Raw genomic sequence first — 45698 nt, 5'->3', positions numbered from 1 at the left:
GGCGACATCAGCTTCCTCCCCCAGTCAGAGGGGAACAACCTCTTGAAACCTCACAGCTAGGCCGGCGTGGCAAGGACCTGGGCGGCCACCGAGACGAAATGGCAGACGCTGCCCGCGAGCACGAACACGTGCCAGATCGCGTGCGCGAACGGCAGCGACTCGCGGTGGTAGAAGACGGTGCCGAGCGTATAGAACACGCCGCCGGCCAGCAGCCAGCCGAAGGTCCATGCGTCGATGGCGCGCAGCAACGGCACGATGGCGACGATCACCAGCCAGCCCATGGCGACGTAGATGGCGGTGGACAGCACCTTGAAGCGGCCGGTGAAGAACAGCTTGAAGACGCAGCCCGCGAGCGCCAGCGTCCAGATCGCCGCGAACAGGCCCCAGCCCCAGGCGCCGCGCAGGCCGACCAGGGTGAAGGGGGTATAGGTGCCCGCGATGAGCAGGTAGATCGCGCAGTGGTCGAAGACCTTGAGCCGTGCCTTGGCGCGCGCGAAGGGGATGGCGTGGTAGAGCGTGGACGCGGTGTAGAGCAGCAGGAGCGCGGTGCCGAACACGATGGCGCCGGCGAGCTGCCAGCCGTCGCCGTAGATGGCCGCGAGCGTGATCAGCACCGCGCCGCCGGCCAGGCTGGCGACCACGCCGAGGCCGTGGGTCAGGGCGCTCGCGATCTCTTCGCGGACGGGAGCCTCGTGCTGGACGCGCATCATGGTTCCGGATTGTGTTGCAGCGGTGCGGCCACCGCAAACGCCGCGCCGCGGAGGATCACGGCGCCGGCGGCAGCTCGGTGCGCAGGGGCGCGGGCGAGACGCCCGCGGCGGGGCAGGCGTCGACCTCGCCCGGCCTGCAGGCGGGCGCAGGGGCGGTGCGCGCGGGCGGCATGGCCGCGTTCGCCGGTTCCGACGGCGCGGTGTCCGCCTGCACGACCGAGATCAGGAGCAGGGCGAGCGCGAGGGTGGCGGCGCTCACGGATACGATGACGTTGCGCATCTCACGGCCTCCAGCCGGGCACCGATGCCCGGGTGCCCGGAGCATCGGGACCGCCGTGTGCAGGAGCGATGAAAAACGTCAGTGTCCGGCCAGCGCCTGGGCGTGCTCGCGGGTGGCCGCGAACTCGAAGTCCGGCCACCGCTCCTGGGTCAGCTGCAGGTTGACCCGCGAGGGGGCCAGGTAGACGAGCTCGCCGGCCGCATCCAGCGCCAGGTTCATCGCGTTCTTCTCGCGGAACTCCTCGCGCTTCTTCTCGCTGCCGCCGCGCACCCAGCGCGCGGTGGCCACCTGCACCGGCTCGAAGCTCGCGTCCACGCCGTATTCGTCGCGCAGGCGGTAGGCGACCACGTCGAACTGCAGCACGCCCACCGCGCCGAGGATCAGGTCGTTCGACATCAGCGGACGGAAGAATTGCGTGGCGCCTTCCTCGGAGAGCTGGGCGAGGCCCTTCTGCAGTTGCTTGAGCTTGAGCGGGTCGCGCAGCCGCGCGCGGCGGAACAGTTCCGGCGCGAAGTTGGGGATGCCGGTGAAGGCCAGCGCCTCGCCCGCGGTGAAGGTGTCGCCGATGGAGATCGTGCCGTGGTTGTGCAGGCCGATGACGTCGCCCGGCCAGGCGGTATCGGCGATCTCGCGGTCCGAGGCCATGAAGGTCAGCGCGTTGGCGAGCTTGACCTCCTTGCCCGAGCGCACGTGGAAGGCCTTCATGCCGGCGCTGTAGTGCCCCGAGCAGATCCGCATGAAGGCCACGCGGTCGCGGTGCTGCGGGTCCATGTTGGCCTGGATCTTGAACACGAAGCCGCTGAAGGTCTCCTCCCGGGGCGACACCGTGCGGGTGGTGGTGGCGTGCTCCTTGGGCGCGGGGGCGTGCTCGACGAAGAAGTCGAGCAGGGGCTGCACGCCGAAGTTGTTGACCGCCGAGCCGAAGAACACCGGCGTCTGCCGGCCGGCGAGGTAGGCGTCCTTGTCGAAGGGATGGCTGGCGCCCTGGACCAGCTCCAGCTCGTCGCGCAGCTCGGCCAGCATCTGCGCGCCGATGCGCGCCTCCAGGCCGGGGTCGTCCAGCGACGGGAAGATGGTCGAGTCCTGGCGGGTGAAGTTGCGGCCCTGCTCGTACAGGTGCACCTCGCCGCTGACGAGGTGGACCACGCCCTTGAGGCGCTGGCCCATGCCGATCGGCCAGGTGATCGGCGCGCACTGGATGCCGAGCACCGACTCGACCTCGTCGAGCAGTTCGATCGGCTCGCGGCCCTCGCGGTCGAGCTTGTTGACGAAGCTCATGATCGGCGTGTCGCGCAGGCGGCACACCTCCATCAGCTTGATGGTGCGCTCCTCCACGCCCTTGGCCACGTCGATGACCATCAGCGCCGAATCCACCGCCGTCAGCACGCGGTAGGTGTCCTCGCCGAAGTCGGCGTGGCCCGGGGTGTCGAGCAGGTTGACGATGCGGCCCTCGTAGGGGAACTGCATCACCGAGCTGGTGACCGAGATGCCGCGCTCCTTCTCCAGCGCCATCCAGTCGGAGGTGGCATGCCGCGCGGCCTTGCGCCCCTTGACCGAGCCGGCCATCTGGATCGCCCCGCCGAACAGCAGCAGCTTCTCGGTCAGCGTGGTCTTGCCGGCGTCCGGGTGCGAGATGATCGCGAAGGTGCGGCGGCGCGCGGCTTCAGTGCTGTGGTCGGGCATGGCGATGCCGCCGGGGGGCGGCGGGGATGTCGGAGGGGAAGCGGGCGATTATAGCCGGTGGGGTGGCCCGGGATGGGGCAAGGGCGGAGCGCGGAGAACGGGCGAGGCAGGGAGCGGGCCGGCTGTCCTAGGGGGCACCCCAGCTAGGGCGTGTCCCGGCTGGTACGGGTCGTTGGGCGGGAGTTCACTTCCGTCACCACCGAAGGCCGACGAGCCAGGGGACGACCATGAACATCACCGACGCCCGCATCTCCATCGACATCCGCGTCAACTACGACGCCCCGCAGCGCGCCGAGGGTCCGACCACCGCGCGTACCCCGGACGGCAACGTCCGCTTCGAGAACGACAACTACAAGATCGACGTGACCGACGACGGCACCGTGCACGTGTTCAACAAGAACACCGGCGAGGACTATCGCGTCTGGGGCGATCCGCACGTCGCGGTCGACGGCAAGCAGGCCTTCGACTTCTATGGCGACACGACCTTCATGCTCGACGACGGCACCAAGGTCACCATCCAGACCAAGCCGCACCCGAGCAACGGCACCACCTACGCGTCGCGCGTGACCATCACCGACGGTGCGAGCGGGCAGAGCACGCAGATCTCCGGCGTCGATCCCTTCGTGCGCGGCGATCTGGAGTTCACCGAGTACAAGCTGCTCGGCGGCCTGGTCGATGCGATGGTGGACGACGGCAACGTGATCTACGAGAACCCGTTCGGCGCGGGTTTCATCGGCATCGACGCCAACGGCAGGATGTCGGTCGTCGACCAGGCCTTCATCAATGGCACCGACCACATCCTGACCGGGAAGCAGGTCGGAAGCACCATCCCCGAGGGCCTGCAGGGCGCCCTGCAGCCGTTCGCGAACATGATCTCGCTGTTCTCGGGCCTGATCGGGATCGCCTTCGCCGGCGCCCTCGCAGACAGCGGTCGCAGCGAGCGGTCCGACCTGACCTACGGGCTGCCCCCGCAGTTCTCCTTCACCCTGAGCGCCTCGTTCGGCTACTAGGCGCGACGCCAGCCGGGCGCGGACCTGCGTGCCGCGCCCGCGCTCATTCCTCCACCACCTCGAAGCCACGCATCCGGAACGGCAGCGACACCAGCCGCAGCCCGCGGTTGACCTGCACGGCGAAGTGCAGGTGCGGGCCGGACGAGTACCCGGTGTCGCCCGACAGGCCGAGGACGCTGCCGGCGGCGACATGGTCGCCCGGCCCGACGCGGATCCCGTCGGGCGCGAGGTGCGCGTACAGCGCCATGCTGCCGTCGTCGTGCAGCACCCGCACGATGTTGGCGCGCGAGGCGAGGGCGGGGTCGAGCCCCGCTTCGTGGAAGCCGCTCTCGACCTGGACCACCCGGCCGTCGCGGGCGGCGCGCACGGGCGTGCCCGGAGGCAGGGCGAAGTCGATGGCGTAGCGCGCCTCGTCCGTCCCGTGGCTGAAGGCGCCGTGCCAGCCCTGCGCGATCCGCACCGGGCCCTCGAAGGGCCGGAGGTACTCCACGTCGACCGGCGCGGCGTCCGGGGTGCCGGGCACCGCCAGCAGGGCGAGCCGATGGCGCGCCGGGCGCCCGCCGTCCGCGGCGGCGAGGCCGGCCACCAGCCGTTCCTCCCCCGCGTGCAGCACCTGGCGGAGCGGCAGCGGCGGCAGGCTGCGCATGTTCTCCGCCTGCGCGAAGCCGAGCTCGATCTCGATCGGCCCCGCGGTGAGGTTGCGCACGTGGACGTCGAACTGCCCGTCCCGTTGCACCGTGCGCAGGCGGGCGACCGCGGGCGCGTCGGGCGCCGGCGCGAGGGCGACGCGCGTCCCGACGCCGGCGGCGGGCGACGGGCCGGGCAGGGCGGCGAGCCCCAGAGCGAGGAGGAGCGGGCGGAACGGCATCCGGGGGATTATGCGGGCCCGGCCCGTCCGGCGGTCCATGCGCCACGGTCGGCATAGACGGCGGCGTAGCGGTCGTGGGCGTGGCGGCTGATGTAGGTGCTCAGGCCGCGCCCGCCGCGCGCCAGGGCGCGCATCCGCGCGATGCGGTGGGCGCCGGCGCTCCCGTGGGTGTAGAGGTAGACCGCACCGCTGCGGAACTCGACGGCGATGCCGCGCGGGACGAGCGCATAGGCGCGCACGCCGCTGTCGCCGTGCAGTGCGCCGTAGCGGGTCATGGGCTGGCTCATGGCGCGCGCGAGCGCCAGGGCCTCGCGCATCGCCGCGGGCAGCACGGAATGGTGCCCCTCGCCCTCGATGAGCGCGAAGCGTGCGGGGACGCCGCGACCGGCGAGCAGGGCCGCGAAGGCGGCGGCGTTGTCCACCATGTGGCGTTCGCCGAGCGTCGCGGCATGCGCGTCGCCGGCCACCTCGGGGGGCTTCTCCGGCCCAGCGGCCTGCTCGCCCGCGCCCACGGTCACGAGCACGCGCGCCTGCGCGGCGGACGACCAGTCGTGCCGCTCCGCGGCGGCGAGGATGGCGGCCTCGTCCCACCAGATGGACGGGCTCGCGGCGACGTAGCGCTGCACGAGGTCCGGCCGGGCCATCAGCGCATGCAGCACGAACAGGCCGCTGAGCGAGTGGCCGACCAGCGTCTGCCGTGCGGAGTCCACGGGCAGCGTGCGGCGCAGGGTCGGGAGCAGGTCGCCGGCGAGGAGGTCGAGGAAGTCCTGCGCGGCCCCGTCGCCGTGCCACTCCCCCGGCACCGGGTGCCGTGCCGGCAGGGTGAAGTCGCGCCGGCGCAGGTCCGGATCGACGCCGCCGGGCCGGTCCCAGTCGATCCCGGCGACGACCACCGCATCGTCGCCGCGCTCGTGGATGGCCTGCTGCAGGGGCGCCCAGGTGGTCGGCGCGTCGAGCAGCCAGATCGCCGGGAAGCCGCCGTCCTCCGGCTCGCCGGGCGGCAGATGGATGCGGACGACGTAGCCGCACCCGGCTGGACTGGCGAAGTGCTGCTGCATGCGCGCCTCCGTGATGACGGCGGAGCGTGGCCGCCGCTGCGCAACGGCGGCGCAAAGACGGCATCCATCGCAACATCCGCATGAAGCGATTTGACAAACGCGGCGGAGGGGCGCAAGGTGCGCGCCACATCCATCGAGACCGGCTGAGGGACAGGCCCGAAGACGCCGGGGCAACCTCTGCGGTGGCGCAAGCCGCCGTACAAGGTGCCAATTCCTGCGGGGACGCCTCGGCGTCCACCGGAAGATGGGTCGCGCATCGACGCGTGCTCTCGCGTCGGCGTCCGACGAATCGTCCGACACCCGCGGAATGTCCCGGTGGCCCGTCCACAGCGAGGATCCGCCGATGTCCCTGCAGACCCTGACCCCCTTCGCCGAATCGCTCGGCGCGTCCCTGTTCGGCGACGATGCCGCCGATCCGCGCGGCGCGCCCCCGCCGGCCGAACGCCTCGAATTCGACGCCACCCTCGCGCTCCGCCACGGCGGCGCGCACCGCTGCACGCTGCGCGCCGAGCTGGTCGGCCCGGCGGACGCGCCGCTGGTGGTGGTGCTCGGCGGCATCTCGGCCGACCGCCACGTGTGCGCCAGCGACGCCTTCCGGGCGCCGGGCTGGTGGGATCTCCAGGTGGGCGAGGGCCGCACCATCGACACCCGGCGCCTGCGCGTGCTCTCGTTCGACTGGCTGGGCGCCGACGGAACGCTCGACCTGCCGCTCGACACGGCCGACCAGGCCGACACCCTTGCGGCGGTCCTGGACCGCCTCGGCATCGCGCGGGCGGACGCCCTGGTCGGCTGCTCCTACGGCGCGATGGTCGGCCTGCAGTTCGCCGCCCGGCACGCTGCCCGCCTGGGCTGCCTGGTCGCGCTCTCCGGCGCGCACCGGCCGCATCCCTACGCGAGCGCCTGGCGCGCCATCCAGCGCAAGATCGTGGCCCTCGGCCAGCTGCAGTGCGCGGAGGACCAGGGCCTGGCCCTGGCCCGGCAGCTCGCCATGCTGAGCTACCGCTCGCCCGAGGAGTTCGCCGAGCGTTTCGCCGCCGGGACCGTGCTCGACGGCGGCGCCGCCCGCGTCGGTGCGGAGGACTACCTCGACGCCTGCGGCGCACGCTATGCGCAGAAGTGGTCGGCCACGGCCTTCCTGCGCCTGTCCGAGTCGATCGACCTGCATCGCGTCGAGCCGGCGGCGATCCGGGTGCCGCTCAGCGTGCTCGCGGTCGAGGGCGACGTGCTGGCGCCGCCGGAGGACATCTACACCCTCGCCGAGGGCTGCGCCGCGGACTGCCGCGTGCGCGTGCTGCGGTCCAGGTACGGCCACGACGCCTTCCTCAAGGAGTACGCGCCGGTCGCCCGATTGATCGGTGACGCGCTCGAACACCTGCGCGACGAAGAAGGCGTGCCGGCATGACTCTCCGCGAGCCCGCCTGTCGTCCCGCCACCGCCGCCGTGCGCGCCGGCATCGACCGCGACGCGGCCTTCGGCGCGGTGACGCCGCCGGTCGTGCTGTCCTCCAACTTCAGCTTCGACGGCTTCGGCAACAAGCGCCGCTACGACTACACGCGCAGCGGCAACCCGACGCGCGACCTGCTCGCCGAGGCGCTGGCGGAACTGGAGGGCGGCGCGGGCGCGGTGGTCACCGCGACAGGCATGGCCGCCATCGCGCTGGCGCTGACCGCGCTGCTGTCGCCGGGCGACCGCGTGGTGGTGCCGCACGATGCCTACGGCGGAAGCTGGCGCCTGTTCGACGCGCTCGCGCGCAAGGGCCATTTCGAGCTGGTCACCTGCGACCTCACCGACCCGCGCGCGCTCGCGGCGGCGCTGGCGCGCTCGCCGCGCGTGGTGCTGGTGGAGACACCCTCCAACCCGCTGCTGCGGATCACCGACCTGCGCTTCGTGATCGCCGCTGCGCAGCGCGCGGGTGCGCTGGCCGTGGTCGACAACACCTTCCTGTCGCCGGCCCTGCAGCGGCCCATCGACTTCGGCGCCGATCTCGTCCTGCATTCGACCACCAAGTACATCAACGGGCACAGCGACGTGGTCGGCGGCGCGGCGATCGCGCGCGACGCCGCCCTGCACGCGGAACTCGCGTGGTGGGCGAACGCACTGGGCATCACCGGCTCGCCCTTCGACAGCTTCCTGACCCTGCGCGGCCTGCGCACCCTCGATGCGCGCCTGCGCGTGCACCAGGAGAACGCCGCCGCGGTCGCGGCGCTGCTCGACGGCCATCCGGCGGTGGCGCGCGTGCACTATCCGGGCCTGCCCTCCCATCCCGGCCATCTCCTGGCCCAGCGCCAGCAGCGCGGCTTCGGCGCCATGCTGAGCGTGGAGCTGCACGGCGGGGAGCCGGCGGTGCGTGCCTTCATCGACGGCCTCCGCCACTTCACGCTGGCCGAGTCCCTCGGTGGCGTCGAGAGCCTGATCGCCCATCCCGCCTCGATGACGCACGCGGCCATGAGCCCGGAGGCGCGCGCCACGGCCGGCATCGGCGACGGCCTGCTGCGCCTGTCGGTCGGCATCGAGGCGGCCGAGGACCTGCTGGCCGACATCGAGGGCGCGCTGCGGGCGGCCGAGGTCGCCGCCGGCGTCGTGCGGCGCGGGGCCGACGCATGAGCGCGCTCCGCGCGGCGGCGGTCGAGGCCGCGCCGCGGCGGCTCGCCGTGCTGGGCACCGGCGTGGTCGGCAGCGCCTTCGTCGCGCGCTACGCGCGGCTGCGCGCAGCGGGCGTCGCGCTCCCCGCGCTGTCCTGGCTGGCGAACTCGCGCCACTGCAGCAGGGTGGACCGGGCGGACGCCGCGGGCGAGGCGCTCGCCGCCGCCTGCGCATCCGGCGCACGCGGCGACGGTGCGCTGCACTGGCTCGCCCACGACGACCTCGGCGCGGGCGACGTGGTCGTGGATGCGACCGCCAGCGACGCGGTCGCGGCCCGCCACGGCCTCTGGCTGCGGCGCGGCGTGGACGTGGTGACCGCCAACAAGCTGGGGCAGGGGGCGGCGCTGGCGCGGGCGGACGAGATCCGCGCGGCGCAGGCCGTCGCCGGCGCGCGCTACGGCGACGGCGCGACCGTGGGCGCGGGCCTGCCGCTCTTGTCGAGCCTGCGCGCGCTCGTGGCGGGCGGCGACCGCATCCACGCCGTCGAGGGCATCCTCTCGGGCTCGCTGGCGTGGCTGTTCAACGGCTACGACGGCAGCCGGCCGTTCTCGGAGCGGCTGCGGCTCGCGCGGGAGCAGGGCTACACCGAGCCCGATCCGCGGGTCGACCTGTCCGGCGAGGACGTGCGCCGCAAGCTGCTGATCCTGGCGCGTGCGGCCGGTTGGGCGCTGGAGGCCGATGCGGTGTCGGTCGCCTCGCTGCTGCCGCGCGCGCTGGCGCAGGCGGCGGTGGCGCGGGACGGCGACTGGCGCGAACTGGATGCGCCACTGGCCGACCGGCTGGCCGAGGCGCGCGCGGCCGGCGGCAGCCTGCAGGTGGTCGGGCGCCTGGACCACGATGGCGCCAGCGTCGCACTACGGGTCCTGCCGGCGGGGCATGCGCTCGCGGGCGGTCGAGGGACCGACAACCGCGTGGCGATCTGGTCGGACCGCTACAGCGCGCAGCCGCTGGTGATCCAGGGTCCCGGCGCGGGCGCCGAGGTCACCGCCGCCGCCCTGCTGGACGACGTGCTCGCGCTGCACCGCGCCTGACGCGGGGATCGCGCCTCGCCGCCCGCGACCCGTCCTTTCACCCACTCCTCGCGCGGGGCGAACACGTCTCCTTGGCACCGCCGTCCGCACCATCGGCGATCCTGTTCGGCGGTGCGGAGACGGCCCATGCACGACACACCCATAGACCTTCCGGTGGTGGTGATCACCGGCGCATCGAGCGGCATCGGGCGCGCGACCGCGCTGCAGTTCGCGAAGCGGGGCGCGCGCCTGGTGCTGGCGGCGCGCGACGCCGAGGCGCTGGAAACGCTGGTGCACCTCTGCGACACCTACGGGACCCGCGCGCTCGCCGTGCCCACCGACGTGACCGACGCGGAGGCGGTCGCCCGGCTGGCGCATGCGGCGGTCGAGTTCGGCGGTGCCATCGATGTCTGGGTCAACAACGCGGGCGTGGGCGCCGTGGGCGCCTTCGACGAGGTGCCCCTGGCCGCCCACGAGCAGGTGATCGACACCGACCTGCTCGGCTACGTGCGCGGGGCGCACGCGGTGCTGCCGCACTTCCGCGCCCAGGGGCGGGGCGTGCTGATCAACGTGCTCTCGCTCGGCAGCTGGGTGGGGCAGCCCTTCGCCGCGTCGTACAGCGCGGCCAAGTTCGGGCTGCGCGGCTTCAGCGAGGCGCTGCGCGGCGAACTCGCCGACGCGCCGGGCATCCACGTCTGCGACATCTATCCCAGCTTCGTCGACACCCCGGCGTTCGGGACGGGCGCCAACTACAGCGGGCACAAGGTCTCCGCGCCGACCCGCGGGATCGACCCGCGGCGCGTCGCGGAGGCCATCGTCCGGACCAGCCGGCGCCCGCGGCCGGTGACGCCGGTGGGCGTGATGACCCACGTCGCCCGGATGGCGAACGCGCTGGTGCCGGGCTTCACGCTGCTCTCGGGCCGCATCACCCGGCGCGCGCTGGAGCGGCAGCCGATGGCGGAGCCGACCGACGGCAACCTGTTCGAGTCCGCCGGCGGCCTGCGCCAGATCGACGGTGGCAACCGGCGTGGCGGCAACGGCGGGCAGGGCATGGCGATCGCGCTCGGGGTCGTCGGTGTCGCTGCGGTGGCGGGGCTGGTGTGGTGGTCGCGGCATCGGGCCGCATCGAAATCCCATCCGCGGATCCCGCACCTGGGGCGCGCCGATCTCGACCGCGCGGTGCACGCCCTGGCGGGTACGCGCGTGGTGCGGGAGGTGCGCCAGCGGCTCGCACCCGAGCCGCGCTGGAAGCGCGAGCTGCACGCGCTGCAGGCGCGCCTGCCGCTGATCGGACGCTAGAGCGTGTTGTGCCCTTCGAGATGAGATGCGGAGGGAAGCGGCCTGGGGCACGCCGAGACGGCGTTGCGCGCCTTGCCCAAGCGGCCGGCCTGCGCTGCGGCGCGCGCCTTGTCCCGGTGCACCCCAGGCCGCTTCGCACTCACCTCAAAGGGCGCAATACGCTCTGGACCCTGCGCGCGCTCAGGCCGTGCCCGGGGCGGGCACGCCGCCGTCGTCGGCGGCGCGCTCCAGGGTGGCCAGGCAGTGCGCCGCCTTGCGCGCCTGGTCGAGGATGCGGCGGAGGAAGCTCGCGCGGTCGAGGATCCGGACCAGGGTCGCCGGGCCCAGCTCGCCGCGGCCGCCCGCGCGCAGCAGCGTGGCCTTGATCTCCTGGTAGGCGGCCTCGAAGCCCGCGCTGGCGGCGTCGAGCGCGGCGAGGTCGAGCGTGCCGCTGCGCGGTTGGCTGGCGTCCAGCACCGCCTGTCCGTCGCGATGGAGCCGGTCCACCAGCGCCTGCTGGTCGGGCGGAAGATCCGCCGCGAGCCGCGTGCGGCCGAGTTCCTCCGCGCGTTCGGCCATGCCGCGGTAGTACTGGGCCACCCGCACCGCGTTCGGCAGCGCTGCGTCCACCACCGCGTCGCCGCCGCCCGGCACGCTGCCCGCATAGCCGATGACGGCTTCGGCGAGGCGGTCGAGGACGGCCTGTTCCGCCGCGAGGCGCGCGTCGTCGGCCTCGTTGCTGAGGGCGCTGCGCGCCATGCGGTGGGCGATGACGGCGAGCCGGCGCAGTTCCATGTCGAGCGCGTCGAGGGCGAGGCGGGGCGTGCCCAGGACGTGGCGGTCGAGATGGCGGGGCTGTCCCTCGTCCGCCTCGCCGCGGGCGAAGCGCCCGCCGAGCCAGGCGACGAGGCGGTCGGTGAAGGGCCAGATCAGCGCCAGTCCCAGCAGCGCGCTGAGGGTGTGGAAGATCGCCAGCACCGTCGCCGGCTGCGTCTCCAGGCCGAGGTGGGCGGCGGTCCAGCGCGACGCCTCCAGCAGCAGGGGCAGCATGGGCAGCGCCGCGGCCGCGGTCAGCAGGCTGAAGGCGACGTGCGCGGCGGCCGCCCGGCGTGCGTCGGGCGTCGCGCCGATGACGGCGAACAGCGCGGTCGAGGTCGTGCCGACCTTGGCACCGACCACCATCGCCGCGGCCGCGGTCAGCGGCACGAGCCCACCGGCGGCTGCGGTCAGGGTGACCGCGAGGGTCGCGCTGGACGATTGCATCAGCACCGTGAGCACGCCGCCCACCGCCGCGAACAGCAGGATGCCCCAGAGGCCCCTGGTGGGCAGGGCGTCCAGCCCGACCTCGGTCCCGATGCCGGCGAAGCTGCCCTTGAGCGCATCCAGCCCGAGGAAGAAGATGCCGAAGCCGACCAGCGCCTGGCCCAGGGCCGCGCGGCGGCCGCCGCCGAGGATCCAGAGGCCCATGCCGAGCGCCACTGCCGGCATCGCGAGGACCTGCAGGTCCACGTTGAAGCCGACCAGGGCCACGATCCACGAGGTGAGGGTGGTGCCGACGTTGGCGCCGAACACCACGCCCACCGCCTGCGCAAGGTTCATCAGCCCCGCGTTGACGAAGCCGATGGTGGCGAAGATCACCGCGCTGGAGGACTGCACGAGCGCGGTGATCAGCACGCCCGAGGCCACGCCGCGCGCACGGCTGGCGGTGGCCGCGCTGAGCAGGCCGCGCAGGGCCGGGCCGGCGGCGACCTTGAGGCCATCGCTCATCAGGCGCATGCCCAGCAGGAACAGGCCGACGCCGCCGGCGAAGTGGAGCAGGGCGTCCGGGCTCATCGGGATGCAGCGCAGGCCGGAGGCACGGAGGCCGGTGACGTGCCGGATCGGTCCGGCGCCGCAGGGCCGATCCGGCCGGTGTCCGGCGTTCGTGGCGGGGGCGCGACAGGGCGCGCGCGTTCCTGCACCGGGAGGAAGGGCACGTGCGTCGGAAGCCCCTGGCTCAGCCCGCGCCGCCGTGCGCGGCCGCGGCCGGCGCCCGTGCCGGCGCGCGCACGAGGTGCTCCCTGAGCCGTTCCTGCAACTGCTCGTAGGTGTAGGGCTTGTCGAGCACCGGATAGGCCAGCGCGCCGTCCTGCTGGGCGGCGCTGTGGCCGGTGGTGAGCAGGATGGGGACCTCCGGCAGGCGCCGGCGCACGTGGTTGGCGAGCTCGACCCCGTTGATGCCGCCGGGCATGACGATGTCGCTGAACACCAGGTCGACGTGCGGCGTGTGGCGGAGCAGTTGCAGCGCTTCCGCGCCGCTGCGCGCGAGCAGGACCTCGTAGTCCATCATTTCCAGCATGTCGCAAGCGACCTGCGCCAGCGCCGGGTCGTCCTCGACCACCAGGATGCGCGGATTGACCGCCTCCACCGCTTCGCTGCACGGCAGGAAGAGGGTCACCGTGGTCCCCTCACCGGTGCGCGAGGCGATCTGCACGCCGCCGCCGGACTCCCGGGTGAAGCCGTACACCTGGCTCAGTCCGAGGCCGGTGCCGCGGCCGAACTGCTTCGTGGTGAAGAAGGGCTCGAAGATGCGGTCCTCCAGCTCGGGAGGAATGCCGCAGCCCGTGTCGCTCACGCTCAGGGCGAGGAAGGAGCCGCGCAGGCCGTCCACCTCGCCGTCGAGTACGCGGACCGCGGCGCCGAGGTGGATCTCGCCGTCGTCCTGGATGGCGTCGCGCGCGTTGACCGCGAGGTTGAGCAGCGCCAGCTCCAGCTGGTTCAGGTCGACCTCGATCGCGGGCAGGTCGTGCGGGATGCTGCTGCTCAGGGCGATCCCCGGCCGCAGCGACTGCCTGACGAGCTGGAGCGTCTTCTGCAGCGCGTCGGCCGGCGCGATCCTGCGCACCTGCAGGGGCTGCCTGCGCGCGAAGGTGAGCAGTTGGCGGGTGATGCCGGTGCCGGTGTCGGCCGCCTGCGCGATCACCTCGAGCTGGCGCCGCACCCGCGGGTCCGGGTCCAGCCGCATGGCGAGGTCGGCGGCACCGCGCACCACGGTCAGCAGGTTGTTGAAGTCGTGCGCGATGTTGCCCGTGAGCTGGCCGATGGCCTCCAGCTTCTGGGCCTGCAGGAGCTGCTCCCGCGCCTCCTCGAGCCGTTGCTGCGTGTCCCGGCGTTCGGTGATGTCGCGGGTGACCTTGGCGAAGCCCAGGTGCTCGCCGTCCGGCCCGCGGATGACCTCGACCACCGCGTGCGCCCAGAAGCGGCTGCCGTCCTTGCGGATGCGCCAGCCCTCCGACTCGAAGCGGCCTTCCGCGAGGCAGGTGGCCAGCGCCCTGGCGGGCAGGTCGGCCGCCCGGTCCTCCGGGGTGAAGAAGCGCGAGAAGTGGCTGCCGATCACCTCGTCGCTGGAATAGCCCTTGATCCGCTCGGCGCCGCTGTTCCAGCTGTTGATGCGGCCGGCCGGGTCGAGCATGTAGATCGCGTAGTCGGACACGCCCTGGACGAGCAGCCGGAAGTTGCGCTCGCTCGCGGCCAGCGCCTCCTGCAGCGCGTGCTGCTCGGTCATGTCGCGGGTGATCTTGGCGAGGCCGATCAGCCGGCCCTGCTCGTCGTGCACGACGTCGAGGGCGGTCAGCGCCCAGAAGCGCTCGCCGTCCTTGCGCAGGCGCCAGCCCTCGGAGTGGAAGCGACCCTCGCGGATCGCGGTGGCGATGGCCGTCTCCGGCTTGCCGGCGGCGCGGTCCTCCTCGGTGAAGAAGCACGAGAAATGCCGGCCCAGCACCTCGTCGCGGTGATAGCCCTTGATCCGCGCCGCACCCGCGTTCCAGCTGATGATGCGACCGTCGCGGTCGAGCATGTAGATCGCGTAGTCCACCACCGCCTCGACCAGAGCCTTGTAGCTCTCGGTCGAGACAGGGGTCGCGCGCTCGTGGCTTGTCGGCATGGTGCTCACTTCGCAGGTACGGCTCGCCCCGCGTCGCGGGACCGGCGGTGCCGGACGCCGGGGACGGCCGGGGAGTGTGCCGCATTCGCCGGGATCGTGCCGCACCTGCGGGTGCAGGCGGCGCGTACTCCGCGCGTGAGCCTGTTGCCGGTCCAGTCCTGGCGGGGCGGGAACCGGGCACCGCCGGCGTCGTCGGGCATCGGTCCCCAACGGCCGGGGCAGGGCGGCGTGCGCATCCGGCGCCGGATCGTCGACCGCGGACGCGGCCGTGCCGGCCTCGCGCCCGGACCTGGTTCCAGCAGCAGTTCGGGCGCCTGATGCCCTTCCGGGACGCCATCGTGGCGGCGCGCCTCGCCTCTTCGGGTGTCGCGGCGGGTCGTCAGGCGATCCGTGCAGAAGGTTCGCGCCGGTCGTCCACCAGGCGCCGGCGGGGCAGCTTTCCGGCGTCGGGCTTCGCTCCCGGATGGATCAGGGCATGCGCGCGGCGTAGGCGCGGTGCATGGTCTCGCAGGCTGCCCGGAAGTCGCCCACCGGTTCGTCGCGCAGGCGCCGACCCAGGAGGTCGAGGTGCGCGTGCCAGCCGCCGGCGACGCTGTGCAGGGCATCGTTCCCGGGCAGGCGCGTGTGGGTCACCGTCAGCAGGACGTCGTCGCCGCGGCGCTCCAGATCGAAACGGACCTCGGAGGGGTCGCCGTGGTTCTCGGCCCAGGTGTAGCCCAGCAGGTGCGGCGGCTCGCAGAGGGTGATGCGGCCGGCGTTGCGATGGCCGCCGCGCATGTCCGCGGGGCGCGCGGGCGGCGTGGCCGGGGGTTCCGAGAGTTCCTCGTGGCGGAACACCAGCTCCACCGGCGCACCGGCCTCCAGCACCATCTCGCCGGCCGCCAGCCAGAGGCGGCGCTTGTCGCTGTCCACCAGGTAGTCCCAGACCCGCTCGATGGGCCCTGGCAGGAGGCGCTGGATGCGCACGCTGTCGGCGGCGGTCCGGACCGCGTGGTGGTCGAAGGAGATGCTCATGTCGATGCTCCAGGTGGTGGGCGGTGGGTGTGGCCATGCGCGAGGCCATGCGCGAGGCGCCACGCAGAAGGAATGCCGCGCGGTGGGCTCACCCGCGGCGGCGTGGCGGCGGGGGCTTCGCAGCGGCGGCGTCCTCGGCTTCGAGGAGCGCGGCGAGCGCGTCGAGGCTGCGCGACCACATCCGTTCGTAGTGACGCATCCACTCCACGCCGCCGTGCAGCGGGCGCGCATCCAGGCGTACCCGGTGGGTCCGGCCCTGCACCGCGCGCGTCACCAGTCCGGCGGCTTCCAGGACCTTGATGTGCTTCGAGGCGGCCGCCAGGCTCATGTCCAGCGGCGCGGCGAGTTCGCCGACGCTGCATTCGCCCTCGGTCGCGAGACGCTCGAGCATGCCGCGGCGGGTGGGGTCGGACAGCGCGCCGAACAGCGCGTCGAGATCGGTGGAGAGTGGCGTTGATTCAACCATGTGGTTGAATATCCGTGCCCGCGTCCTGATTGTCAACCTCGAAGTTGAATGTTGGGCGCGGGTCCGCCTCCCGCCTCGGCTCCGTCGCGCGGAACATGACCCGGGGCGCGTGGCAGGGCACCCTATGCGGATGGACCCGGGACAGGAGTGGAGGCGGATGACAGGCAGGAGGGTGGCGCTGGCCGTGCTGGTGCTGGGACTGGCGGGATGCGGCGACGAGGGCAGGCAGCCCGCGGGCCATCTCGTTCCGCCGCCGCAGGGCCGCGTCGCGGTGGAGGCCGATCCCGGCGTGCGCCGGTTCCGCGCGATCGAGTTCGGCTTCGAGCTGGCCTATCCGCCCGAGGTGACCTTCACCCGCAGCTTCCAGCGCAGCCACCTCGGCGCGGGCGGGTGGAAGGCGTTCGCGCCGACCAACAGCCGCGGCGAACCGGTCGCGGCCCTGGTGCTGCCCGGGTCCAACGCACTCGCGGCCGGTGAGCTGCGCGTCGGCGTGAGCACCCAGGCGGCGGACGTGGCGGCCTGCCTGGAACTGCCGCCGAGCGCCGTGCCGGGCACCCGTGGCGAGGAGGAGATCGACGGCGTGCCCTTCGTGCGCTTCGATGCCCACGGCACGGCGCGCAACAGCCGCATGTTCGTGCGCGGCTTCCGCGCGGTCCGCAACCGCCAGTGCTACGCCATCGACCTGATCGTGACCGGGACCGACGCGGACCCGGCCACCCTGCCGCAGGAGCCGCCCTTCAGTCGCGAGGAGGCCCTGGTGCGGGTCTCGGCGCTGCTGGACGGCTTCGGCTTCATCCGGCGATAGCGCGCGGCTCACCTCGCAGAGACCGCCGGCGGCGGAGCATGGGCGTCTTCCACCACGATCAGGAGGACCCCATGACGCTCTCGGGCAGGATCGCCATCGTCACCGGCGGCGACTCGGGAATGGGCCAGGCCATGGCCATCGCCTTCGCCGAGGCCGGCGCCGATGTCGCCTTCACCTTCCACAGCGACCGCGAGGGCGGCGAGCACACGCGCGAGCGCATCGAGGCCGCCGGACGCCGCGCACTGATGCGCCAGGTCGACGTCTGCGACGAACACGAGGTCGATGCCTTCTTCGAGGCGGTGGACGCCGAGCTGGGCACGCCGGACATCCTGGTCAACAACGCCGGCATCGGCGCCGGCGGCATCCCGGTGGCCGAACTCTCGACCGAGGACTTCGACCGCGTCGTGCGCACCGACCTCTACGGCCCGTTCTTCTGCAGCCGCGCCTTCATGCGCCGCCGGATCGCCGCGGGCGGACGCGGGCGGCTGCTCAACATCACCTCGGTGCACGACTCCATCCCGAGCCCCGGCTCGGCCGCCTACGGCGCCGCGAAAGGAGGCCTGCTGACCTTCACCCGCAGCCTGTCGCTGGAGGCGGCGTCGTACCGGATCAACGTCAACGCCATCGCGCCGGGCCTCATCGCCACGCCGATGACGCAGGAGCGCCTGGACGATCCCGAGACGCGCGAGAAGGAACTGCCGAACATCCCGTGGAAGCGCCCGGGCCGTCCCGAGGAGGTCGCGCGGCTGGCGGTCTACCTCGTCTCCGACGATGCGGACTACATCACCGGGCAGAACTTCGTCATCGACGGCGGCCTGGAGATGAACTGGGGGCAGGGGGCCTGAAGCAGGAGTGAGGGAGGAGGAGTGGGAAACGAGGTGGCGCCGGATCCGCGACCTCCATCCCTTTCATTTGCTCCTCCCGGGGTCACTCCTCGACGAGGTCGAGCCACACCAGGTGGTGGTCGCTCGCCAGCGTCCAGGCGTGCTCGGGAGCCTCGGGCAGGGGCCAGAACACGCCGCTGTCGACGACGCGGAAGCCGACGGAGGGCAGCACGTAGTCGATGCGCAGGTTGCCGGTGCGGGGACCGAAGTTGCCGGTGTCGTGGGCGGGGTCGCCGCGGTGCTGCAGGTTGGCGCCGCCGTCGCGTGCGGCCGCCGCCACCGCGCCCTCGCTGCGCGGCGCGGGATGGTCCAGCACGCGCGGATGCGTCAGCAACTGGTGGATCGCGGCGTCGCGGCTGTCGCCGTCGACGGGATCGGCGTTGTAGTCGCCGAGGATCACGAAGCGCGCATCGGCAGCGAGCCCGCCGCGCACGCCGGCGTCGTCCACCATCCAGCCGTCGGTACCGGCGGAGATGTAGTCGGCCCAGAGTCGGATCTCGTCGTGGTTGCGCGCGCCGTTGCGGTCCTCGGGACCGTCGAAGACCGGCGGCGTCGGGTGCGCCGCGAGCACGTGCACGCGGCCCTGCGGCGTGTCCACCGGAACGTCCCAGTGCGACTTGGAGGACAGGCGCAGGCGGTTCCAGACCTGCTCGGGATACCAGGGCGCGCCGGTGGCCGGATCGACCGGCGCCAGCGCGCCCGGCATGTCGCGCCAGAGCAGGGTGCGGAAGCTCCGGACCGCGGCGGTGTCGATCGGGTGCATCGACAGCACCAGCATGCCGTACTGGCCAGGGTGGCGGCCGAAGCCCCAGGCGTCGCCCGGGCCGTCGATGCGTCCGTCCCCGTCGAGATCCATGCCGCTGGGCACGCCGGTGTTGACCTCGGCGAAGTAGCGGTAGGGATAGTGGATCGCGCGCTCGCCGTGCTGGCCGACTGCGAGGTAGTCGCGCTGGAACAGGTCGGCCGCACGGCCGTCCGCGTCGTGGTCGAACTCGTTGAGCAGCACGATGGCCGGGCGCACGCGCTGGATCACCGCGGCGACCTTGCGCGCGCCGTCGTCGCCGGCCTCCAGCCGGCGGATCAGGCCGCCGGCGCTGTCGTCGTTGAGCGAGACGTTGTAGGTGGCGATGCGCAGCGGCGCGTCGGCGTCGGCGTCGGCGGCGACCCGGCGCGGGCCGGTGCAGGCGGCGACGAGGATGGCGAGCGAGAGCGCGACGAGCGCGGGAAGCAGGACCTTGAGCATCCGCCGATTCTCGCATGCGTCCGCGACACGGGGGTGACGCCCTTGCCGCGTGCTTCGGTTCCCACGCCGAGGTGAAGACCCCTGTGTGCGCATCGGCGCGGCCACGGCCCGGCGGCGCATCGCGCGGATCGCGCCGCGTCGTCCACACCGTTCCAGGCCGCGCGGGTTGGGTTCGGGCGCCCGTGCGGCGATCATGGGTCTCCCTCGCCCCACCGTGACCCGCAATGGCTTTCCGTTCCGTCGAGGCGCTGCACCCCGCGCTGCGCGACGACATCGCCGATCTCCGCACCCGCCGGCCGCTGCCGGGGCCGCGGCTTCCGCATCTCGATCCCTTCCTCTTCCTCAACCACCACGGGCCGCAGGTGTATCCGCCCGGCAACCGCGGGCTGCCGTTCGGTCCGCATCCGCACCGTGGCTTCGAGACGGTGACCTTCATCCTTTCGGGCTCGCTGGCGCATTCGGACACCGGCGGCCACGAGAGCGTCATCGACGCCGGCGGCGTGCAGTGGATGACTGCCGGGCGCGGACTGGTGCACGCCGAGCTGTCGCCGGAGGCGTTCAAGCGCAGCGGCGGCCCGCTGGAGATCCTGCAGCTGTGGGTCAACCTGCCGGCACGGCTGAAGATGACCGAGCCGCGCTACGTCGGACTGCAGCGGGAGGACATCCCCGCCATCGACGCCGACGACGGCCGCGTCTGCATCCGGCTCGTCGCCGGCACGCTGCACGACGTCACCGGGCCGGTGCGCCCGCTGGTGGACATGACCATGGCGACGGTGTCGCTGCGCGAGGGTGGCCGCATCGTGCTGCCCGCCGCGCGCGACCGCCAGGTGTTCCTGTACGTGGTGCAGGGCGAGGTGGCGGTCGCGGGCACGGCGGCGACGGCCGGGCACCTCGTGCAGCTGGCGGCCGACGCCGATGCGGTCGAGCTGGTCGCCGCCGCGCAGTCCTGCGTGCTGTTCGGGCATGCGGTGCCGTTCGGCGAGCCCATCGTCGCGCACGGCCCCTTCGTGATGAACAGCGCCGAGGAGATCCGGCAGGCCATCCTGGACTACCAGGAAGGCCGGCTGCGCTAGAGCGCGCGCGCCGCGAAGGTGTCGCAGCGCGCCGGGTCGCCGGTGTCGAAGCCGGTGCGGAACCAGCGCACCCGCTGCTCCGACGTGCCGTGCCCGAAGCTGTCGGGGTTCACGGTGCCGGTGGAGCGGCGCTGCAGGCGGTCGTCGCCGATGGCCGAGGCGGTGGCCAGCGCGCGCTCGATGTCGCCCGGGTCCATCCACCGGTTGCGCGCCTCCGCGTGATGCGCCCACACGCCGGCGTAGCAGTCGGCCTGCAGTTCCTGCCTGACCAGCAGCCCGTCGGCGCCCTCGACGCGTTGGCCTGCACGGCGCGCCGCATCGACCCGTGCGGTGGTGCCGGTCAGGGTCTGCACGTGGTGGGCGACCTCGTGCGCGATCACGTAGGCCTCGGCGAAGTCGCCGCCGCCGCCGAGCTGGCGGCGCATGTCGTCGAAGAAGCTGGTGTCCAGGTACACGGTGTGGTCGGCCGGGCAGTAGAACGGTCCGACCGCGGCCGTGGCGCTGCCGCAGGCCGAACGCACCGACGCGGTGTAGAGCTCGAGCTGCGGCTCCTGGTAGCGGGCGCCCTGCTGCTGGAACAGCTCGCCCCAGACCTGCTCCGTGTCGCCGAGCACCACGCCCACGAACTCGAGGTCGCGGTCGGGACTGCCGTCGGCAGGGCGCGGTGCCGACGTCGGTGCCGCACCGTCGCCGGCGAGCATCGACAGCATCTGCAGCGGGTCGTTGCCGGTGAGCAGGGCCAGCGCCAGCACGATCACGATGCCGCCGACGCCCAGCCCGCCGCCGACCCGCAGGCCGGTGCCGCCGCGGCCGCGGTTGTCGCGGACGTTGCTGCTCGTGGTGCGGCCCTTCCAGCGCATGGTTCGTCTCCTGGATCGTCGGCGGATTGTGGTGCGGCCCGGACAGCGCCGCGTGAACCCGCGCGGGCGGGCGCTCAGAGGCGTTCGAGCCGTCGCGGCAGCCGTCGCAGCAGGCCCCACTGGTAGCCCAGGTGGTAGCCGAGGAGGAGGCCGGCGAGCAGCGCGGTCGGTGCCGCCGTCAGCAGCGCGAGCGCGCCGTCGCCGTCGTCCGGCGCCGCACCGCCCTGGAGCCGCCACGCGCCCCATGCGATGCGGGCTGCCACCAGCAGCGTGAGCAGCAGCGCGATGCCGGCGTGCGGGCGATAGCGCACCGTGTAGTCGATGCGGTCGAAGCGGGTCAGGCGCAGTCCCGCTATCGCCAGCGCCAGCCCGCCGGCGAGCCCCGCGCAGGTGGCGGCGAACACGTGCGACCACCACAGCTGCATGAGCAGCGCCATCGCGAGCGCCAGGGCCGTGGCGAACAGCAGGGTCGCCAGCGCGAGCTTCACCTCCCAGGCGCGCAGCACGCGCTGGCGGGTGCCGCTGCGGTAGCGCAGCAGCAGGCCGAGCGGCAGCAGGACGAGCCAGAGCAGGACCAGGCCGAGCAGGACGGCGGGAACGACCAGCAGCGGCATGTCAGCGCCCGTCCTCCGGCGGGCGCGCCCCGGCGTCTCCCGGCGCCGCCTGCTCGTCGGCGCCGCGCAGCGGATCGCGATCCGGCCGGGTGAAGGGCACCGGCCGCGAGCGCGGGCGGTCGAGGTTGCCCATCATCAGCGGGATGCCGGCACGGGCATCGCCTGCGATCAGTTCGAGCTGCAGCCGTTCCTGGTCGCGCCGGCGGATGTCCTCCAGGATGTCCTGCGCCTCGGCCGGCGGCACCTGCAGCATCAGCAGGGCGGAATGGCCGAAGGCCATGGCCGATTCGAAGGTCTCGCGGATCTGGTAGTCCACGCCCGCGTCGATCAGCCTCACCGCGTGCTCGCGGTCGAAGGCGCGCACCATGAGGCGGGTGTTGGGGAAGGCGTGCCTCGCCACGTCCACGATGCGGTCGGCGCTCTCGCGGTCGTCCACGCACACGCAGATCACGTCGGCGGTCTCCGCCCCCGAGGTGCGCAGCACGTCCAGCCGGCGGCCGTCGCCGAAGTAGACCTTGAAGCCGAACTCCTCGGCGTTGCGGATCCTGTCGGTGTCGATGTCGATGATGGCGATGCGCAGCCCGCGCGCGAGCAGGAGCTGGCTCGCCACCTGGCCGAAGCGCCCGAAGCCGATCATGAGCACGTTGCCGGAGAGCTCGCGGGCGGCGTCGATGCCCTCCATCGAGGGGCCGCCGCGCTGGCGCAGGAGCGGGCCCAGCGCCATCACCATGAACGGCGTGGCCGCCATCGAGAGGATCACCGTGGCGGTGAGCAGGGCGCCGGTCTCCGCATCGACCACCCCCGCGCCCTGCGCCGCGGTGTAGAGCACGAAGGCGAATTCGCCGCCCTGCGCCATGAGCGCGGCACGGAACAGTCCTTCGGCGTGCGTGCGGCGGGTGAGGCGGGCGATGGCGTAGATCGCGGCCGCCTTCACCGCCATGTAGGCCGCGACCATCCCGAGGATGGCGGCCCAGTGCGCGGCGAACACCGAGATGTCGAGGGCCATGCCGACGCCGAGGAAGAACAGCCCCAGCAGCAGCCCGCGGAAGGGCTCGATGTCGGTTTCGAGCTGGTGGCGGAACGCCGAGGTGGAGAGCAGCACGCCCGCGACGAAGGCGCCCAGGGCCATCGACAGCCCGCCCAGCTCCATCAGCAGGGCGGCGCCGAGCACCACCAGCAGGGCGGCGGCGGTCATGACCTCCCGCGCGCGGGCGCCGGCGAGGACCCGGAACAGCGGATTCAGCAGCCAGCGGCCGGCCACGAGGAGGGCCGCCAGGACCGCGACGGCGATGCCCACGTCGGCCCAGCGCGAGCCGGTGTGGCCGTCGGAGTAGGGACCGAGGAAGGCGACCACCGCCAGCAGCGGCACGATCGCAAGATCCTCCAGCAGGAGGATCGAGATCACCCGCTGCCCGTGCGGCTGCCCGGTCTGGCCGCGCTCCTCCATGATCTGGGCGACGATCGCCGTGGAGGAGAGCACGAAGCCCATGGCCGCGACGAAGGCCACGGCCGGCGCCAGCCCCAGCAGCAGGCCCACGCCCGTCAGCAGCGCGCCGCAGATGCCGACCTGGGCCACGCCGAGCCCGAAGATCTGCCTGCGCAGCGCCCACAGCCGGTCGGGATCCATCTCCAGCCCGATCACGAACAGCAGCAGCACCACGCCCAGTTCGGCCACGTGCAGGATGGCGGCGGGTTCGGTGACGATCCCCAGCACCGACGGCCCGACCAGCACGCCCGCCGCCAGATAGCCCAGCACCGAGCCGAGCCCGAGGCGGCGGAAGAGGGTGACCGCGACCACGCCGGCGGCGAGCAGGGCCACCACCTGCAGGACCTGGTTGTCGATCTCGTGCACCGGTGCGGCTCGCGGAGGGGCGGTGGCCCGCATCATGCCGGAGGTCGGCGCGCAGGGCTCGTCAGCGTCCCCACCGCAGCGGCGCGTTGCCGGCGGGTCGCGGCTGAAGCCGCTCCCACGCGGGCGGCGGTGTGGGAGCGGCCTCCTAGCGCAGCAGCAGGAAGGGCAGGGCGCTCAGCGCCGCGATGAAGACGACCGCCGCGAGGATGCCGAGCACCTGCAGCGGACGCGCGCGCAGCAGCGACCAGAAGGTCTCGGCGCTGCCGTCGCGGCGGGCCTCGGCGAGCGCCTCGCGGACGCGGGTGCGGCGTTCGAGCTGGTAGTCGTCCATCAGGCGCCGGGCGCGCGGCCAGTCCTCGTCGTCGCGCACCCAGATGCCCGCCGCGGAGATGCCCCAGCGGTTGGCCGGCGTCTCGTAGATCTCGATGCGGTTGTCGCGCATGAGCGCGCGCACCTCGTCGGCCTCGTCGTCGGGCACGTTGCGCAGGTTGAGGAGCAGTCTCGGCATCCGCCGATGATACGGCGCCGCGGCCTCAGCCGAGCGCGGCGCAGGCGTCGGTGCGGACCCGGCGGCGCTCCAGCGCGACGGCGGCGAGGAAGACCAGCAGGCCGGCGAAGGCCAGCGCGGCGCCGACCCAGCCGGTCGAGGTCCAGCCGTGGCCGGCGAGCACGGTGAGCCCGCCCAGCCAGGCACCCAGGGCGTTGGCCATGTTGAAGGCGGCGTGGTTGAGCGCCGCGGCGAGGGTCTGCGCGTCGGCGGCGGTGTCCATCAGCCGCACCTGCAGGGCCGGCACCAGCCCGCCGCCGGTGCCGACGAGGAACACCAGCAGGGCTGCGGTCCACGGGTTGTGCGCGGCCGCGACGAAGACCAGCAGCACGCACATGTTCCAGGCCAGCAGGCCGGCGATGGCGGGCTTGAGCGCGCGGTCGGCGAGGGCGGCGCCCAGGGTGTTGCCGACCACGCCGCCTGCGCCGAACACCGCCAGCACCAGCGGCACCCAGCGCTCGGGCACCTGCGAGACCTCGACCAGGGTCGGCGTGATGTAGCTGAACACGGCGAACATGCCGCCGAAGCCGATCGCGCCGGTCGCCAGGGTCAGCCAGACCTGCGGACGGCGCAGCGCGCCGAGCTCGCGCAGCGGGCTGGCGTCGCGGTCTCCGGGCGTCGCCGGCACGAACAGCCGCACCAGCAGCATGGTGACGAGGGCGATGCCGCCGACGGTGGCGAAGGCCGCGCGCCAGCTGAGGGTCTGCCCGAACCAGGTCGCCAGCGGCGTGCCGATCAGCAGGGCGACGGTCAGGCCGAGCATGACCCGTCCGACCGCCTGGGCACGCTTGCCCGGGTCCACCATGCCCGCCACCACCAGGGAGGCGACGCCGAAGAAGGCGCCGTGCGGCAGTCCGGCGAGGAAGCGGAAGGCCAGCAGCTGCCCGTAGCCGGCCGCCAGTGCGCTGGCCACGTTGCCCAGCGCGAACAGCAGCATCAGGCCGAGCAGCACGGCGCGGCGCGGCAGGCGCGCGGCGATCACCGCCAGCAGCGGCGCCCCCACCACCACGCCCAGCGCGTAGGCGCTGATGGCGTGGCCGGCGACCGGTTCGCTGACGCCCAGCTCGGCCGCCACCTGGGGCAGCAGGCCCATGATCGCGAACTCGCCGGTGCCGATGCCGAACCCGCCCACCGCCAGCGCGAACTCGGTCAGGCGCGCATCGCGGGACGGGACGGATTGGGGGACTGCGGACACGTTGACTCCGGGGACGCCGGGCGTCCGTTGTGCGGCGCAGTATAGCGCCGCGGTGGCCCCGGACTCAGGTTCCGTCGCGGCCGAAGACGGCCTCCAGGCGCTCCGCCGGCAGCGGCCGCTCGAAGTGGTAGCCCTGCTGGAGCACGCAGCCGGCCGCGGCCAGCCATTCCGCCTGCGCCGCCGCCTCCACGCCCTCGGCGACCAGCTCCAGTTCGAGGGTCCCGGCCATCTGCACGAAGGCGCGGATCAGCCTGCCCGCGCGGGGGTCGTCCTCCACCCCGGCGGTGAGCGACTTGTCGAGCTTCACGCAGTGCACCGGCAGCGAGCGCAGGTAGGCGAGGTTGGAGTAGCCAGTACCGAAATCGTCCAGCGCCACCCGCGCGCCTTGCGCGCACAGCTGCACCAGGGTGTCGCGGGTGTGCGAGAGCTCCAGCAGGAGCACGGCCTCGGTGATCTCGAGCACCAGCACCTGCGGCGGGAAACCGGTTTCCTCCAGGATGGCGAGAACGTCCGCGCCCAGCGTGCCGAAACGGAACTGGCTGGGCGAGACGTTCACCGACAGGTGCCGCAGGGCCCCGCGCGCGGCCAGCGGCCGCAGCGCCACGCAGGCGTCGCGCAGCACGGCCCGGAACAGGGCGTCGGCGAGCCCCTGCTTCTCCATCAGCGGGATGAACACCGCCGGCTCGAGCACGCCGAACTCGGGGTGGTGCCAGCGGGCCAGCGCTTCGGCGCCGATGCAGCGGCGGCTGCCGAGGTCGACGATCGGCTGGAACCAGGCCCGGATCTGCCCCTCGGCGATGGCGGCGGCCAGTTCGCTTTCGAGGCGCTGGCGGAGCACGACGGCCTCGCGCATGGCGGCGTCGATCGCGACGCACTGGCGGCGGCCGGCGGCCTTGGCGGCGCGCAGTGCGATGTCGGCGTCGCGCTGCAGGGTCGCGGTGTCGTCGGTGTCCGCGGTCAGGCAGGCGACGCCGGCCGAGCAGGAGACCTCCAGCACGATGCCGTTGTGCGCCAGCGGCTGGCAGATCTCGGCGTGCAGCGCGGCGGCCGATGCCGCCGCGGGGTCGGCCCGTTCGGGATACAGGACCGCGAACTCGTCGCCGCCGAGGCGGGCGACGAAGCCGTCCTCGCCGGCGGCCGCCACCAGCCGGTCGGCGAAGAGGCGCAGGAAGGCGTCGCCAGCCTCGTGGCCGAAGGTGTCGTTGACCTCGCGGAAGGCGTCCACGTCGACCAGCATCAGGACCGCGCGGCGGCCCTCGTCGCGCGCCGCGCGCACCGCGTCGCCCAGCACCCGCAGGTAGCGGGCCCGGTTGGCGAGCCCGGTGAGCGGATCGTGCTCGGCGAGGGCGAGCGCGCGTTCGCGCTCGACGGCGGATTCGCGGGTGCGTTCCGCCACGCGCTCCTCCAGGCGGGCGGTCAGCTCCGCCAGCCGCCGGTTGAGCGCGCAGAGTTCCCGGACGCGGGACTCGAACAGCGCCTCGGCGGCCTCGCGCGCCCGGCGTTCGCGGCCGGCGCGCCGCTGCGCGCGTTCGAGCGCGCGTCGCGTGTCGGCGGTGTCCGTCGCGGAGGTCGTCATCGCCTGCGGATGTCGAAGCGCACGACGTCCGCGCGCGCGTCGGGCGCCGGGCCGGCGACGATGGAGACGGGCGTGCCGTAGTGCGCGGCCGCGGCCAGCACCAGGCCCTGCGCCAGCGGCGGCAGCGGCGCGGACGAGCGGTAGTCCAGGCGCATGCGGGCGGGCGAGACCACCTCGCCGCGGAAGACCGGCGCGTCCGCCTGCGGGTCGAGCATGTGCAGCACGTCGCGGATGTGCCCGCCGAGGCCGCAGAGCAGGTCGAACAGGTCCGCGTGCCCGGCGAAGACCTGCGGATAGCGCTCGATCAGCGCCGCGCCGAGCCGGGTTCCGAATTCGAGCAGGAGCGCGTCGGCCTCCCGGCCGGTGCAGGCGGCGAGGGCGGCCGCCAGGCGACGCAGTTCGTCGGCGTCGTAGAGGCCGATGGCGGTGTAGGCGCCGCCGTGGTCCAGTGCCGCTTCCTCGATGACGCGTTCGAGCGCTTCCTCGCCGTGGCCGGCTGCGACGAAATCGAGGAACTCGGTGAACACCACCCCCAGCATTGCATGCCTGCCTTTGCGTCCTGGCGGAATCGGCGCAACCCCCTGTGGCCGCACACTTCCTTCACAACGATAACTGACCGCGCAGGGGCGGCCGTGGCCCGGAGGTCATCGGTCGGGCGCGGATCGCGGAAGATGTGACGGAGTGCGCAATCGCGCCGGCGTCAGCACTCGATGACGTTCACCGCGAGGCCGCCGCGGCTGGTCTCCTTGTACTTGTCCTGCATGTCGCGGCCGGTGTCGCGCATGGTCTTGATGACCTTGTCGAGGGACACCTTGTGCTTGCCGTCGCCGCGCAGGGCCATGCGCGAGGCGTTGATCGCCTTGACCGCGCCCATGGCGTTGCGCTCGATGCAAGGGATCTGCACCAGCCCGCCGATGGGATCGCAGGTGAGGCCGAGGTTGTGCTCCATGCCGATCTCGGCGGCGTTCTCGATCTGTCCCGGGGTCCCGCCGAGGGCGGCGGTGAGCCCCGCGGCGGCCATCGAGCAGGCAACGCCGACCTCGCCCTGGCAGCCGACCTCGGCGCCGGAGATGGAGGCGTTCTCCTTGTAGAGGATGCCGATGGCCCCGGCGGTCAGCAGGAAGTCCATGACGCCCTTCTCGTCGGACCTGGGGCAGAAGCGGTCGTAGTAGTGCAGGACCGCCGGGATGATGCCGGCCGCGCCATTGGTCGGCGCGGTCACCACGCGCCCGCCGGCCGCGTTCTCTTCGTTGACCGCCAGCGCGTAGAGGTTGACCCAGTCGAGCACGGTCAGCGGATCGCGCATGGCCGCCTCGGGCCGCGCGGACAGTTCGCGGTAGAGCAGCGGCGCGCGCCGGCTGACCTGCAGCCCGCCCGGAAGGGTGCCGGCCTGCCGCAGCCCGCGCGCCACGCAGTCCTGCATCGCCTGCCAGAGCGTGCGCAGGCCGTCGCGGATCTCGTCCTCGCTGCGCCAGCAGCGCTCGTTCGCCAGCATGATCTCGGCGATGCCGATGCCGGTCTCGTTGGCGCGGCCGATCAGCTCGTCGCCGCTGGAGAAGGGGTAGGGCACCGCGGTGGTGTCGGCGACGATGCGGTCCTCCGCCGCCTCGTCCTGGTTCACCACGAAGCCGCCGCCCACCGAGTAGTAGTCGCGCGTGGCGAGCTGCACGTCGTCCGCGGCGTAGGCGGTGAAGCGCATGCCGTTGGTGTGGAAGGGCAGCTTCTGGCGCTTGTTGAACACCAGGTCGCGCTTCTCGTCGAAGGCGATGGCATGGCGGCCGCCCAGGCGCAGCCGCTTCTCGCCGCGGATGCGCTCCAGGATCGGGCCGATCTCGTCGGGGTCGACGCGATCCGGCCAGTGCCCCTCCAGTCCGAGCAGCACCGCCTTGTCGGTGCCGTGGCCGCGGCCGGTCAGCGCCAGCGAGCCGAACAGCTCCACCCGCACGCGCACGCAGCGTTCGAGCTGCCCCGCCTCGGCGAGCCAGCGCTCGACGAAGCGCGCGCCGGCGCGCATCGGGCCGACCGTATGCGAGGAGGACGGCCCGATGCCGATCTTGAAGAGGTCGAAGACACTGACAGCCATGGACGTCCTGGAGCGTTCGCGGAGCGCCCGCGCCGGGGCGCGGGGAAGCCGCCTATTCTATGGCTTCCGCATCCTGCACACGCTGCGCCGCCGCATGCCGATCGTCCTCTACCAGCGCGACGACTGTCCGCTCTGCGACCAGGCCCTGGACGTCCTGGCCACCGCCCGCATCCCCGACTTCGAGACCGTGTGGATCGACGGCGACCCCGCCCTCGAGGCGCGCTACGGCACACGGGTGCCGGTGCTGCACGTGGCCGGTCGCGACGACGACCTCGGCTGGCCCTTCGACGCGGCCGGCGTGCGCGACTACCTCGGCGGCGCCTGACACACAGCCGTCATGCGACGGCTCCTGAAACCCGCGCGACCCTGCGCCGCGCGGTGACCCGGCAGTCAGGTACGTGACAGTTCTGTCATGGCCGCGTCACGCGTTCGACCTAGAGTGCCGGCCCCAATGCGCAGAGCCCGCGCGCCGACGCACAGGATCGCCGATGCATCGAGGTTTCCCGTTCGCCCCGCTCGCCCTCGCGGCCAGTCTCGTCCTCGCCGGCTGCTGTGAGCGCGACCGTCCGCCCGTCGTTCCCGCCCCGGACGCGGCGGCAGGGGACACGCCGCAGGAGACGCGCGCGCTGCAGGTGGTGGAGGAGCGCTTCGTCTCGGCGATGACCCCGGAGGACAACATCGACTCGCCGGCGAGCTGGACGACGCCCGACGGCGCGGTCTGGGTGTTCGCCACCGCGAAGAGCACCGACCGCCTGGTCGTCTACGACGGCGACACCGGCGAGACCCTGCGCCACGTCGGCGCCCGCGGCACGGGCGATGGCGAGTTCGTGCGGCCCAACGGCATCGCGGTCGCGGACGACCTGCTGTTCGTCGTGGAGCGCGACAACCGCCGCGTTCAGGTGTTCGCGCTGCCCGGGCTCGAACACCGCGCGACCTTCGGCGCCGACGAACTGGTCAAGCCCTACGGCCTCTGGGTGCAGCGCACCGACGAGGGCCACGAACTCTACGTGACCGACTCCTACGAGACCGACGCCGGCGAGGTGCCGCCGCTGGCCGAGCTCGACCGCCGCGTGCACCGCTATGCCCTGCTGGCGGACGGCGATGCGCTGCGCGCCGAGCACCGCGGGCACTTCGGCGACACCGGCGAGGCCGGCGCGCTGCGCGTGGTCGAGTCGATCTGGGGCGACCCCGCCCACGATCGCCTGCTGATCGCCGAGGAGGACGAGAGCTACGCCAACGAACTGAAGGTCTACACCCTCGACGGCCGCTTCGCCGGGGTCACCGTCGGCGGCGACGTCTTCCAGGCCCAGGCCGAGGGCATCGCCCTGCGCGAGTGCGGCGACGGCGGCTGGTGGCTGACCACGGAGCAGGGCAAGGAGAGCACCGTGTTCCACCTGTTCGACCGCGCCAGCCTGGCCCACGTCGGCGCGGTCACCGGCGCCAAGGTCGCCAATACCGACGGCATCTGGCTCGGCGGCCCCTCCCGCGCCTTCCCGGACGGCGTCCTCTACGCCGTGCACGACGACCAGGGCCTGGTGGCCTTCGACTGGCGCGACATCGCCGCCGCGCTCGATCTTCCCGCCTGCCCGGCAGCCTGAAGGAGATTCCCATGTTCCGTTTCCACGTCGGGCCCGCGCAGCGGGTCCTCGTCCTCGCCCTGCTGGCCGTCGCCGGCACCGCCGGGGTGGCGGCCGACGCCCGCGGCCAGGCGGAGCCGAACACGCTCGTGCCGCTGGGGGTGATCCGCTACGCCCCCAGCGCCTTCCCGGAACGCGTGGTGGCCTCGCCCGGCGAGGACGCCGCACGCGAGTTGGGCATCGCCTGGCGCACGGGCACGACCGTGTCCGCCCCGGTCGTGGAGATCGCCGTCGCCGGCGACTCGCCCGACATGGGCGACCGCCGCAGCGTGTCCGCACGTACGGTCGCGGTGGACAGCGAGAGCGGCGCGGCTCACCACCACCTGGCGCGGATCGACGGGCTCGAGCCCGACACCCTGTACGCCTACCGCGTCCAGGGCGATGGCACCTGGAGCGCCTGGTCGCACTATCGCACCGCCGGCGGCGGCGAGGCGCCGCTGACCCTGCTGTACTTCGGCGACAGCCAGAACAAGAACCTCTCGCTGACCACGCGGGTGATGCGCGAGGCGCAGCGGCATGCGCCGGACGCGCGGCTGGTGCTGCATGCCGGCGACCTCGTCTCCGGCGGCGACGGCCAGGACGACACCGAGTGGGGCGAGTGGTTCGACGCCCTCGGCCCGCTCGCGCCGATGCTCGCCAACGCCCCCGCGCCCGGCAACCACGAGTACTTCGAGGAGTTCGAGGACACGCCGCAGGAGCGCCGCGTGCTCGGCCGCCACTGGCCGGCGACCTTCGCCCTGCCGCGCAACGGCGCGCCGGGCGCGGAGGAGACGACGTACTGGTTCGACTACCAGGGCGTGCGCGTGGCGGTGATCGACGGCACCTCCGCGCTCGACCTCGGCACGGCGGAGGCACAGGCCGCGTGGCTGGACGGCGTGCTCGCCGACAATCCGCAGCCGTGGAGCATCGTGCTGATGCACCAGCCGATCTACGCGCCGCGTGCCGGCCGCAACAACGTCGCCCTGCGCGAGCACGTGGCGCCGGTGATCGAGCGCCACCGCGTGGACCTGGTGCTGCAGGGGCACGACCACGTCTACGCCCGTCGTCCCGGCGAGGACGCCGCCGCGGCCACGCCGGTGTACGTGGTGTCGGTCGCGGGGGCCAAGCAGTACCGGCTCTCGGACCTCGCCGAGGGCACCATGCATCCGATCGCCGAGGACACCCAGCTGTTCCAGGTGATCCGCATCGCCGACGGCCGCCTGCGCTACGAGGCGCGCACCGCCACCGGGCGCCTGTACGACGCCTTCGAGCTCTCGGGCCCGCGCGGTGCCCGCGTGCGCAGCGAGGACGAGGACGGGCGCATCGACATCCGCCGTTGCCCCCGCGAGGCCACGCCCACCGGGCGCACCGACCGCTGCTGGGAGTGAGTGCCGCGGCCCGGGCGCATCGTCGCCCGGGCCACGGCCGCGTCAGCGGGCCCGCCCGCCGCGCAGGCGCGCGAGGATCTCGCCGCGCGCCTCGCGCAGGATGGAGTCGCGGTCGAGCGACTCCACGATCTCGCGCACGACCTGCTTCGGGCCGCCTTCGCCCCAGCTCCGGCCCTGCGCGTACCAGCGCTCGGCGACCCGGCCGACCACGTAGGTCGCGTACCAGGCCAGGGCGCCCTGCGCACCGCCCGTCGCGATCGTGGACAGGCCGCCGGTGCCCAGCTTGAGCGCCGAGGCGACCAGGTTCACGCCCCACACCGCGCCCATCAGCGCCGCCAACTGGCCGAGGATCACCGCGAGCAGGCGGCCGGCCTCGGCGCGCGAGGGCGTCATGCCGTAGACCCGCCCGAGGTGGGCGACGAGGGCCACGTCCAGGGCCGCGGCCGCGAACAGGTCGGCCACCGGGATCGGGTTGAGCGCGACGGTCGCGCCCTTGGCGAGGCAGTAGGCGTGCACGATGCGGTCGGCGGCCTCGCGGCGCAGCCCGGTCAGGCGCTCGCCGACGGCATCGCTGAGACGGCTCGCCGCCAGGGCCGCGTTGAGCGCGGAGAAGGTGCGTCCCTCGCGCGCCATCAGGTCGAGGATGGCCGCGCGCAGGGCGGCCACGTCGGGCACGCGCGGGCGTTCGACGATCTCCTCGCCGCCGCCGGGCAGCTCGCGCAGCACCCGCTGCGGCGCCGGTGCGGCCATCGCTGCCACCACCTGCGCGGGGCGCAGGCGGCCCTCGGCGTGCTCGGTCAGGCGCCGGAGCAGGGCGTCGCGCTCCTGCGGGGTGTAGCGGTCCGCCTTGTTGAGGACCAGCAGCAGCGGTCGGCCGGGCACGGCGATGCGCAGCAGCGCACGGTGTTCGACCGCGGTCATGTCCGCGTCCACCACGAACAGCACGAGGTCGGCGCGCTCGGCGACCTCGTGCGCGAGCGCGTCGCGGGCCTCGCCGTCGAGCTCGTCGATGCCCGGTGTGTCGATCAGGATCAGGGGGCCGAGTCCCGGCGCCTCGGCGGCCGCGCTGTCCCAGCTCACGCGCTGCTGGCGGACCGTGGTGCCGTGCAGGACGCCGGTGCCGAAGGCGTCGCGGCCGGCGAGCGCGTTCAGCAGGGCCGACTTGCCTACCGAGACGCGCCCGAACACCGCGACGTGCAGTTGCGCCTGTTCGAGCTTGTCGAGCTGGGCCTGGATCTCGGCGTAGTCCTCGGCCAGGGCGTCGCGCACCGCGCGCGGGATGGCCGGATCGTCGATCAGCGCGCGCAGGCTGTCGGCCGCACGCGCCAGATGCGCGTCGCCGCCGGTCGCGCCGCGCGGGCCCGGGGGGCCGCCACCGCGCAGACGGCGCCACCAGTTCATGGTGTCCGCCCCGCGTCGTCGCGTTCGGTCAGCGCCTCGCGCGCCATCGCCACGAGTGCGCTCAGGCGTTCGTGGTTCGGGCGCCGCAGTTCCTCGGCGAAAGCCTCCAGGGTGGCGGCGCGGTCGAGTGCGGCGGTGCCGGCCAGGGTCCGCGCGACCGCGCGCCCGAGACTGTCGAAGATCAGCCCGTAGGCGACCGCATGCACCAGCCCGCCGCCCAGGGTGCCGAGGCCGGGGAAGGCCTTGAGCCCGTTGCCGACGATGGCCAGGGTGATCGAGGCGCTGGTGCGCACCACGCCGCTGGCTTCCTCCACGAGGCGGTCGAGGTCGAGGTCGCGCACGCGCAGGCCGTACAGCTCGGCCAGCCGACGCAGCATGGCGGTGGCCAGTGCGCCCTGGATGACGAGGTCGCTGCCCGGCGCGATGGCGGCCAGCGCGCCGACGACGGCGCGCCGGGTGTAGGTCCGCACCACCTGGTCGGCGCGTTCGCTGCGGAGGCTGTCCTCCAGCGTCCCGAGGCGTTCGTCCACCGAGGCCAGCACCGCCTGCCCGCGCGCCGCCTCGAAGGCCTCCGGTCCCTTGCGGGCCACCGCGCGGAGGGTCGCGAGGAGGTCGCCGACCTGCGGCGGGCGCGGGCGCTCGATCGCGGCGCCGTCGGATTCGCGCACCAGCCGCTCGGTGCCGCCGGCCTGCACCGGGACCACCGTGGTGATCGTCCCGCGGTAGCGCGACGCCAGCGTGCGGACCAGGGTCGCGCGTTCGGCGTCCGAATAGCGGTCGGACTTGTTCAGCGCGAGCAGCAGCGGCTTGCCGAAGGCGCCGATGCGCCGCAGGTCGGCATCCTGGCTGCGGGTGAGGTCGCCGTCGGCGACGTAGACCAGGGCGTGGGAACGGGCCGCCTCGGCGTGCGCCATGGCGGCCCAGGTCTCGCCGGCGACCTCGTTGCTGCCGGGCACGTCGGCGAGCACCAGTTCGAGCCCGCCGGGCAGCGTCGCGCGGACCAGTTCGACCGCGTGGGTGGTGCCGCCGATCACGTCCACGGCGGGCGCGGCCTGCGGGGCCAGCGCGCCGATCAGGGCGCTCTTGCCGGTGCTGATGTCGCCGAAGACCGCGACGTGCAGCTGGCCGGACGCCTGCCTGCGGTCGCTTTCGGCCAGCTCGTCAGCGAGCGCGGCCGCATGGTCCTCGGGCAGGGCCGCGATGCGTGCCTCCACGCGCTCGCGGACGATGGGCTCCGCCCGCGCCGCACGCGGCGGGCCGGGCCGCAGCACGCGCCACACCGCGAAGCCCGCGCCGACGCCGAGCGCGGCCAGGGCGACAAGGAACGCGCCGCGCACCCATGCGGGCAGCGGCGCGAGCCGTCCCCACAGGCCGAGCGCGGCGTCGGCCGCGCCGATCAGCAGGTAGGCCAGGGCGGCCGCGATCAGCACGATCAGCGCGGCGATCAGCCAGCGCAGCGGCTGCGAGGGGCGGCGCATGGGCGGGTCCGGCCTCGCCTCAGCCCTGTGGCTCAAGCATGAGGTGGGTGGTGACCCGCACGGCGTCGGGGATCAGCGCGGTGTCGCCCCAGTCGCCGCCGCCGACGTCGAACTCCAGACGGTTCACCGTCGCCTCACCGCGCAGGACCGGGCGGTCGCCGCCGCTCCAGGTGAACTCCAGGGTCACGGGCGCGCCGCTGCCGCGCAGGCTCAGCATGCCGTCGGCCGCGTAGCGGTCCCCGCCCAGCGGGCGGAAGCGCTCGGCCACGAAGGTGGCGATGGGGAAGCGCGCGACGTCGAAGAAGTCGCGGCCGTGCAGGGTCTCGTCGCGGTCGGTGTTGCCGGTGCCTGCCTCCGACAGCGGAATGCTGACGTCGAAGCGGGCGGTGTCGAGATCCTCGGGGTCGAACACGATGCTGGCGTCGAAGCGCGCGAAGCGGCCCTCGAAGGTCTCGCCCTCGTAGCTGGAGGCGAAGCGCAGGCTGGATTCGTCCGGCACCGGCGCATAGCGGCCGGCCAACGCGGGCAGGGCGACCACGGCGAGGGCGGCGGCGAGGAGGCGGGGCAGGTGGGTCATGGCGAGCGGTCCTTGGGTGTCGGGGCATCGATGAGGGCGCGCGGGAGCATGCGGGCGAGGGTGACGTCGCGCAGCACGAAGTGATGCCAGAGCGCAGCGCCGGCGTGCACCAGCACGAGGCCGGCGAGGATCCAGAACCCGTATTCGTGCACGGCCAGCGCGATGCTCCTGAGCGTGGGGTCGGGCGCGACCAGCTTGGGCACCTCGGCCAGGCCGAACCAGCGCAGCGGGCGCAGGCCGCTGGCGGAGTCGTACAGCCAGCCGGACAGCGGCATCGCGAAGGCGAACAGGTACAGCAGCCAGTGGCTGATCGAGGCCAGCCGGTGCTGCCAGGTCGGCATGGGCACGTCCGGCGGCGCGCCGGCGTACAGCCGCCACGCCAGGCGCACCACCATCAGCGCCAGCACGGTGAGGCCGAGCGACTTGTGCAGGTCGTAGACCCAGAACCAGCGCGGACTGCGCGGCAGGTCGGTCATGATCAGGCCGAGCGCGGCGATGCCCAGGATGCCGATGGCCACCAGCCAGTGCAGCGCCTGGCTGACGCCGCCCCAGCGGTCGCGGTTGATGCGGCTCATTGCGTCTCCTCTGCGTGGATGTCGTCGCCGTCGTCGCCGGTGCGCGCGGCCTCGAGTTCGATGAGCACCTCGACCTCGTGCCCAACGGTACGCGGGAATCCGGCGACGCCGAAGTCCCGCCGGTCCAGCACCGTGCGCGCGGAGACGCCGAGGGTGCGGCGGAACGGCGGCATCGGGTGCCGGCGCAGCGCATTGATCCGGGCCTCCAGCACGGTCGGCCGGGTGGTGCCGGCGAGGGTGAGGTCGCCGTGGATGCGCAGCCGCTCCCCGTCGAGGATCTCGACGGCCGTCGAGACGAAGCGCGCGACCGGCGCGCGCTCGACGTCCAGCAGGCCCCGCGCGGCCACGGCGGCGTTCCAGTCCGCGTCGCCGAAGTCCAGCCGCGCGAGCGGGATCCGCGCGTCGACCTGCGCCCGCTCCGGGTGCCGGGCGTCGTAGCGGATGCTGCCCTGGGTGCCGGACAGCGTGCCGATGGCGCGGGAGAAGTGGGAGTGGCCGACCAGCACCGCGATGCGCGTGTGCACCGGGTCGATGGCATAGCGGGCCTCCGCCCGCAGGGGCGACACGGTGGTCAGCAGCAACAGGAGGAGGAGTCCGCGCATGCGCGCGACATTAGAGCGTGTCGCACGCGTCCGTGGCGAGTCCGGAGCGGCCCGGCGCGCGGGAACGACGCACGCCCGCTCGGCCGGCGATCCGGGGACGTCCGTTTCCACGCGCACGACATGCTCCAGGGGGAACCGCCCTCCATGCTACGCATCGCCGGAGGCGCGGCCGCTGCTTGCCCGCGCAACGGCCCGTTGCGAGGATGCCGCCCCGGGGGAAACCAGGAAGGGGAGGGCCATGCACCGGACGATCCGCGCCATGCTGCTGGCGGCGGCGTTCGCCGCGGGCGTGGCGTCCGCCGCCACGCTGCCGGAGACCGCGCGCTTCAAGCGCTTCGATGGGACCGATCTCTCGACCGCCACGGACTTCGCGCAGGACCGCGACGGCTTCCTCTGGGTCGGCACCTCCGACGGCCTCGCGCGCTACGACGGGCTGGAGTTCCGCTTCCTGCGGCACGAGCCGGACCGGCCGGACTCGATCCCGAGCAACCTCATCGACGTCGTGCACGTCGACCGCGCGGACCGGATCTGGGTCGGCGGCGCCTTCGGCCTCGCACGCCTGGAGCACGACCGCACGCGCTTCACCCGCATCCGCGTCCCGGGCCGCGACGCGACCTGCGCCCATTCCGTGGTGGCGCTGAGCGAGGACGCCGACGGCACGCTCTGGTTCGGGACCTATTCCGGCGAGCTGTGCGGGCTCGACCGCGAGGGGCGGCTGACGCGGACGACCGCGGCGGACGATCCCGGGCTCGCCCCCGGCGCCATCCTCACCCTGCACGCGGACGCCGCCGGGCGGCTGTGGATCGGCACGCAGGAGGGGCTGTCGCTGCGCACCTCCGCCGGCGTGGCGCGGGTCGCCCCCGACGTCTTCGACGGCCGCTCCGTGCTGGGCATCGACGAGGAGCCGGACGGCTCGGTCTGGATCAGCGCCCACCCCGGCCTCTTCCGCATCGGGAGCGACGGCCGTCCGCGCGTGGCCTACCAGGCGCTCGCCGGCCTGGACGTCAACGCCAGCCTGCTGGACGTCTCGGGGCGGCGGTGGATCGCCACCATGAACGGCCTCTACCGGGACGCAGGCGGCCTGGCGCTCTTGAGCGGCGACCGCGGCGACGGGCTGCTCAACGAGCGCACCGGCATCTGGCAGCTGTACCAGGACCACGAGGGCGGGATGTGGTTCGCGATCTTCCCGCACGGCGTCGCCTACCTGCCGCCGGAGTGGCAGCGCTTCTCCAGCCTGAAGACCCTCGGCGGCGAGCCGCTGGAGGTGCTCGACCTCCGCCGCGCGGTGCCGGGCACCGACGGCGCGGTCTGGCTGGTCGGGGCCGACGCCCTGTACCGCATCGGCCGCGATCTCGCGCTGGAGCAGGTCCGCTCCGGCGACGCGATGGGCACCAGCTGGCTCTCGACCGTGCTCCCGCGCGCGGACGGCACCCTGTGGGTGGGCTACTCGCGCGGCTACGGGCTGTACGACTTCGCCCGCGGCATGCTCGCCGCCTGGCCGCTCGGCGAGGGCGAGGAGGCGGTCGACGTCGAGAGCATGCTCGAGACGCCCGACGGTCGCCTGTGGATGAGCGTCTGGAACGGCGGCATCGAGCGGCGCGGCCCGGACGGCGCGCTGGAGTGGCGCTACGCGCTGCCCGGCCATGACATGACCCAGGTGGGGCGGGTCTTCGCGGGGCCGGACGGCGCGCCCTGGTGGGGCAGTCCCGGCGGCCTGCTGCGCTTCGACGGGGAGGGCTTCGTGCCGGTCGAGGGCGCGCCGGAGCGGCAGGTGGTCGATGCCGCCTACGCCGCGGACGGTCGACTCTGGCTGGCCGGCGACGGCTACGTGGAGGAGACGGAATGGACCGGCGAGCGCCTGCGCCGCGGACGCCGCTTCGACCACAACGACGGGCTGCCCGCCGTGCGGCCGGGCGGCCTGCTGGCGACGCCCGGCGGCGTGGTGTGGGTGGCCACCCGGCGCGGCCTGGTCCGGATCGACCCGGAGCAGGGCAGCGTGCGCAACTACGGCACCGGCGACAACCTGCCGGACGCGCGCTTCGCGTTCGGGCCGCCCGTGCTCAATCCCGACGGCGTCGCGGTGGTGCTGTCCTCCACGGGCGTGGTGATGTTCGAGGCGGACGCGCCTGCGCCCGCACCGCCGCGCCCGCCGCTCGCGGTGGACGCGGTCTCGGTGCGCCGCGGCGACGCCCTGCTCGATCTCGATCCGGACGCGCCGCTGCGCCTCGGTCCGGAGGACCGCGACCTCCGCGTGGGCGTGCGCCTGCTGTCCTTCGCCGACGCGCGCACGCACCGCTACCGGTTCCTGCTGGAGGACTACGACACCGGCTGGGTGGAGCAGCAGGGCGTCGGCGAGCGCGTGTTCTCGTCGCTGCGTCCGGGCGCCTACCGGCTGCACGTGGAGGCCGCGCCGGCGGGAGGGGCGTGGTCGCCGGCGCGGGTGTTCGAGGTCGAGGTCCTGCCGCCGTGGTGGCGCACCCACGCGGCGGTCGCGGGCTACGTGCTGCTCGCGGGCCTGCTGCTCGCGATGGCGGCCCTCGCGTACCGCAACCGGCTGCGGCGCCGCAACGCGCTCGCCCTGGCCGAGCAGGAACACCGCCTGGCGGTCGAGGCGTCGCAGGCCAAGAGCCGCTTCCTCGCCACCATGGGGCACGAGATCCGCACGCCGCTCACCGGCGTGCTGGGCATGAGCGAACTGCTGCTCGGCAGCGGCCTGCCGCCGCGGGAGCACGGCTACGCCGAGGCCATCCACGGCGCCGGCACCCACCTGCTGCGGCTGGTCAACGACAGCCTCGACCTCGCGCGCATCGAGGCCGGCAAGCTGCCCCTGGCCTCCGAGCCCTTCGACCTGCGCGCGGTGGTGGAGGAGGTGGCCGCGCTGCTGCGGCCGCAGGCGGCGCACAAGGGGATCGCGCTCACCTGCGACATCTACGCCTCGCTGGCGCCGACCTACCTCGGCGACGCGCACCGCCTGCGGCAGGTGCTGCTCAATCTCGGACACAACGCGGTCAAGTTCACCGAGGAGGGGCGCGTCGGCATCGAGGCGGGGAGCGGCGTGGACGGCCTCTACCTGCGCGTGCGCGACACCGGGCCCGGCCTCGACGCCGAGCGGCGCGCGCGCCTGTTCGAGCGCTTCAGCCAGCTCGAGGATGCGCGCACCGCAGCCCACCACGGCGGCAGCGGCCTGGGCCTGTCGATCGCGCAGGAGCTGGTGCACGCCATGGGCGGGACGATCGACGTCGACAGCGCGCCCGGCGCGGGCACCTGCTTCCACGTGCACCTGCCGTTGCCGGCGATCGATGCGCCCGCGGTCGCGGACGCGCCGGCCCACGCCGCGCCGGCGGCGGCATGCACGATCCTGCTGGTGGAGGACGATCCGGTCGTCGCGCAGGTGGTGGGCGGACTGCTGGAGGCGCAGGGGCATCGTGTCCTGCATGCGCCGCATGCCATGGCCGCTCTGGCCCTGCTGGGAGAGGAGCGCGGGATCGACCTGGCCTTCGTGGACCTGGACCTGCCCGGCGTCAGCGGCCAGCAGCTGGCCGGCCTGCTGCGCGCGCACGCGCCGGGACTTCCGCTGGTGGCCCTGACCGCCCGCGCCGACCCCGAGGCCGAGCCGGAGGCGCGTCAGGCCGGGATGCAGCTGTTCGTGCGCAAGCCGGTGACCAGCGCGATGCTGGCCGACGCGGTCGCCGCCGCGCTGGCGGGGCCGCCGGACGGCGCCGGCGGCTGAGGCGGCTTCAGGCGCCGCGGCGCCCGAACTCGTGCACGGCATCGACCAGCACGCGCACGTGCTCCGGGTCCATGTCCGGCGCCATGCCGTGGCCCAGGTTGAACACGTGCCCCGGGCCGGTGCCGAAGGCGTCGAGCGCGCGCCGGACCTCGGCGCGGATGACCTCGGGCTGCGCGTACAGCGTCGCCGGGTCGAGGTTGCCCTGGAGCGCGACGCGCCCGCCGGTGCGGCGGCGCGCCTCGTCGAGGGACACCAGCCAGTCCACGCCCACGCCTTCGGCGCCGCTGGCGGCGAGATCCTCCAGGTAGGGCGCGTTGCCCTTGCCGAACAGGATCAGCGGCGCGCGCTCGGCGCCGGCGCCGCGCGGGAGTTCCTGCGCGATGCGGGTGAGGTAGCGCAGCGAGAACTCGCGGTAGAGGTGCGGTGCGAGCACGCCGCCCCAGGTGTCGAACACCTGCAGGGCCTGGGCGCCGGCCTGGCGCTGCGCGTCGAGGTAGGCGATCACCGCGTCGGTCACCGTTTCGAGCAGGCGGTGCAGGGTGGCGGGCGCGTCGTAGGCCATCGCCTTGATGCGTGCGAAGTCCTTGCTGCCACCGCCCTCGACCATGTAGCAGGCGAGGGTCCAGGGGCTGCCGGAGAAGCCGATCAGCGGCACCCGGCCGTCGAGCTCGCGCCGGATCAGGCGCACCGCATCGGTGACGTAGCGCAGGCGCGCGTCGACGTCGGGCACCGCGAGCTTCGCCACGTCCTCGGCGCTGCGCACCGGGCGCTCGAACTTCGGGCCCTCGCCCTCGGCGAAGTAGAGGCCCAGGCCCATGGCGTCGGGCACGGTGAGGATGTCGGAGAACAGGATGGCGGCGTCCAGCTCGAACCGTTCGAGCGGCTGCAGGGTGACCTCGCAGGCCAGCTCCGGGTTGGTCGCCAGGCCCATGAAGCTACCGGCGCGTGCGCGGGTCGCGCGGTACTCGGGCAGGTAGCGGCCCGCCTGGCGCATCAGCCACACGGGCGTGGTGTCCACGGGCTCGCGGCGCAGGGCGCGCAGGAAACGGTCGTTCTTCAGTGCTGCGGACACGGTGATCCTTCCGGAATGGGTCGAGGAGCGCGTGGCGCTCAAGGGGCGTCGGCGACGGGCTGGAAGCCGCGCCGGACCTGCTGCTCGCGCGCCTTCTCGAAGGCGGCGACGGCTTCGTCGCGTTCGAGGAACTGCTCGCGCCTGAGCTGGCTGCGGCCGCCGAGCTGGCCGGCTTCGCGCACCAGCGCCCAGCCGCCGAGCAGGTCCTGCTCGAGGCTGAGCTGGACGAACCGGGCCGGCTCGCTGGCGACGGGAGGATGCTGGAGCAGGACGCGCATCCGCCGATTGTAGCCGGCCCGTCCGTGGCAGGACGAGGCATCCGAGGGGAGCCTGCCCTGCCGGGACGCGCGTGCGCGGTCGCCCGGCATGCGCCGGGGCGGCATGGCGGAGCCGGGCGGCCGCGGGGGTTCCGCGGCATCGCGTGCCCGTTCGGCGCGGGCGAAACCGCCCCCCGAGGCTGCGCCGCACGCGCGGATGAAGGCGGCCTCAGCCGGCGGCGAGCACCGCGCGCACCGCCGCGTCCTCGACGCCTTCGACCACCTCGGCGCGGCCCAGCCCGCGCCACAGGACCAGCCGGAGCGCGCCGGAGCGGTTCTTCTTGTCCAGCCGCATGTGCCGGAGCAGGGCGTCGGGATCGAGGCCGGGCGGAATGCGCACCGGCAGGCCGAAGCCTGCCACCAGGGCCTCCAGCCGCGTCCGGTCCGCTGCGGGGGCGAGGCCGAGCCGCGCGGACAGCTCGGCCGCGAGCAGCATCCCGACCGCGACCGCCTCTCCGTGCAGCAGGCCGCCGTAGCCCTGCTCGGTCTCGATGGCGTGCCCGAAGGTGTGGCCGAAGTTGAGCAGCGCCCGCTCGCCCTGCTCGGTCTCATCGCGCACGACCACGCCGGCCTTGTGCGCGCAGCTGCGCGCGATGGCCTCGGCGACGGCGGTCGGCTCGCGGGCGAGGAGCGCCTCCATGTGGCGCTCCAGCCACGCGAAGAAGCCGGCATCGCCGATCGCTCCGTACTTGAGCACCTCCGCGAGCCCTGCGGCCAGCTCGCGGGCGGGCAGGGTGGCGAGCACGTCGGTGTCGGCGAAAACCGCGGCCGGCTGGTGGAAGGCGCCGACGAGGTTCTTGCCCTGCGGCAGGTCGACCGCGGTCTTGCCGCCGACCGAGGAGTCGACCATGGCCAGCAGCGTCGTCGGCACCTGCACGAAGCGGATGCCGCGCATCCACGTCGCGGCGGCGAAGCCGGCGAGGTCGCCGACCACGCCGCCGCCGAGCGCGACCACCGTGGCGTCGCGGCTCGCGCCCATGTCGGCCAGGCGTCCGATCAGTTCGCCGAAGCGGGCCAGGGTCTTCTCCTGTTCGCCCGGCGGCAGCACGCAGGTTTCGAGGCGCCGCTCGCCGAAGGCCGCCTGCACCGGTGCGAGGTGATGCCGTGCCACGTTGGCGTCGGTCACCAGCAGGACGTGGCGGCCGGGGGCGGCCGCCGCGAGCGCCTCGGCGTCGCGGAGCAGGCCCGGGCCGATGCGGATGGAGTAGCTGCGCGCACCGAGCGCGACGTCGACCGAGTGCTGGGTCATGCGGATGTGGAGGTGGAAGCCGGCAGCCAGCCGGGGGGGAGCAGGTGGAACAGCCGTTCGCAGGCGCGTTCGACGCTGCAGGCGGCCACGTCGATCTGCAGGTCGGCCACCTCGGCGTAGAGCGGCGCGCGTTCGGCGGCGAGTCGTTCGAGCACGCCGCGGCGGTCGGGATCCTCGAGCAGCGGGCGGCTGCGGTCGCGCGCCAGCCGCGCAAGCTGGGTCTCCACGTCCACGTGCAGGTGCACCACCACGCCGCTGGCGCGCAGGCAGGCGCGGTTGGCCGCATCCAGCACCACGCCCCCGCCGGTCGCGATCACGCGGTCGCGGCCGGCGCAGAGTTCGGCCACGACCTGCCGTTCGCGTGCGCGGAAGCCGGCCTCGCCCTCGTGCTCGAAGATGGTCGCGATGCTGACGCCGGTGCGCTTCTCGATGCGGCGGTCGGTGTCCGCGAACTCCAGCCCCAGGCGCGCGGCGACCAGGCGCCCGAGCGCGCTCTTGCCGGACCCCATGGGGCCTACGAGGATGAGGTTGGCGGCGCGCTGCATCCGGGCATGGTAGTGCGGATCGCAGACGTGAGTGAGGAGGAGTGAGGCATGAGGTGGAAGGAGGGCGATCGGCTCCCCTCGTTTCTCACTCCTCCTCCCTCACTTCTCGATGTACGTCGATGCGGATCACGCGGTCCGCGAGGGCCGGCAGCGTGCGCAGGGCCTGCCGGCTCACGCGCTCGTAGTGCTGGACGAAGCGCAGCAGGGCGGCCTCGTCCATGGGGCGGGCCCCGGGGTCCGCCGCGGCGAGCGCGCGCTCCTGCTGCATGCGCCAGCGCGGGACGACCTCGAAGCCCGGCGGCGCGAGGAACACGAGACGGTCGATGCGGCGCCACAAGGGCTGGTACCGGGCGAGCGCGGCGTTGCAGTAGCGGCGCCAGCGGCCGTCCGGATCCTCGTCGCGTTCGAGCGCGTTCACCGGCGGCCCCAGCGCCTCGGGCGGTTCCGGTGGCGTGCCGAGGAACCAGCCCTCGAACACCACCACGTCCGGCCTCGCCGGAAGCCGCGTCCACGCCGAGGCCGGGAGCCGTCGGTCGCGCAGCTTGTCGAAGCGCGGGATCGCGGGCGGCGTCGCGGACGCCCGCAGGCCGTCGAGGACGTCGGCCGCCAGCGCGAGGTCGTGCGTGCCCGGCGGCCCGCGCGTGGCCAGGAGGGGGTGGACCTCGGCGGCGAGCCGCTCGCGTTCGGGGCGGTCGAGGTAGACGTCGTCGATCGACAGCGTCGCCACGCAGAGCCCGCGCGCCGCACCCGCCTGCGAGAGCTGCGCGGCGAGGGTCGACTTGCCGGTGCCCTGCAGGCCGCTGACGCCGATCACGGGCGTGGCCGCCGCCGCGGCGAGGCCCTCGTCCAGCAGGCGCTCGACCAGGGGCTGTGGCCAGCCGTGCGTCGTCGATTGGTGGTGGGAAGGCATGCCCCTCACAATAGAGCGTGTCGTGCACCGGGATGGAATGCGTTTCACCCGGAGGGGACGCGGTGGGACATGCCGATACGCATGCACCCTGTCCCGCCGATCGGGCCGCTTCGCACCCAAAGGGCACGACACGCTCCAGTCCCCTTGCCGCTGCCGCCACGATGCCCGCACTCCCCGACGCCGTCCTCGCCACCTTCCACGACCTGCTCGAACGCGCCCGCGCCGCGGGCGAGCCTGAGCCCACCGCGATGACGGTCGCGACGGCTGACGCCGAGGGACGACCTTCCGCCCGAACCGTGCTGCTCAAGGCCTACGACACCCGCGGCTTCGTGTTCTACACGCACCTCGAGAGCCGCAAGGGCGACGAACTGCAGGCCAATCCGCACGCGGCGCTGCTGTTCCTGTGGAAGGCCCTTCCCGGTCCGGTGCAGGTCCGCGTCGAAGGCCGGGTGGAGCAGGTCGACGACGCCGAGGCCGACGCCTACTTCGCCACGCGCCCGCGCGGCAGCCAGATCGGCGCCTGGGCCTCGCTGCAGTCGCAGACGCTGCCGGACCGCGCGGCCTTCGAGGCGCGCCTGGCCGAGGTCGAGGCGCGGTTCGAGGGCGTCGCGGTGCCGCGGCCGCCCCGCTGGACCGGCTTCCGCGTCGTGCCTTCCCGCGTCGAGTTCTGGTACGGCGCCGAGTTCCGGCTCCACGAGCGCCACGTCCACGAGGGCGGGGAGGATGGCTGGACGGTGCGGATGTTGTATCCGTGATGCGGGGAGCGGGAGGCGGGAGCGGGAAGGGCGTGGGGCTTGGTTTTAGGGCTTAGGGCTTAGGGCTTAGGGCTTGGGGCTTGGGGCTTGGGGCTTGGGGCTTGGGGCCCAGGGGTTAGAGCGAGGGCTCAGGGCTTGGGGGCTAGGGCGAGAGCCATCTTCGTCTCCGTCGTGTCATCGCTCCCGGGGCGGCCGGCTGCTTGCTCTCGCTCCTCGTACCTGCTCCTCGCCACAGCGCCCCTTTCCCCCGCCTGCGGGTGTATGGACCGGACACATGGTGGACAGGTGTTCGGGGACATGGTGGACAGGAAGGGCTCCACGGCGGATGCCGCACCACACGCCTACGCAAGCCCGCTCCTTCCCCGCCTGCGAGGGGGAGGCCGGGATGGGGATGAGCGCGCGCAGCGCGTGCCTCCGCGGCGCTGGAGCCAACAGCAGAGCAAAAGCGCCCCCACCCCAGCCCTCCCCCGCATCGCGGGGGAGGGAGCCGACGCGCTGCGCGGGAGGCGCGTCGCCATGCGAGGCGACGGCGCCCACGTGGACAGGAACGGCTCCACGGCGGATGCCGCACCACACGCCACGCAGGCCGACCCCTTCCCCCGCTTGCGGGGAAAGGCCGGGATAGGGATGAGCGCGCGAAGCGCGTGCGTCGCGGCGCTGGAGCCAACAGCAGCGCAAAAGCGCCCCCACCCCAGCCCTCCCCCGCATCGCGGGGGAGGGAGCCGACGCGCTGCGCGGGAGGCGCGTCGCCATGCGAGGCAAAGGCGCCCGCGTGGACAGCAACGGCTCCACGGCGGATGCCGCACCAC

40 protein-coding genes, 4 pseudogenes and 1 riboswitch are annotated in these 45698 nt (G+C 73.7%); of the genes and pseudogenes, 13 read left to right on the top strand and 31 right to left on the bottom strand.

The annotated features are described in order from the left end of the window. Nucleotides 1–56 precede the first annotated feature (56 nt). From trhA to ACFO3Q_RS08040, 3 genes are all read right to left on the bottom strand, one after another. On the bottom strand, nucleotides 57–707 hold the full coding sequence (gene trhA, locus ACFO3Q_RS08050) for a PAQR family membrane homeostasis protein TrhA (RefSeq protein ID WP_377004139.1): 651 nt from the start codon (nucleotides 705–707) through the stop codon (nucleotides 57–59). 58 nt (nucleotides 708–765) lie between these two features. Continuing rightward, on the bottom strand, nucleotides 766–990 hold the full coding sequence (locus ACFO3Q_RS08045; protein ID WP_377004136.1) for a hypothetical protein: 225 nt from the start codon (nucleotides 988–990) through the stop codon (nucleotides 766–768). A 78-nt stretch (nucleotides 991–1068) separates the two neighbouring features. After that, entirely contained in the window at nucleotides 1069–2673 is a 1605-nt protein-coding gene (locus tag ACFO3Q_RS08040; protein ID WP_377004135.1) for a peptide chain release factor 3, read from the bottom strand. Between the two features lie 227 nt (nucleotides 2674–2900). Here ACFO3Q_RS08040 and ACFO3Q_RS08035 point away from each other — a divergent pair, with 227 nt between their 5' ends. Continuing rightward, nucleotides 2901–3683 (top strand): DUF1521 domain-containing protein, encoded by a 783-nt coding sequence (locus ACFO3Q_RS08035; RefSeq protein WP_377004134.1) that lies wholly within the window; start codon nucleotides 2901–2903, stop codon nucleotides 3681–3683. 43 nt (nucleotides 3684–3726) lie between these two features. Here ACFO3Q_RS08035 and ACFO3Q_RS08030 read toward each other — a convergent pair whose 3' ends face one another. From ACFO3Q_RS08030 to ACFO3Q_RS08020, 3 genes and pseudogenes are all read right to left on the bottom strand, one after another. Next, on the bottom strand, nucleotides 3727–4551 hold the full coding sequence (locus ACFO3Q_RS08030; protein WP_377004133.1) for a M23 family metallopeptidase: 825 nt from the start codon (nucleotides 4549–4551) through the stop codon (nucleotides 3727–3729). 8 nt (nucleotides 4552–4559) lie between these two features. Beyond that, nucleotides 4560–4826: a hypothetical protein gene (locus ACFO3Q_RS08025; RefSeq protein WP_377004137.1), complete on the bottom strand. Its 267-nt coding sequence runs from the start codon at nucleotides 4824–4826 to the stop codon at nucleotides 4560–4562. Between the two features lie 186 nt (nucleotides 4827–5012). Beyond that, nucleotides 5013–5609 (bottom strand): annotated as a pseudogene (locus ACFO3Q_RS08020) (alpha/beta hydrolase); the annotation flags it as partial. A 127-nt stretch (nucleotides 5610–5736) separates the two neighbouring features. Continuing rightward, nucleotides 5737–5860, top strand: a riboswitch (SAM riboswitch). 92 nt (nucleotides 5861–5952) lie between these two features. Between ACFO3Q_RS08020 and metX the strand changes: the two are divergent. The 4 genes from metX to ACFO3Q_RS08000 all read left to right on the top strand — a co-directional run bounded on the left by metX (nucleotide 5953) and on the right by ACFO3Q_RS08000 (nucleotide 10561). Beyond that, nucleotides 5953–7011, top strand: a complete 1059-nt coding sequence (gene metX / locus ACFO3Q_RS08015; protein ID WP_377004132.1) for a homoserine O-succinyltransferase MetX — start codon at nucleotides 5953–5955, stop codon at nucleotides 7009–7011. Beyond that, nucleotides 7008–8213: an O-succinylhomoserine (thiol)-lyase gene (locus ACFO3Q_RS08010; protein ID WP_377004131.1), complete on the top strand. Its 1206-nt coding sequence runs from the start codon at nucleotides 7008–7010 to the stop codon at nucleotides 8211–8213. The genes metX and ACFO3Q_RS08010 overlap by 4 nt, the downstream gene beginning before the upstream one ends. Beyond that, nucleotides 8210–9283 (top strand): homoserine dehydrogenase family protein, encoded by a 1074-nt coding sequence (locus ACFO3Q_RS08005; RefSeq protein ID WP_377004130.1) that lies wholly within the window; start codon nucleotides 8210–8212, stop codon nucleotides 9281–9283. The genes ACFO3Q_RS08010 and ACFO3Q_RS08005 overlap by 4 nt, the downstream gene beginning before the upstream one ends. A gap of 126 nt (nucleotides 9284–9409) precedes the next feature. Next, nucleotides 9410–10561: an SDR family oxidoreductase gene (locus ACFO3Q_RS08000; protein ID WP_377004129.1), complete on the top strand. Its 1152-nt coding sequence runs from the start codon at nucleotides 9410–9412 to the stop codon at nucleotides 10559–10561. A gap of 180 nt (nucleotides 10562–10741) precedes the next feature. On the opposite strand, the gene ACFO3Q_RS07995 is transcribed toward ACFO3Q_RS08000, so the two are convergent. From ACFO3Q_RS07995 to ACFO3Q_RS07980, 6 genes and pseudogenes are all read right to left on the bottom strand, one after another. Next, complete coding sequence (locus ACFO3Q_RS07995; protein WP_377004128.1) at nucleotides 10742–12373, bottom strand: Na/Pi cotransporter family protein; 1632 nt, start codon at nucleotides 12371–12373, stop codon at nucleotides 10742–10744. Nucleotides 12374–12536: 163 nt separating this feature from the next. Beyond that, nucleotides 12537–12914, bottom strand: a pseudogene (locus ACFO3Q_RS17365) (response regulator); the annotation flags it as partial. Nucleotides 12915–12941: 27 nt separating this feature from the next. Continuing rightward, nucleotides 12942–14084: pseudogene (locus ACFO3Q_RS17360) on the bottom strand (two-component system sensor histidine kinase NtrB); the annotation flags it as partial. Beyond that, nucleotides 14064–14462, bottom strand: a pseudogene (locus ACFO3Q_RS17355) (PAS domain-containing protein); the annotation flags it as partial. The pseudogenes ACFO3Q_RS17355 and ACFO3Q_RS17360, both read right to left, overlap by 21 nt. A gap of 468 nt (nucleotides 14463–14930) precedes the next feature. After that, complete coding sequence (locus ACFO3Q_RS07985) at nucleotides 14931–15476, bottom strand: SRPBCC family protein (protein WP_377004126.1); 546 nt, start codon at nucleotides 15474–15476, stop codon at nucleotides 14931–14933. A gap of 88 nt (nucleotides 15477–15564) precedes the next feature. Beyond that, nucleotides 15565–15942: an ArsR/SmtB family transcription factor gene (locus ACFO3Q_RS07980; protein WP_377004125.1), complete on the bottom strand. Its 378-nt coding sequence runs from the start codon at nucleotides 15940–15942 to the stop codon at nucleotides 15565–15567. 157 nt (nucleotides 15943–16099) lie between these two features. Between ACFO3Q_RS07980 and ACFO3Q_RS07975 the strand changes: the two genes are divergently transcribed. Next, complete coding sequence (locus ACFO3Q_RS07975; RefSeq protein ID WP_377004124.1) at nucleotides 16100–16747, top strand: hypothetical protein; 648 nt, start codon at nucleotides 16100–16102, stop codon at nucleotides 16745–16747. 38 nt (nucleotides 16748–16785) lie between these two features. Beyond that, complete coding sequence (locus ACFO3Q_RS07970; protein WP_377004123.1) at nucleotides 16786–17592, top strand: SDR family NAD(P)-dependent oxidoreductase; 807 nt, start codon at nucleotides 16786–16788, stop codon at nucleotides 17590–17592. Between the two features lie 82 nt (nucleotides 17593–17674). Here ACFO3Q_RS07970 and ACFO3Q_RS07965 read toward each other — a convergent pair whose 3' ends face one another. Beyond that, entirely contained in the window at nucleotides 17675–18874 is a 1200-nt protein-coding gene (locus tag ACFO3Q_RS07965; protein ID WP_377004122.1) for an endonuclease/exonuclease/phosphatase family protein, read from the bottom strand. Between the two features lie 224 nt (nucleotides 18875–19098). Between ACFO3Q_RS07965 and ACFO3Q_RS07960 the strand changes: the two genes are divergently transcribed. Further along, nucleotides 19099–19947, top strand: a complete 849-nt coding sequence (locus ACFO3Q_RS07960; protein WP_377004121.1) for a pirin family protein — start codon at nucleotides 19099–19101, stop codon at nucleotides 19945–19947. Here the strand turns inward: ACFO3Q_RS07960 and ypfJ are convergent. From ypfJ to ACFO3Q_RS07920, 8 genes are all read right to left on the bottom strand, one after another. After that, nucleotides 19944–20807 (bottom strand): KPN_02809 family neutral zinc metallopeptidase, encoded by an 864-nt coding sequence (gene ypfJ, locus ACFO3Q_RS07955; RefSeq protein WP_377004120.1) that lies wholly within the window; start codon nucleotides 20805–20807, stop codon nucleotides 19944–19946. The two genes, ACFO3Q_RS07960 and ypfJ, sit on opposite strands and share 4 nt — an antisense overlap. Nucleotides 20808–20881: 74 nt before the next feature. After that, complete coding sequence (locus ACFO3Q_RS07950; protein ID WP_377004119.1) at nucleotides 20882–21421, bottom strand: CcdC protein domain-containing protein; 540 nt, start codon at nucleotides 21419–21421, stop codon at nucleotides 20882–20884. Nucleotide 21422: 1 nt separating this feature from the next. Further along, nucleotides 21423–23273 carry a monovalent cation:proton antiporter-2 (CPA2) family protein gene (locus ACFO3Q_RS07945; RefSeq protein WP_377004118.1) on the bottom strand — a complete coding sequence of 617 codons (1851 nt, stop codon included), beginning with the start codon at nucleotides 23271–23273 and terminating at the stop codon, nucleotides 21423–21425. A 145-nt stretch (nucleotides 23274–23418) separates the two neighbouring features. After that, nucleotides 23419–23781, bottom strand: a complete 363-nt coding sequence (locus tag ACFO3Q_RS07940) for a DUF6164 family protein (protein ID WP_377004117.1) — start codon at nucleotides 23779–23781, stop codon at nucleotides 23419–23421. A 25-nt stretch (nucleotides 23782–23806) separates the two neighbouring features. Further along, nucleotides 23807–25015 carry an MFS transporter gene (locus tag ACFO3Q_RS07935; RefSeq protein ID WP_377004116.1) on the bottom strand — a complete coding sequence of 403 codons (1209 nt, stop codon included), beginning with the start codon at nucleotides 25013–25015 and terminating at the stop codon, nucleotides 23807–23809. A 64-nt stretch (nucleotides 25016–25079) separates the two neighbouring features. Beyond that, complete coding sequence (locus ACFO3Q_RS07930; RefSeq protein WP_377004115.1) at nucleotides 25080–26591, bottom strand: putative bifunctional diguanylate cyclase/phosphodiesterase; 1512 nt, start codon at nucleotides 26589–26591, stop codon at nucleotides 25080–25082. Next, nucleotides 26588–27118, bottom strand: coding sequence for a heme NO-binding domain-containing protein (locus ACFO3Q_RS07925; RefSeq protein ID WP_377004114.1), 531 nt, complete (start codon nucleotides 27116–27118; stop codon nucleotides 26588–26590). The genes ACFO3Q_RS07930 and ACFO3Q_RS07925 overlap by 4 nt, the downstream gene beginning before the upstream one ends. Nucleotides 27119–27291: 173 nt before the next feature. Further along, a complete protein-coding gene (locus ACFO3Q_RS07920; RefSeq protein ID WP_377004113.1) occupies nucleotides 27292–28674 on the bottom strand; it encodes an L-serine ammonia-lyase in 1383 nt (460 codons plus the stop codon). Nucleotides 28675–28768: 94 nt separating this feature from the next. On the opposite strand from ACFO3Q_RS07920, the gene ACFO3Q_RS07915 reads away from it, so the two are divergent. The 3 genes from ACFO3Q_RS07915 to ACFO3Q_RS07905 all read left to right on the top strand — a co-directional run bounded on the left by ACFO3Q_RS07915 (nucleotide 28769) and on the right by ACFO3Q_RS07905 (nucleotide 31678). Continuing rightward, nucleotides 28769–28999, top strand: coding sequence for a glutaredoxin family protein (locus ACFO3Q_RS07915; protein WP_377004112.1), 231 nt, complete (start codon nucleotides 28769–28771; stop codon nucleotides 28997–28999). Nucleotides 29000–29162: 163 nt separating this feature from the next. Then, nucleotides 29163–30272, top strand: a complete 1110-nt coding sequence (locus ACFO3Q_RS07910; RefSeq protein WP_377004111.1) for a 6-bladed beta-propeller — start codon at nucleotides 29163–29165, stop codon at nucleotides 30270–30272. Nucleotides 30273–30283: 11 nt separating this feature from the next. Next, a complete protein-coding gene (locus ACFO3Q_RS07905) occupies nucleotides 30284–31678 on the top strand; it encodes a purple acid phosphatase family protein (protein ID WP_377004110.1) in 1395 nt (464 codons plus the stop codon). A 42-nt stretch (nucleotides 31679–31720) separates the two neighbouring features. On the opposite strand, the gene ACFO3Q_RS07900 is transcribed toward ACFO3Q_RS07905, so the two are convergent. From ACFO3Q_RS07900 to ACFO3Q_RS07880, 5 genes are read right to left on the bottom strand one after another with little or no spacing between them, the layout of a single operon-like run. Further along, nucleotides 31721–33079, bottom strand: a complete 1359-nt coding sequence (locus ACFO3Q_RS07900) for a DUF697 domain-containing protein (protein ID WP_377004109.1) — start codon at nucleotides 33077–33079, stop codon at nucleotides 31721–31723. Beyond that, nucleotides 33076–34557 carry a GTPase gene (locus ACFO3Q_RS07895; protein ID WP_377004108.1) on the bottom strand — a complete coding sequence of 494 codons (1482 nt, stop codon included), beginning with the start codon at nucleotides 34555–34557 and terminating at the stop codon, nucleotides 33076–33078. Before ACFO3Q_RS07895 ends, ACFO3Q_RS07900 begins: the two co-directional genes overlap by 4 nt. 19 nt (nucleotides 34558–34576) lie before the next feature. Further along, nucleotides 34577–35134 (bottom strand): YceI family protein, encoded by a 558-nt coding sequence (locus tag ACFO3Q_RS07890; RefSeq protein WP_377004107.1) that lies wholly within the window; start codon nucleotides 35132–35134, stop codon nucleotides 34577–34579. Beyond that, nucleotides 35131–35709 carry a cytochrome b gene (locus tag ACFO3Q_RS07885; protein ID WP_377004106.1) on the bottom strand — a complete coding sequence of 193 codons (579 nt, stop codon included), beginning with the start codon at nucleotides 35707–35709 and terminating at the stop codon, nucleotides 35131–35133. The genes ACFO3Q_RS07890 and ACFO3Q_RS07885 overlap by 4 nt, the downstream gene beginning before the upstream one ends. After that, entirely contained in the window at nucleotides 35706–36311 is a 606-nt protein-coding gene (locus ACFO3Q_RS07880; protein WP_377004105.1) for a YceI family protein, read from the bottom strand. Before ACFO3Q_RS07880 ends, ACFO3Q_RS07885 begins: the two co-directional genes overlap by 4 nt. 238 nt (nucleotides 36312–36549) lie before the next feature. Here ACFO3Q_RS07880 and ACFO3Q_RS07875 point away from each other — a divergent pair, with 238 nt between their 5' ends. Beyond that, entirely contained in the window at nucleotides 36550–40041 is a 3492-nt protein-coding gene (locus ACFO3Q_RS07875; protein WP_377004104.1) for a hybrid sensor histidine kinase/response regulator, read from the top strand. 7 nt (nucleotides 40042–40048) lie between these two features. Here the strand turns inward: ACFO3Q_RS07875 and hemE are convergent, their stop codons facing one another. The 5 genes from hemE to ACFO3Q_RS07850 form a co-directional block, all read right to left on the bottom strand. Continuing rightward, the gene (gene hemE / locus ACFO3Q_RS07870; RefSeq protein ID WP_377004103.1) at nucleotides 40049–41113 is read right to left on the bottom strand and encodes a uroporphyrinogen decarboxylase; all 1065 of its coding nucleotides are present in this window, start codon (nucleotides 41111–41113) and stop codon (nucleotides 40049–40051) included. 38 nt (nucleotides 41114–41151) lie between these two features. Then, a complete protein-coding gene (locus tag ACFO3Q_RS07865; protein ID WP_377004102.1) occupies nucleotides 41152–41391 on the bottom strand; it encodes a WGR domain-containing protein in 240 nt (79 codons plus the stop codon). A gap of 208 nt (nucleotides 41392–41599) precedes the next feature. Next, on the bottom strand, nucleotides 41600–42679 hold the full coding sequence (gene aroB / locus ACFO3Q_RS07860; RefSeq protein WP_377004101.1) for a 3-dehydroquinate synthase: 1080 nt from the start codon (nucleotides 42677–42679) through the stop codon (nucleotides 41600–41602). Next, nucleotides 42676–43224 carry a shikimate kinase gene (locus ACFO3Q_RS07855; protein ID WP_377004100.1) on the bottom strand — a complete coding sequence of 183 codons (549 nt, stop codon included), beginning with the start codon at nucleotides 43222–43224 and terminating at the stop codon, nucleotides 42676–42678. The genes aroB and ACFO3Q_RS07855 overlap by 4 nt, the downstream gene beginning before the upstream one ends. Before the next feature lie 85 nt (nucleotides 43225–43309). Then, nucleotides 43310–44134 (bottom strand): kinase, encoded by an 825-nt coding sequence (locus ACFO3Q_RS07850; RefSeq protein ID WP_377004099.1) that lies wholly within the window; start codon nucleotides 44132–44134, stop codon nucleotides 43310–43312. A gap of 161 nt (nucleotides 44135–44295) precedes the next feature. Here ACFO3Q_RS07850 and pdxH point away from each other — a divergent pair, with 161 nt between their 5' ends. Beyond that, nucleotides 44296–44889 carry a pyridoxamine 5'-phosphate oxidase gene (pdxH, locus tag ACFO3Q_RS07845; RefSeq protein WP_377004098.1) on the top strand — a complete coding sequence of 198 codons (594 nt, stop codon included), beginning with the start codon at nucleotides 44296–44298 and terminating at the stop codon, nucleotides 44887–44889. Nucleotides 44890–45698: the final 809 nt, after the last annotated feature.

Source organism: Coralloluteibacterium thermophilum (genome assembly GCF_042654365.1).
GTDB lineage: Bacteria > Pseudomonadota > Gammaproteobacteria > Xanthomonadales > Xanthomonadaceae > Coralloluteibacterium > Coralloluteibacterium thermophilum.
This window is presented reverse-complemented; position numbering and strand designations above follow the sequence as displayed.

What these genes read in the sequence shown, in the direction of transcription:
- trhA (WP_377004139.1), bottom strand. Translation starts at nt 707, where the DNA reads ATGCGCGTCCAGCACGAGGCTCCCGTCCGCGAAGAGATCGCGAGCGCC.
- ACFO3Q_RS08045 (WP_377004136.1), bottom strand. Translation starts at nt 990, where the DNA reads ATGCGCAACGTCATCGTATCCGTGAGCGCCGCCACCCTCGCGCTCGCC.
- ACFO3Q_RS08040 (WP_377004135.1), bottom strand. Translation starts at nt 2,673, where the DNA reads ATGCCCGACCACAGCACTGAAGCCGCGCGCCGCCGCACCTTCGCGATC.
- ACFO3Q_RS08035 (WP_377004134.1), top strand. Translation starts at nt 2,901, where the DNA reads ATGAACATCACCGACGCCCGCATCTCCATCGACATCCGCGTCAACTAC.
- ACFO3Q_RS08030 (WP_377004133.1), bottom strand. Translation starts at nt 4,551, where the DNA reads ATGCCGTTCCGCCCGCTCCTCCTCGCTCTGGGGCTCGCCGCCCTGCCC.
- ACFO3Q_RS08025 (WP_377004137.1), bottom strand. Translation starts at nt 4,826, where the DNA reads ATGACCCGCTACGGCGCACTGCACGGCGACAGCGGCGTGCGCGCCTAT.
- metX (WP_377004132.1), top strand. Translation starts at nt 5,953, where the DNA reads ATGTCCCTGCAGACCCTGACCCCCTTCGCCGAATCGCTCGGCGCGTCC.
- ACFO3Q_RS08010 (WP_377004131.1), top strand. Translation starts at nt 7,008, where the DNA reads ATGACTCTCCGCGAGCCCGCCTGTCGTCCCGCCACCGCCGCCGTGCGC.
- ACFO3Q_RS08005 (WP_377004130.1), top strand. Translation starts at nt 8,210, where the DNA reads ATGAGCGCGCTCCGCGCGGCGGCGGTCGAGGCCGCGCCGCGGCGGCTC.
- ACFO3Q_RS08000 (WP_377004129.1), top strand. Translation starts at nt 9,410, where the DNA reads ATGCACGACACACCCATAGACCTTCCGGTGGTGGTGATCACCGGCGCA.
- ACFO3Q_RS07995 (WP_377004128.1), bottom strand. Translation starts at nt 12,373, where the DNA reads ATGAGCCCGGACGCCCTGCTCCACTTCGCCGGCGGCGTCGGCCTGTTC.
- ACFO3Q_RS07985 (WP_377004126.1), bottom strand. Translation starts at nt 15,476, where the DNA reads ATGAGCATCTCCTTCGACCACCACGCGGTCCGGACCGCCGCCGACAGC.
- ACFO3Q_RS07980 (WP_377004125.1), bottom strand. Translation starts at nt 15,942, where the DNA reads ATGGTTGAATCAACGCCACTCTCCACCGATCTCGACGCGCTGTTCGGC.
- ACFO3Q_RS07975 (WP_377004124.1), top strand. Translation starts at nt 16,100, where the DNA reads ATGACAGGCAGGAGGGTGGCGCTGGCCGTGCTGGTGCTGGGACTGGCG.
- ACFO3Q_RS07970 (WP_377004123.1), top strand. Translation starts at nt 16,786, where the DNA reads ATGGGCGTCTTCCACCACGATCAGGAGGACCCCATGACGCTCTCGGGC.
- ACFO3Q_RS07965 (WP_377004122.1), bottom strand. Translation starts at nt 18,874, where the DNA reads ATGCTCAAGGTCCTGCTTCCCGCGCTCGTCGCGCTCTCGCTCGCCATC.
- ACFO3Q_RS07960 (WP_377004121.1), top strand. Translation starts at nt 19,099, where the DNA reads ATGGCTTTCCGTTCCGTCGAGGCGCTGCACCCCGCGCTGCGCGACGAC.
- ypfJ (WP_377004120.1), bottom strand. Translation starts at nt 20,807, where the DNA reads ATGCGCTGGAAGGGCCGCACCACGAGCAGCAACGTCCGCGACAACCGC.
- ACFO3Q_RS07950 (WP_377004119.1), bottom strand. Translation starts at nt 21,421, where the DNA reads ATGCCGCTGCTGGTCGTTCCCGCCGTCCTGCTCGGCCTGGTCCTGCTC.
- ACFO3Q_RS07940 (WP_377004117.1), bottom strand. Translation starts at nt 23,781, where the DNA reads ATGCCGAGACTGCTCCTCAACCTGCGCAACGTGCCCGACGACGAGGCC.
- ACFO3Q_RS07930 (WP_377004115.1), bottom strand. Translation starts at nt 26,591, where the DNA reads ATGACGACCTCCGCGACGGACACCGCCGACACGCGACGCGCGCTCGAA.
- ACFO3Q_RS07920 (WP_377004113.1), bottom strand. Translation starts at nt 28,674, where the DNA reads ATGGCTGTCAGTGTCTTCGACCTCTTCAAGATCGGCATCGGGCCGTCC.
- ACFO3Q_RS07915 (WP_377004112.1), top strand. Translation starts at nt 28,769, where the DNA reads ATGCCGATCGTCCTCTACCAGCGCGACGACTGTCCGCTCTGCGACCAG.
- ACFO3Q_RS07910 (WP_377004111.1), top strand. Translation starts at nt 29,163, where the DNA reads ATGCATCGAGGTTTCCCGTTCGCCCCGCTCGCCCTCGCGGCCAGTCTC.
- ACFO3Q_RS07905 (WP_377004110.1), top strand. Translation starts at nt 30,284, where the DNA reads ATGTTCCGTTTCCACGTCGGGCCCGCGCAGCGGGTCCTCGTCCTCGCC.
- ACFO3Q_RS07900 (WP_377004109.1), bottom strand. Translation starts at nt 33,079, where the DNA reads ATGAACTGGTGGCGCCGTCTGCGCGGTGGCGGCCCCCCGGGCCCGCGC.
- ACFO3Q_RS07895 (WP_377004108.1), bottom strand. Translation starts at nt 34,557, where the DNA reads ATGCGCCGCCCCTCGCAGCCGCTGCGCTGGCTGATCGCCGCGCTGATC.
- ACFO3Q_RS07890 (WP_377004107.1), bottom strand. Translation starts at nt 35,134, where the DNA reads ATGACCCACCTGCCCCGCCTCCTCGCCGCCGCCCTCGCCGTGGTCGCC.
- ACFO3Q_RS07885 (WP_377004106.1), bottom strand. Translation starts at nt 35,709, where the DNA reads ATGAGCCGCATCAACCGCGACCGCTGGGGCGGCGTCAGCCAGGCGCTG.
- ACFO3Q_RS07880 (WP_377004105.1), bottom strand. Translation starts at nt 36,311, where the DNA reads ATGCGCGGACTCCTCCTCCTGTTGCTGCTGACCACCGTGTCGCCCCTG.
- ACFO3Q_RS07875 (WP_377004104.1), top strand. Translation starts at nt 36,550, where the DNA reads ATGCACCGGACGATCCGCGCCATGCTGCTGGCGGCGGCGTTCGCCGCG.
- ACFO3Q_RS07865 (WP_377004102.1), bottom strand. Translation starts at nt 41,391, where the DNA reads ATGCGCGTCCTGCTCCAGCATCCTCCCGTCGCCAGCGAGCCGGCCCGG.
- aroB (WP_377004101.1), bottom strand. Translation starts at nt 42,679, where the DNA reads ATGACCCAGCACTCGGTCGACGTCGCGCTCGGTGCGCGCAGCTACTCC.
- ACFO3Q_RS07855 (WP_377004100.1), bottom strand. Translation starts at nt 43,224, where the DNA reads ATGCAGCGCGCCGCCAACCTCATCCTCGTAGGCCCCATGGGGTCCGGC.
- ACFO3Q_RS07850 (WP_377004099.1), bottom strand. Translation starts at nt 44,134, where the DNA reads ATGCCTTCCCACCACCAATCGACGACGCACGGCTGGCCACAGCCCCTG.
- pdxH (WP_377004098.1), top strand. Translation starts at nt 44,296, where the DNA reads ATGCCCGCACTCCCCGACGCCGTCCTCGCCACCTTCCACGACCTGCTC.